Annotated in this window: 32 protein-coding genes and 2 pseudogenes; 25 read left to right on the top strand and 9 right to left on the bottom strand. The window is 71.7% G+C overall.

Features of this window, described 5'->3' with window-relative positions; translation table 11 throughout:
* Nucleotides 1-43: 43 nt before the first annotated feature.
* The 5 genes and pseudogenes from ACFP3U_RS32330 to ACFP3U_RS32310 all read left to right on the top strand — a co-directional run.
* Nucleotides 44-1,000, top strand: a pseudogene (locus tag ACFP3U_RS32330) (YifB family Mg chelatase-like AAA ATPase); the annotation flags it as partial.
* 127 nt (nt 1,001-1,127) lie between these two features.
* Nucleotides 1,128-2,528, top strand: a complete 1,401-nt coding sequence (locus ACFP3U_RS32325; RefSeq protein WP_380229312.1) for a tyrosine-type recombinase/integrase — start codon at nt 1,128-1,130, stop codon at nt 2,526-2,528.
* A 134-nt stretch (nt 2,529-2,662) separates the two neighbouring features.
* Nucleotides 2,663-4,423, top strand: a complete 1,761-nt coding sequence (locus ACFP3U_RS32320) for a hypothetical protein (RefSeq protein WP_380229311.1) — start codon at nt 2,663-2,665, stop codon at nt 4,421-4,423.
* Nucleotides 4,420-6,519 (top strand): hypothetical protein, encoded by a 2,100-nt coding sequence (locus tag ACFP3U_RS32315; RefSeq protein ID WP_380229310.1) that lies wholly within the window; start codon nt 4,420-4,422, stop codon nt 6,517-6,519. Before ACFP3U_RS32320 ends, ACFP3U_RS32315 begins: the two co-directional genes overlap by 4 nt.
* A complete protein-coding gene (locus tag ACFP3U_RS32310; RefSeq protein ID WP_380229309.1) occupies nt 6,519-6,920 on the top strand; it encodes a coiled-coil domain-containing protein in 402 nt (133 codons plus the stop codon). The genes ACFP3U_RS32315 and ACFP3U_RS32310 overlap by 1 nt, the downstream gene beginning before the upstream one ends.
* A gap of 93 nt (nt 6,921-7,013) precedes the next feature.
* Here the strand turns inward: ACFP3U_RS32310 and ACFP3U_RS32305 are convergent, their stop codons facing one another.
* Complete coding sequence (locus ACFP3U_RS32305) at nt 7,014-7,358, bottom strand: hypothetical protein (protein ID WP_380229308.1); 345 nt, start codon at nt 7,356-7,358, stop codon at nt 7,014-7,016.
* Nucleotides 7,359-7,576: 218 nt separating this feature from the next.
* Nucleotides 7,577-8,383, bottom strand: a complete 807-nt coding sequence (locus tag ACFP3U_RS32300) for a hypothetical protein (RefSeq protein ID WP_380229307.1) — start codon at nt 8,381-8,383, stop codon at nt 7,577-7,579.
* Between the two features lie 467 nt (nt 8,384-8,850).
* On the opposite strand from ACFP3U_RS32300, the pseudogene ACFP3U_RS32295 reads away from it, so the two are divergent.
* From ACFP3U_RS32295 to rlmN, 10 genes and pseudogenes are all read left to right on the top strand, one after another.
* A pseudogene (locus ACFP3U_RS32295) lies at nt 8,851-9,348 on the top strand (magnesium chelatase subunit ChlI family protein); the annotation flags it as partial.
* Between the two features lie 206 nt (nt 9,349-9,554).
* Entirely contained in the window at nt 9,555-10,859 is a 1,305-nt protein-coding gene (gene dprA, locus ACFP3U_RS32290) for a DNA-processing protein DprA (RefSeq protein ID WP_380229306.1), read from the top strand.
* 452 nt (nt 10,860-11,311) lie between these two features.
* Nucleotides 11,312-12,217, top strand: coding sequence for an RNA polymerase sigma factor WhiG (gene whiG, locus ACFP3U_RS32285; RefSeq protein WP_380229305.1), 906 nt, complete (start codon nt 11,312-11,314; stop codon nt 12,215-12,217).
* Nucleotides 12,218-12,393: 176 nt separating this feature from the next.
* Nucleotides 12,394-12,966 (top strand): TetR/AcrR family transcriptional regulator, encoded by a 573-nt coding sequence (locus tag ACFP3U_RS32280; protein WP_030306715.1) that lies wholly within the window; start codon nt 12,394-12,396, stop codon nt 12,964-12,966.
* A 1,278-nt stretch (nt 12,967-14,244) separates the two neighbouring features.
* The gene (gene rpsB, locus ACFP3U_RS32275) at nt 14,245-15,120 is read left to right on the top strand and encodes a 30S ribosomal protein S2 (protein WP_380229304.1); all 876 of its coding nucleotides are present in this window, start codon (nt 14,245-14,247) and stop codon (nt 15,118-15,120) included.
* 129 nt (nt 15,121-15,249) lie between these two features.
* Complete coding sequence (gene tsf / locus ACFP3U_RS32270; protein ID WP_380229303.1) at nt 15,250-16,089, top strand: translation elongation factor Ts; 840 nt, start codon at nt 15,250-15,252, stop codon at nt 16,087-16,089.
* 260 nt (nt 16,090-16,349) lie between these two features.
* Entirely contained in the window at nt 16,350-17,114 is a 765-nt protein-coding gene (gene pyrH, locus ACFP3U_RS32265; protein ID WP_030306710.1) for a UMP kinase, read from the top strand.
* A 96-nt stretch (nt 17,115-17,210) separates the two neighbouring features.
* On the top strand, nt 17,211-17,768 hold the full coding sequence (gene frr / locus ACFP3U_RS32260; RefSeq protein WP_380229302.1) for a ribosome recycling factor: 558 nt from the start codon (nt 17,211-17,213) through the stop codon (nt 17,766-17,768).
* The gene (locus tag ACFP3U_RS32255; protein ID WP_380229301.1) at nt 17,768-19,219 is read left to right on the top strand and encodes a phosphatidate cytidylyltransferase; all 1,452 of its coding nucleotides are present in this window, start codon (nt 17,768-17,770) and stop codon (nt 19,217-19,219) included. Before frr ends, ACFP3U_RS32255 begins: the two co-directional genes overlap by 1 nt.
* Nucleotides 19,220-19,334: 115 nt before the next feature.
* Entirely contained in the window at nt 19,335-20,435 is a 1,101-nt protein-coding gene (rlmN, locus tag ACFP3U_RS32250; RefSeq protein WP_030306703.1) for a dual-specificity RNA methyltransferase RlmN, read from the top strand.
* Between the two features lie 72 nt (nt 20,436-20,507).
* Here the strand turns inward: rlmN and ACFP3U_RS32245 are convergent, their stop codons facing one another.
* The 4 genes from ACFP3U_RS32245 to ACFP3U_RS32230 form a co-directional block, all read right to left on the bottom strand.
* The gene (locus tag ACFP3U_RS32245; RefSeq protein WP_380229300.1) at nt 20,508-21,659 is read right to left on the bottom strand and encodes a hypothetical protein; all 1,152 of its coding nucleotides are present in this window, start codon (nt 21,657-21,659) and stop codon (nt 20,508-20,510) included.
* Between the two features lie 10 nt (nt 21,660-21,669).
* Complete coding sequence (locus ACFP3U_RS32240) at nt 21,670-22,425, bottom strand: ABC transporter ATP-binding protein (RefSeq protein WP_380229299.1); 756 nt, start codon at nt 22,423-22,425, stop codon at nt 21,670-21,672.
* 266 nt (nt 22,426-22,691) lie between these two features.
* Complete coding sequence (locus ACFP3U_RS32235) at nt 22,692-24,086, bottom strand: aspartate aminotransferase family protein (RefSeq protein ID WP_380229298.1); 1,395 nt, start codon at nt 24,084-24,086, stop codon at nt 22,692-22,694.
* Complete coding sequence (locus tag ACFP3U_RS32230; RefSeq protein WP_030306695.1) at nt 24,083-24,556, bottom strand: Lrp/AsnC family transcriptional regulator; 474 nt, start codon at nt 24,554-24,556, stop codon at nt 24,083-24,085. The genes ACFP3U_RS32235 and ACFP3U_RS32230 overlap by 4 nt, the downstream gene beginning before the upstream one ends.
* 299 nt (nt 24,557-24,855) lie before the next feature.
* On the opposite strand from ACFP3U_RS32230, the gene ACFP3U_RS32225 reads away from it, so the two are divergent.
* Together ACFP3U_RS32225 and ACFP3U_RS32220 are read left to right on the top strand one after the other, a co-directional pair.
* The gene (locus tag ACFP3U_RS32225) at nt 24,856-26,301 is read left to right on the top strand and encodes a gamma-aminobutyraldehyde dehydrogenase (RefSeq protein ID WP_380229297.1); all 1,446 of its coding nucleotides are present in this window, start codon (nt 24,856-24,858) and stop codon (nt 26,299-26,301) included.
* 194 nt (nt 26,302-26,495) lie between these two features.
* Nucleotides 26,496-27,854, top strand: a complete 1,359-nt coding sequence (locus ACFP3U_RS32220; RefSeq protein ID WP_380229296.1) for an aspartate aminotransferase family protein — start codon at nt 26,496-26,498, stop codon at nt 27,852-27,854.
* 95 nt (nt 27,855-27,949) lie between these two features.
* Here the strand turns inward: ACFP3U_RS32220 and ACFP3U_RS32215 are convergent, their stop codons facing one another.
* Nucleotides 27,950-29,599 carry a PucR family transcriptional regulator gene (locus tag ACFP3U_RS32215; RefSeq protein WP_380229295.1) on the bottom strand — a complete coding sequence of 550 codons (1,650 nt, stop codon included), beginning with the start codon at nt 29,597-29,599 and terminating at the stop codon, nt 27,950-27,952.
* Nucleotides 29,600-30,042: 443 nt separating this feature from the next.
* Here ACFP3U_RS32215 and ACFP3U_RS32210 point away from each other — a divergent pair, with 443 nt between their 5' ends.
* From ACFP3U_RS32210 to ACFP3U_RS32175, 8 genes are all read left to right on the top strand, one after another.
* Nucleotides 30,043-31,554, top strand: coding sequence for a gamma-aminobutyraldehyde dehydrogenase (locus tag ACFP3U_RS32210; protein ID WP_380229294.1), 1,512 nt, complete (start codon nt 30,043-30,045; stop codon nt 31,552-31,554).
* A 53-nt stretch (nt 31,555-31,607) separates the two neighbouring features.
* On the top strand, nt 31,608-32,864 hold the full coding sequence (locus ACFP3U_RS32205) for a polyamine ABC transporter substrate-binding protein (RefSeq protein WP_380229293.1): 1,257 nt from the start codon (nt 31,608-31,610) through the stop codon (nt 32,862-32,864).
* A gap of 39 nt (nt 32,865-32,903) precedes the next feature.
* On the top strand, nt 32,904-34,043 hold the full coding sequence (locus tag ACFP3U_RS32200; RefSeq protein WP_380229292.1) for an ABC transporter ATP-binding protein: 1,140 nt from the start codon (nt 32,904-32,906) through the stop codon (nt 34,041-34,043).
* Nucleotides 34,040-34,984 (top strand): ABC transporter permease, encoded by a 945-nt coding sequence (locus ACFP3U_RS32195; protein WP_380229291.1) that lies wholly within the window; start codon nt 34,040-34,042, stop codon nt 34,982-34,984. The genes ACFP3U_RS32200 and ACFP3U_RS32195 overlap by 4 nt, the downstream gene beginning before the upstream one ends.
* The gene (locus tag ACFP3U_RS32190; RefSeq protein ID WP_380229290.1) at nt 34,984-35,817 is read left to right on the top strand and encodes an ABC transporter permease; all 834 of its coding nucleotides are present in this window, start codon (nt 34,984-34,986) and stop codon (nt 35,815-35,817) included. Before ACFP3U_RS32195 ends, ACFP3U_RS32190 begins: the two co-directional genes overlap by 1 nt.
* A 181-nt stretch (nt 35,818-35,998) precedes the next feature.
* On the top strand, nt 35,999-36,430 hold the full coding sequence (locus tag ACFP3U_RS32185; RefSeq protein ID WP_380229288.1) for a hypothetical protein: 432 nt from the start codon (nt 35,999-36,001) through the stop codon (nt 36,428-36,430).
* A 61-nt stretch (nt 36,431-36,491) separates the two neighbouring features.
* Nucleotides 36,492-37,325 (top strand): hypothetical protein, encoded by an 834-nt coding sequence (locus tag ACFP3U_RS32180; protein WP_380229287.1) that lies wholly within the window; start codon nt 36,492-36,494, stop codon nt 37,323-37,325.
* A 174-nt stretch (nt 37,326-37,499) separates the two neighbouring features.
* Entirely contained in the window at nt 37,500-39,023 is a 1,524-nt protein-coding gene (locus ACFP3U_RS32175) for a CoA-acylating methylmalonate-semialdehyde dehydrogenase (RefSeq protein WP_380229286.1), read from the top strand.
* Nucleotides 39,024-39,189: 166 nt separating this feature from the next.
* Here ACFP3U_RS32175 and ACFP3U_RS32170 read toward each other — a convergent pair whose 3' ends face one another.
* Both ACFP3U_RS32170 and ACFP3U_RS32165 read right to left on the bottom strand, forming a co-directional pair.
* The gene (locus ACFP3U_RS32170; protein WP_380229285.1) at nt 39,190-39,834 is read right to left on the bottom strand and encodes a TetR/AcrR family transcriptional regulator; all 645 of its coding nucleotides are present in this window, start codon (nt 39,832-39,834) and stop codon (nt 39,190-39,192) included.
* A 118-nt stretch (nt 39,835-39,952) separates the two neighbouring features.
* Nucleotides 39,953-40,642: a DUF4166 domain-containing protein gene (locus ACFP3U_RS32165; RefSeq protein WP_380229284.1), complete on the bottom strand. Its 690-nt coding sequence runs from the start codon at nt 40,640-40,642 to the stop codon at nt 39,953-39,955.
* Nucleotides 40,643-40,985 lie beyond the last annotated feature (343 nt).

The raw sequence follows: 40,985 nt of genomic DNA, 5'->3' as shown, positions 1-40,985 counted from the left end.
CACTCGTCCACGTACAGCCCTTCATGACGCTTGAACTCGTTCAATCATCAGGGAACTCGACAACAGCGGCGAGGCCTGGCCGCAGCGGAAGCTGACGGTCGGGCTGAGCCCCGCGTCGGTGCCCAAGAGCGGCAGCGGCTTCGACCTCGCCGTGGCCTGCGCCGTGCTGGCCGCGGCCGAACGGCTCGACCCCTCCTCGATCGCCGACCTGCTGCTCATCGGGGAGCTCGGCCTGGACGGGCGGGTGCGCCCGGTGCGCGGGGTGCTCCCGTCGGTGCTGGCCGCGGCCGACGCCGGCTACCGGCGGGTCGTCGTCGCCGACCAGACCGCCGCTGAGGCCGAGCTGGTCCCCGGGGCGAGCGTCATCGGTGTCCGCAGCCTGCGCCAGCTGATCGCCGTGCTCACCGGGGCCCCCGAACCGGAGGAGCCCGCCGACCGGCTCGCCGGCCGGCCCGACCCGCTGATGGCGGGCCTCATGCTCCCCAGCGCGGGAGTGCGCGGCCTGCCCGACGAGGCGGCGTCCCGCTTGAACCTCGCCGATGTGGCCGGCCAGTACGAGGCCCGCAGGGCCCTGGAGATCGCCGCCGCCGGCGGTCACCACCTCTACCTCAAGGGCCCGCCCGGCGCGGGCAAGACGATGCTGGCGGAGCGGCTGCCGGCACTGCTCCCGCGGCTCACCCAGAAGGAGGCGCTGGAGGTCACCGCGGTCCACTCCGTGGCCGGGCTGCTCCCGGCCGGGCGGCCGCTGATCGACCACGCGCCCTACTGCGCCCCGCACCACTCGACCACGATGCCCGCCATCGTCGGGGGCGGCAGCGGCCTGCCGAGACCGGGTGCGGTCTCGCTGGCCCATCGGGGCGTCCTGTTCCTCGACGAGGCGCCGGAGTTCCCCGTCCGGGTGCTGGACGCGCTGCGCCAGCCGCTCGAATCGGGCGAGGTGGTGATCGCCCGGTCCGCCGGATCGCTTCGGCTGCCCGCCCGTTTCCTGCTCTGCGTCGCTTATGCGGTTGTGAACATGTCCGGCGCTAGAGTCCGATGCCATGTCGATCTTGGGATGGCGGGTGTTCTTCACCCGGAGGGATCTGCCACGTCCGCGCACGGAGTCCTTCGCGTACACGGACCCGGGAGTGCTGGACGAGTGGCTAGACGGTCACGGTGTTCTCGACGGTCAGCCGTTCCTGATCAGCCCGGCGGGTGCGTACGACGCCGATCTGAACAGGTACTTCGCCACGGCGCTGAGCGCGAGTCCGTGGAACACACAGGCCGCGGCCGCCCGTGATCTGCGGGGTTTTTTGAACTTCCTCTGGTTCAGCCGGCCGCCGGTGCTGTTGCCCGGCGGCGGTGCTGCCCACGAGCGAAGTTGGCAAGACGCGGTGCCGGAGGACCGGGCCGCGTACGAGCGATGGAGGCGCAAGGACCCCGCCGGGCCGAGGGTCGAGGACTCGACGTGGGACCGGGAGGTCTCCACCGTCAACGAGTTCTATCGGTGGGCGATCTCGACGGATCTCGTCCGGGTCAATCCGATCGTTCAGCGGGTGGTGACGCTCCCGGACCCGGTTCGAGGGTGGCGTGAGCACCTGGCGCCGGCGGAGTCGTCGCACGTCGGTCCGCGCCGGGACGTGAAGTGGCTGCCGCCAGCTGCCTACGCCAGGTGGCGTGACGTGGGGATTCGCGGGTTCGGCCCGGACGGGTTGCCCTGGTTGGGGTTCCGCGGCCGGTTCGCTGCCCGGAACTCCGCGTACACGGACCTGATGGTCCGCACCGGACTACGGCTGAGCGAGCAGAGCGCGTTGACCCTGTTCGAGCTTCCTCGGGTGGAGCCGGGGCTGCACAACGCCCGCACCCGGCTGCCGAACGCGGTGGCCAAGAACGGGTCCGGCCGGGTGGTCTACATTCCGGCGCTCGTGCTCCGGGACGTCTCGGAGTACGTCGAGGTGGACCGCGCGGAGGCGGTCGAGGACGCCCAGCGGCGGGGCCGCTACAAGGCGGTGCGGTGGCCGTTGGTGGTCGAGGACAGGGACCGGGCCGCGGTGCGTTTGTCGGGAAGGTGGGTGCCGGTGGCCAGGTTGGAGCCGCACGAGCGGCGCCGACTGTTCATCGAGGGTGAGAACGGCTTGGAGCCGGCCGCCCTGTGGCTGACCGAGCGGGGGACGCCGATGACGCCCGCGGGATTCCAGCAGGTATTCAAGGACGCCAACGCCCGCTGCCGCAGCCACGGGCTAAGGGACCGGGCCCACCCACACATCCTGCGGCACTCCTACAGCGTGGTGACGCTGGAACAACTCTGGCGGGGGCACTTGCAGGCCCTCGGCGAGATGAACGCCGACCAGCGCGAGATGTTCCAGATGGTCTTCGGTGACCCACTGAACTGGCTGCGGATCAGGCTCGGACACCGGTCGGTGGTCACCACACAGCTTTACCTGCACACGTTGCAGGAGCTGGAGCTGGAGACCCGGCTCGCCCTGATCCCGGCCGACGCCTGGGCGCCGAGCGGGTTCTGTCCGCAGGGATGGGAGACGGCCGCGTGAACGAGGTTCCGCCCCGGCCTGGCCGAGGCCGGTCGGCCGCGCTCCCCGCAGGCCCCTACGAACCGCCGCCGGCGGTTCGCCCGACCCCGGCGGGGGTCACGGTCGCATTCGACGGAGAGGACGGCCGCCACAAGGTGTTCTCGCTGGCAGCTCTGCCACTGTCCGGCTGGCACGAGGACCTGGCCGCCGCCGAGGCCGCGAGATTCGGCCCCACCGGCACCTGCCGCACCCTCCAGAGCGCTGAACACGTCCACTACTCGGCCCGGCTGCTGCTGATCTTCCTGGCCACGTTGGACAACCCGCCTGCCGACCCCGGCGAGCTGCGGGAGTCCCACCTTCTGCGGCTGCGGCTGCACCTGCAGAACCGGGGGGATGGCGTGGGTTTCACGGGCCGATTCGGGGCGGTGTTGCTGCTGTTGCGTCGCCTGCCGCCGGGTCGCCTGCGACCGGAGGTGGTGGACTTCCTCGCCCGTCGCGGGCACGTCGCCGGGCGCCCGCAGGAGGGCCGGCCCGGCTACTCGGAGCGTGAGTTCGCCGCGATCGTCACGGCCGCCCGAAGCGACGTCGCCGCTATCCGGGACCGCATCGCGGCGGGCGAGGCGGAGCTCGCCCGGATCGAGGCCGAGGGCCTGGACGTCTTCGAGGGGCAGGAGCGCACCGACGCGGAACGGCTGCTGCGGCTCGCCCGCACCGGCACCGCCCGTGGCATCCCGAACGGCCGCACGCTGCCCCGGGGCATGGTCGGAAACCACTGGCGCCGACTGCTGGCCCAGCGGCTGTTCCTCACCGAGTCAGACCTGACGCCGCTGCTGATCCTGGGCGTTGCGCTGACCGGACGGAACGTCGAGACGATCAAGGACCTTCCGGCGGAACACCGCCTTCTGGAAGAACGGGCCGTCGCGGTCAACCTGCTGAAACGGCGCCGGGCCAAGAGCGCCAGCCGGGAGACGGTCCATTGGGAGGTTGGCCTGCCGAGCCGGCAGCTCCACACGCCGGGCGGCTACTACCTGCTGCTGCACCGGCTGACCACCCGGAGCCGGTCGTTCTCCGGCGGCGACCACCTGTGGTCGGTCTTCGCGGGACTCGACGGTCGTCCCGCCGACCACGGCGAGTATTGGGACGCCAAGCAGGAAGCGGCCGGCCACGTCGCCCCGTTCGCCCTGCGGATGAACGCCAGCCGCCGGTTGTCGCTGAGGCAGTGGTCCGCCTCCCACGGCCTGCGCGACGACGTGGGGGAGCTGTTGGAGGTGACGAGCAACAGGATCAAGACCACGGTCGAGGTCCGCACGACCCGAGCCCTGGGCGGGCATCTGCCAACCGCTTCGCGGACCAACACCATGGACGTCTCGTTCCGCCACTACCTCAAGCCCGACCCGCGCGTCCGGGACTGGGCCGAGCGCGTCATGGCCCAGGCCCTCGCCGACGCCGAGAACCACGCGCGGGCCGCCACCGCCAGGGTCCTGGACGAGGCTGCCGAGACCGCCATGGCCGCAGATCCGCACGCGGCGGCGAAGCTGCTGGGCACCACGGCGGGGAAGATCGCCGAGGCCCGGGACGGGCGGCTGGACACCCTGGTCAGCGCCTGCCTGGACTTCGAGAACGGACCGTTCGACGAAGGCCCGTGCCGGCAGTCGTTCCTGACCTGCCTGCGCTGTGAGAACGCGCTGGTGCTGGAGAAGCACCTGCCCGCGCTGCTGGCCCTGCTGGACAGGATGCGGGCCGAACTCGACGCCGCGAACGTCGCCGACTGGTGTCGACGGCACGCCGTCACCTGGCTGGTCGTCACCCGGCGCATCCTGCCCCGCTTCACCGCGGCCCAGATCCGGAACGCCGAGGCCGCCAAGCCGGCCCTGCCGATCGCCGCCCTGTTCGACGGACCGAAGGAGAGCGCGTGACGACGCCGGCCCTGTCCACGGCCACCGCATCGCGGTTCGCCCCCGACGCCCTGGTCCTCGGCGACCGGCCGCTGAGACCGGGCGTGCTCCCGGAGGACACGTCCCGGTTCGGCGATGACGTCTGGAGGCTCAAACCGGCGATCGTCCAGGACCATCACCGCGAGCTGATCTTGAACTTCCCCATGATCCCTGCCTGCTTCCGGCAGGTGGCCAAGGAGCTGATGGCCTGCGAGCTCGCCAACGATCTGCCGCCCGGCGAACGGCCCGCCCGCATCTTCACCCTGCGCGGGCACTTCGCCGACCTGCGGTTGTTCCTGGGCTGGGCCGCAGAGCGGGTCACCCGCCTGTCCGAGCTGACTCCCGCGGACCTCGCCGACTACCTCACGCACCTGGGCGCTCTGCGGATCGCCCTGGACACCTACCGGACGAAGACGTTCGTCGCGCGGAAGCTGTGGTTGTTCCGCGCGAAGCTCTCCGACGCGCTGTCCTTCGACCCGGCCACCGTCGCCGGGTGGCTCCGCCCCAAGCGCCGCAAAGACGGCGAGAACACCACCGAGCGCATCCCTGAGCAGGTCATCGGACCCTTGCTGACCTGGGCACTCCGCTGGATCGAGGACTTCTCGGACGATGTTCTGCGGGCCCACGAGGAGTACGCGGAGCTCCGGGACAACAGCACCCCCAACCGCATCCGCCGCGGGGCGCCGAGGATCAAGGGGGCACCCGCCCACCTCTCCGTGGTCCTGGACCGTTACCGAGCCCAGGACCAGCCGCTGCCCGGCGCCCGCGGCTGCCCCAGCCAGAAGACCGACACGCTGGTCGTCAACACCAGCCACCTCGCACGCCAGGTCGGCTGCAACCGGGGCGCGTTCAACACCGACACCTGCCGGGCCATGATCGCCGACGCCCAACGGGACCTCGGCCTGGACGACGGGACCTACCTCCTCGCCCGGATCGCTGGCCGGCTCGACGGCGAACCCTGGCGCGGACGGATCGCCTACGAGGATGTCCCGCGGCTCGACCGGCTCTTGGCCGCAGCCTGCTATATCGTCGTCGCCTACCTCTCGGGCATGCGGGACAGCGAGGTCAAGCACCTCGCCGGCGGCTGCCTGAGCAAGGCCGCTACCGAGGACGGACACACCTACCGGCGCCGGGTCACGAGCCTGGCCTTCAAGGGCGAACAGGACGTCCGCGGAGCCGAAGCGCACTGGATCGTCGGCGAACCTGTCGAGCGCGCGATCCGCATCATGGAACGGCTCGTCCCGGACGGAAACCAGCGGCTATTCAGCGTCCTCGCCAGCTCGCCGCACTACCGCCGCACCGACCCGAACCGGTCCAAGACCAGCACGCAGACCGTCACCGACCTGCGGTCGTTCATCGACTGGATCAACGACTACTGCATGGCCCACGGCCGCACCGACTCCATCCCGCAGGTCAACGGCCGTCCCTGGCCGATCACCACCCGCCAGTTCCGCCGCACCCTCGCATGGTTCATCGCCCGCAGGCCCGGCGGCAGCATCGCCGGCGCGATCCAGTACCGGCACCTCAGCGTCCAGATGTTCGAGGGCTACGCGGGCACCTCCGAGTCAGGGTTCCGCCCCGAGGTCGAAGCCGAGCAAGCACTGGCCCGGGGCGAACAGCTCCTAGACCTGGCGGCCGTCGGCGAGCACCACCGGCTGACCGGCCCGGCCGGGGCCGAGGCCGAACTACGGCTCGCCGAGTTCGCCCGGCACGCCGACTTCCTCGGCAAGGTCGTCACCGACCCCGTGCGCCTCAAGCGCCTCATGGCCCGGCACGACCCTCACATCTACCCCGGCAGCTTCGTCACCTGCGTCCACGTCCCCGACCGGGCCCTGTGCCGGCGCGCAGAGGACGGCGCCGACGGCCCGTCCCTGCCCGACTGCCAGCCCCTGCGCTGCCGCAACGTCGCGCTCAACACGGACAACCGGGACGCCCTAGCCGACCACCTCCGCCACCTCGCCGCCGCCCTCGCCGAAGGCGAAGCGCTGGCGCCGTTCCCCCGCCAGCGGCTCCAGCAGCAGCACGACGAGATCGCCGACTTCCTCACCCGCCACACCCCCGACCAGGAGCACCCCTGATGCCCCAACTACCCACCGACACCGAGGTCCAGGCGGTCATGGACGCTGTGCTTGCCGACGCGGCCCGCACCGGCCGAGCGCCCACGGTTGCCGAGGTCGAACGCCGCCTGGGCATCCGACATGCGACGTTCTACCGGCACTACCGGCCGCTGATCATCGAGTACTTCCGGCCGAAGACCCAACCGATCAGCACACCCGCCAAACCGGCGACCGCCGAGGCGAACGACGGCAAGGCCGTCACACGGCTTCGCCAGGAGAACACCGAACTCCGCAAACTCCTGAACATTTACGCGGAGACCATTCGGCAGCTCACAGAAGACAACACCGCTCTCAAATCAAAAATCCAGACATACGGCGGGATCATCCAATTGGACACCAGAAGGCCGCCGTCGCACATGTGACGGACTTTGTTCCCGATGGTCAGCGTGAGCGGATGTCCCCGGCATGGGGTGGTGACGAACAGCGGTTTCGTCACCACCCCCGTGCCGCTCGGCCTACTCCTTCATGTGGATCTTCACCCAGGCGCTGGCAAGTCCGGCGATGAGCAGGAGAAGGGTGGCCACCAGGGACTGGCTGAGGAGAACGGTGACCGTGAGCCCGGCCACGATGACGAGCAGGAAGACGAAGAGGTCCTGGTAGAACTTTCGCCCACTCCCGTCTCCGGCCGGTGCTGGATCACCTGCTGGAGCAGCGGAGTTCTGACCGCCCTCGGCGGGTCCGTCGGCAGCAGATGCGGCAGGTTCGGAAGGTCCGATTGCCCCCTCTCCTCGATCCGAGCTATGGTTGTGATAGTTCACGGTGATGGAATTTGCTACGAACTTGTGTCCGTCATTGGACATAGAGAACCTCCATAGGGTTCGTTAATAGGGTTTGGGAAATGTCGCCTGGGAATCCGCCAAGATAGTCAGGCGACATTTCCATTTTATCATGAATGTGCGCGACGTTTCGACTCTTCGCGCTTTCTCGGGTCTGCTGGGATCGCGGCCCCGTAAATCAGCCCGGGGTGGTTCGCGGCTACTGCCAATGCAAGGCTGCATGGCATTCCCTCCTTAATGGTTCAGGCCGCCGGTGCCGGGGTTGCCTTCTGCTTGCGAATCCGCATCGACGCGGCGAGTCGGTACTGGTACACCAGCGTGCTGCCGGTCGGGGACAGCGGAGCCTTCAGGTACGCCTCCCGGCGCTCCACCAGGTTGAGGGAGAGCAGCTTCTGGAGGCCCCGTAGCTGGGTGTCCGCGGACCAGCCGTACCACTCGGGCGCCCGCTCGGCGGGGAAGGGCGACCACGGCTTCTCGCGGGCGATCGCCAAGAGCAGGGCCAGGCCGGGGAGGTCGAGCTGGGCGTCGTAGCCCTTGGTCCAGAACGTGATGGGGATCTGCAGGAAGCGGTCCGCCTCCGCCTTCCCGTTGGGGCGGGTGTACTCCGCGCCGGAGCCGTCCTCCCGGAGCAGGGTCACCGAGATCTTCGTGCTGCCGCGGGGGCGGGTGCACCTGATCAGGTTCATCGCCTGCAGTTGCTGCAGCGTCCGCCAGGCCGCGGTCCGGGCGGACTGGTCGGTGGTGGTCAGGGTGGTGTCGAACAGGCGGGCCCAGACCATGCTGTCGAGCGTGGTGGTCCAGCCGTCCTCGTTCTCGCTGCTGCAGGCGGCCACGGTGATCAAGTACGCCTTCAGGGCCCGCAGGTTCCCGTTGGTGACGAAGCGCTTCAAGGGGCCGTGCCGGCTCTCCCCGCCGCGGTGGGCCTGCACGAAGGTCTTGCGGTAGGGCGCGGCCTTCCTCTTCGCGCGCTCCAGCAGCGCCGTTCGCGTTTCCTGGCCGGAGACCTCCGGCTGCTGCACGCCCCGGTCGGCTGTCGTTGTCCTCTTCATGGCCCCAAGGCTAGACGTACGACTAGGGGCTACTCAACCTAAGCAGCCCCCCTGGATCTGACCGTACCAGCGGGTCCTATGTGAGAGCCATGTGCGAGATCCAGGTGCGAGTACCACATGTAGAGATACATGTGAGTACCGACTACTGGGAACCCAGACCGACACAGCGGTTGGATCTGCATGGTCGGTCGCCGACCCATGGTTGGTGCAGCGAGAGGTGCCGACCATCTCGATCTTTTCGCGGATCGGCTTCAGGAGCCCCTGGCCCGGCGCCCGTCGGCTGCCGCTCCAGGTCTCCTCCTCTATGTACTTGCGCCCGCGCTTGCGGCCCCTGGGCTAGATGATCTTGAGCCTGGGGTGTGCCATGACCATGAAAGAGCCGCGTACCCCGCTCGATCGCGTGGAGCACGCGGCCTCTCTCCTGTTCGCCGTACGGACAACGGACAGGTTCAAAGCCCCCTCATAACCTGGCCGCCAATCCCTGCCCCTGCGGGCGCCACTCGCGGCGGGGAGAGGGGTGTGAGTGCACCCCGACCATGGTCAGCCGCTACCAGAACCGGCTGTCCGGGCCGCTGCTCGACCGGGTCGACCTCCAGGTCCAGGTCGCCCCGGTGACCAGGGCCGAGCTGATGCGGCGCGACACCTCGGCGGAGACCACCGAGGTGGTCGCGGCCCGGGTCCTGGCGGCGCGGGAACGCGCGGCGGCCCGGCTCGCGGGCACGCCGTGGCGGACCAACGCCGAGGTCCCCGGCCACGAGCTGCGCACCCGCTGGCAGTTGGCGTCGGACGCGCTGAACGACGCCGCGCGCCAGTTGGAGCGGGGCCTGCTGACCGCCCGCGGCCTGGACCGGGTGCTGCGGGTCGCCTGGACGGTCGCCGACCTGGCCGGCCGGGACCGCCCCGAACAGCGCGACATCCGGACGGCCCTCGTCCTGCGCACCGGAGTGGAGCAGGGGCTCCCGCTGACGGAGCGCTACTTCGGTCGGCCGGACGTCACCGCGGACCGCCCCGGCCACCGGCCTGCCGGTCCCGACCACCGGCCCGACGACCGGTCGGACGAAGGGTTCGACGACCGGCCCGACGACCCGGCCGAACGTCGCCCCACCCGGCCGCGGCCCGCTCCCCGCTCATCCGAGCCCGCCCCCACCGAGAAGCCCGAGGAGACCGGCGCATGAGCCGCACCGCGAACGACCTCCCGCAGAGCCCGCCCGCCGAACCGGGGACCACCCCGGGGCCCGGCCTGCCGCCCCACCCTCACCCCCACCCCCACGCCGCCGCACCGGCCGGCCCCGAGGCAGCTCGGCCCCCTGGACCGGCGTCGGGCGGACCGCCCCCGCCGGAGCCCCGACCCCGGCCCGAACCGGAGCGCCTCGCCCGGGCGGCGCTCAGCCGACTCGGCGAACCCGGGGACGCCGCCCTCGGTCGCTGGCTCGCCCGTCTCGACGCGCTGGACGTCGTACGGGCGATCCGGGACGACACCGCGGCAGACCAGCTGGGCATGGACACCGCCCGGCTGGCGGCCTATCGGGCCCGGATGGCCGGGCTCGACCCGGTCGCCGACCTGGAACGGGTGCGCGCGGCCGGTGGGCGCTTCATCATTCCGGGCGACACCGAGTGGCCGAGCCAGCTGGACGACCTCGGCGACAGCCGGCCCACCGGTCTCTGGGTGGTCGGCACCGGCTCGCTGCGTCTGCTCGCCCTGCGCTCGGTCGCGGTGGTCGGCGCCCGGGCCTGCACGGCGTACGGCGCGCACGTCGCCGGAGACCTCGCCGCGCAGCTCGCCGAGCGCGGCTGGGTGGTCGTCTCCGGCGGCGCCTACGGGATCGACGCGGCCGCCCACCGGGGCGCGCTGGCGGTCGGCGGTCCGACGGTCGGTGTCCTCGCCTGCGGGGTGGACGTGGCCTATCCGCGAGGCAACACCGCGCTGATCCGCCGGATCGCCGAGCAGGGACTGCTGGTGAGCGAACTCCCGCCGGGGGAGCACCCGACCAGGTTCAGGTTCGTGCTGCGCAACCGGGTGATCGCGGCACTGACCCGCGGCACCGTGGTGGTCGAGGCGGCGCTGCGCAGCGGAGCGCTCAGCACCGCCCGACGCGCCCGGGACCTCAACCGACACACCATGGGCGTGCCCGGGCCGGTGACCTCGGAACTCTCCGCCGGGGTGCACACGCTGATCCGCAGCGACGCCGCCACCGTGGTCACCGACGCGTCCGAGGTGGTCGAGCTGATCGGGGCGATCGGCGACGACCTGGCGCCGCAGCGCAGCGGTCCGGTGCTGCCCAGGGACCTCCTGGAGCCGGATGCGGCCCGGGTCCTGGAGGCCGTGCCGGCCACCGCGGAGGGTGCGCCGGTGGAGCGGCTGGCCCGGCAGTCGGGGCTCCCGCCGGATGAGGTGATCCAGCGGCTCTACGAGCTGGGCTCGCTCGGTCACGTCGAGCGGCACGGTGCGCACTGGCGGCTGGTGCGGAGGAGGTGACGTCCCGTTCGCCCGTTCGCCCGTTAGGACGGACGGACGAGCGCCCGAGGAACACGGAGGAGGGCAGGAGAAGGACGGCGCGGAAGATGCGTCAGAAGGACACGGGCGCCGAGAAACCACCGAGAGGAGGACCGGAGGAGGCACGGGGTTGACGGAGCAGGAGGGCCGGGCGGGGCCGGCATCCGGCTCGTTCACCTCCGGTGCCCGGCCGTGGCGACACGAACGCCACCGGATCGGGGGACGACCGAGTGGCGGTAGCACTGTGCAGCGAGTCGGTCACGCTACGCTCGCCATGCCTTCCCTATCAGCACATGACTCGGCAGAACGGCGCAGACCAACGTATGCCCACACACATTCCCGGACACCGAGTGACCGGTGGCGCCCGGTCCTCGGGAGGGCCGCGCACCGAGCGGCGTACCGTGCCCGAGTACCCGCCCAAGTCCACTGGTGGGATGGGGGCCCTGGCCCGGCAGGGCGGCCGTCCGGCGCACACCGGGGCGCACGACGACCGTCCGGACGCGCCCGGCGCTCCCGCCGACACGGCCGCCCCCGCGCCGGCCGAGGCGCCGGGTCCCCGCCGGGAGGCGGGCGGCCGGGAGCGCACGGCGCTCGAAGAGCTCTGGCGCGCCTACAAGGAGACAGCCGACCAGCGGCTGCGGGAGCAGCTGATCCTGCACTACTCACCGCTCGTCAAGTACGTGGCGGGCCGGGTCGGGGTCGGTCTGCCGTCCAACGTGGAGCAGGCCGACTTCGTCTCCTCCGGGGTCTTCGGGCTGATCGACGCGATCGAGAAGTTCGACATCGACCGCGCCATCAAGTTCGAGACCTACGCGATCAGCCGGATCCGCGGCGCGATCATCGACGAGCTGCGCGCGCTGGACTGGATCCCGCGCTCGGTGCGGCAGAAGGCGAAGGCGGTCGAGCGCACCTACGCGACGCTGGAGGCCCGGCTGCGGCGGACGCCGAACGAGCCCGAGGTGGCGGCCGAGATGGGCATCGCCATCGAGGACCTGCACGCCATCTTCAGCCAGCTCTCGCTCGCCAACGTGGTCGCGCTCGACGAACTGCTCCACCCCGTCGGCGAGAGCGGCGACCGGCTGAGCCTGATGGACACGCTGGAGGACCACGGCGCCGACGACCCGGTCGAGGTGGCCGAGGACCGGGAGCTGCGCCGGCTGCTGGCGCAGGCGGTCAACACCCTCCCCGAGCGGGAGAAGACCGTGGTGACGCTCTACTACTACGAGGGGCTGACCCTCGCCGAGATCGGCCAGGTGCTCGGGGTGACCGAGAGCCGGGTCAGTCAGATCCACACCAAGTCGGTGCTCCAGCTGCGCGCCAAGCTGTCGGACATCCGATAGCGCGACGCCCCTCGGCCGGGCGTCGCGCGGACCCGGCCGGGTGCGCCGCGTACGCCGGGTCCGCCTCCCGCGCCCCGGAACGCGCCCCTCCGTATCCGTCGCGGTACGCGGCACCGTACCGGCGGGATGTAGGGCTCCGTACAGTGGTGGGCGTGCCGAAGATCCGAGCGGCCAGTGTGGCCGAGCACCGACAGATGCAGCGGGCTGCCCTCCTCGACGCTGCCCGCAGTCTCCTCACCGAGGGAGGCATGGAGGCCCTGACCTTCCCCGCGCTCGCGGCGCGCACGGGGCTCGCGCGTTCCTCGGTGTACGAGTACTTCCGGTCCCGCGCCGCGGTGGTGGAGGCGCTCTGCGAGGTCGACTTCCCGCTGTGGGCCGCCGAGATCGAGGCCGGGATGGCGAGCCGCGACACCGCCGCCGAGCGGATCGAGGCGTACGTCCGGAGCCAGCTCGCGCTGGCCGCCGACCCGCGCCACCGGGCGGTCGCCGCGATCTCGGCGCTGGAACTGGACGACGCGGCCCGCGAGCGCATCCGAGCGGCGCACGGGACGCTGGTCGGGCTCGTGGTCCAGGCGTTGGGGGACCTCGGTCACGAGCAGCCCCGGCTGGCAGCCGCGCTGCTCCAGGGCATCGTCGAGGCGGCCGTCCGGCAGGCGGAGCAGCGGGCCGCGGGCGGTCGGGCCGAGAGCCCCGAGGTGATCGCCGACGCGGCCGTCGCCCTCGCCCTTCACGGCCTCGGCCGGAGCTGAGCCGGCGCGCTCCGAACTGGCCGGGAGGCCCGGTCCGGGAAAGTGAGGCGGAGGCGGAGACGACCGCCCCCGGATCGTGGTCGAGCGGCAGCAAGCGGGCCCGGCCGACCCCGAGCAGCGCCGCCGGATCCAGGTAGCGCCGGCCGCGCAGCAGTCCCCAGTGCAGACAGGGACCGTCGGCGCAGTGGCCGCCACCAGCTGCCAGCCGTCCGATCACCTGGCCGGCCGCCACGGTGGTGCCCACCGGGAGGGTGCCCTCCACCGGCAGGTAGGTCGTCCGCAGCGAGGGCGTCGATAGAGCCGGGGACACCGGGGATGCCGGGGACACGGGGGAACCGCTCGCCGCCGGATGGGTGACCGTGACCACCGGCCGCCCGGCCACCAACCCGGCGAACGTCACCACCCCCGACGCCGCGGCCCGGACCTCCGCACCGGGGGTTGCCGCCAGGTCGACTCCCCGGTGTCCCGCACCCCACGGCTGTGCCGGTGCCTCGAAGCGGCCGATCACGGCGCCCGGCGCTCCACCGGGACCGTCCACCGGCCACCGCCGCCCGCTCCCGCCACCGCCCGCAGCGCCATCAGCGGCACCGCCGGGCCCGCCGCCGCCCACGCCGTCCGCCGCGTGCCCGAGCGCCCCTGGCCACAGGCCCGCCAGCAGGGCGACCAGCACCACCAGGACCACCACCAGCACCCGCCGACCGAGCCGGGCAAGCCCACCCGGAGCGACGGCACCACCACCCACAACCCCCACGCCACCAGTCATGACGCCGAGAGTCCCCGGGGCTCACCGCCCCCGCCACCTGTGCCCCGGTTCCTGTGGACAACCGGCCCCTGTGGACGGCGGCCGTCCCTCCAGCGGGTGCACCCCGGCGGGTTCACGGGGCCCCGGCGGAGCCGCCCCGGCGTCCCGGACCTGGCGCGTCCCCGGCCGCCCGCCGCCTGCGGAGTCGCTCGGTGCTCGGCGCTTCCCGTACACTTCACACGCGACCCGGTCCACCGGGTCGACTTCGCACGCCCCGCCACCGGTGGTCGGAAGCGGCTCAGCCGCCGCCCCCGCCAGGTGCGAGTGCCGCTCGGTCCGCCGAGCCCGGCCGGTCTCCGGACCGTCGGGTTCAAGCGGCTCGGCACGTTCGGGGCGTCAGGCGTGGCTGTCACCTGGCCGCCACGGACAAAACCGAGCCTGACCCGGCCGTTCGCACGAGCCGAGCGGGGGGCGCCATCGCGCCCACCGTGACGCCGCTGCGTCGGAGCCGGGCGTAACACCTGAGGAGCACGGCCATGGCCGTCGTCACGATGCGGGAGCTGCTGGAGAGCGGCGTCCACTTCGGTCACCAGACCCGCCGCTGGAACCCGAAGATGAAGCGCTTCATCATCACCGAGCGCAACGGCATCTACATCATCGACCTCCTGCAGTCGCTGAACTACATCGACCGCGCCTTCGAGTTCATCAAGGAGACCGTTGCCCACGGCGGCAGCGTCCTCTTCGTCGGCACGAAGAAGCAGGCCCAGGAGGCCATCGCCGAGCAGGCCACCCGCGTGGGCATGCCCTACGTGAACCAGCGCTGGCTCGGCGGCATGCTGACCAACTTCTCGACCGTCTACAAGCGTCTGCAGCGCCTCAAGGAGCTGGGCGAGCTGGACTTCTCGGACGTGGCCGGTTCCGGCCTCACCAAGAAGGAGCTCCTGGTCCTCCAGCGCGAGCACGACAAGCTGGAGAAGACCCTCGGCGGTATCCGTGACATGCAGCGCGTTCCCAGCGCTGTCTGGATCGTGGACACCAAGAAGGAGCACATCGCGGTCGGCGAGGCCCGGAAGCTCAACATCCCGGTCGTCGCCATCCTCGACACCAACTGTGACCCCGACGAGGTCGACTACAAGATCCCGGGCAACGACGACGCGATCCGCTCCGTCACCCTGCTGACCCGTGTGATCGCCGACGCCGTCGCCGAGGGCCTCAAGGCCCGCGCGGGTGTCGCCAAGGGCGACGTCAAGGCCGAGCCGGGTGCCGACCAGCCGCTCGCCGACTGGGAGAAGGACCTCCTCGAGGGCGAGAAGAAGGCCGAGGAGGCGCCCGCCGCCGCCGAGGCCCCCGCTGCTGAGGCTCCGGCCGACGAGGCGCCGGCCGCCACCGAGGCCCCGGCCGAGCAGGCCTGACGTACCAAGGGTGAGGGGCGCCCGCCGGTACGACACCGGTCGGTGCCCCTCTCTCCCGTGCCGGGGCCGAACCATCGGCCCCGGCGCTACCCCACGCAGACACGCGAGACGCGAGAAGAGATTCACACCATGGCGAACTTCACCGCCGCGGACGTCAAGAAGCTCCGTGAGCTCACCGGCGCCGGCATGATGGACTGCAAGAAGGCCCTGGACGAGGCCGAGGGCAACGTCGAGAAGGCCGTCGAGCTCCTGCGCATCAAGGGCCAGAAGGGCGTTGCCAAGCGCGAGGGCCGCGACGCCTCCAACGGCGCCGTCGCCGCGCTGATCGCCGAGGACAAGAAGTCCGGCGTTCTGGTCGAGCTGAACTGCGAGACCGACTTCGTCGCCAAGGGTGACAACTTCGTCACGGTCGCCGACGCGATCGCCGCCCACGTCGCCAAGAGCGCCCCGGCCGACCTGGACGCCGCCCTGGCCTCCGAGATCGAGGCTGGCAAGACCGTCCAGCAGTTCGTGGACGAGGCCAACGCGACCCTGGGCGAGAAGATCGTCTTCCGTCGCTTCGCGCAGTTCGACGGTGACGGCTTCGTCGCGGTCTACCTCCACAAGACCAGCCCCGACCTTCCGCCGGCCGTCGGCGTCCTGGTCGAGCTGGACAAGGAGAACGCCGAGGTCGCCAAGGACGTCGCGCAGCACATCGCCGCCTTCGCGCCGAAGTACCTGTCCCGCGAGGACATCCCGGCCGAGGACATCGAGAACGAGCGCCGCGTCGCCGAGGCCACCGCTCGCGAGGAGGGCAAGCCGGAGGCCGCCCTGCCGAAGATCGTCGAGGGTCGCGTCACCGGCTTCGTGAAGGAGAACTCCGTCCTGGAGCAGGCCTTCGCGAAGGACAACAAGAAGACCGTCGCCAAGGTCCTCGCGGAGAACGGCGTCGCCCTCAAGCGCTTCGCCCGCTTCCGCGTCGGCGCCTGAGCCACGTTCCACCGGTCGCCCGGCCGTAGGCTGGGAACCGCCCCCGCCCGCTGACCAGGGCGGCAGGGAACGCGCCGTACGGGCTCACCCAGCGCCATCCGTCCATGGGCGAGCCACGTCGGCAGCATGAACGACGAGGAGGCCATTGCCGTGCAGGACACCGAACCGGTTCCCGCGGCAGTGGCCTCCTCGCGTGTACGCGCAGGCCGGGCACCCGCACGCCCGCGCCTGTGAACCAGTGGGTGCAGAAGGAGAAGTCCATGCAGGAGACGCAGGAGACCGCGCGGGACATCCAGGACGGCACGCGCCGCCGGGTGCTGCTGAAGCTGTCCGGTGAGGCCTTCGCCGGCGGCGGCGGGCTCGGCGTCGATCCGGACGTCGTGCACGCGATCGCCCGTGAGATCGCCACCGTCGTCCGCGCGGGTACCGAGGTCGCCGTGGTGATCGGTGGCGGGAACTTCTTCCGCGGTGCCGAGCTCCAGGTCCGCGGCATGGACCGGGCCCGCTCGGACTACATGGGCATGCTCGGCACGGTCATGAACTGCCTCGCGCTCCAGGACTTCCTGGTCAAGGAGGGCATCGAGACGCGGGTGCAGACCGCCATCACGATGGGCCAGGTCGCCGAGCCCTACCTGCCGCTGCGCGCCGTCCGGCACCTGGAGAAGGGCCGTGTGGTGATCTTCGGTGCCGGTATGGGCATGCCCTACTTCTCCACCGACACCACGGCCGTCCAGCGGGCCCTGGAGATCCACGCCGACGTCCTGCTGATGGGCAAGAACGGTGTGGACGGCGTCTACGACTCCGACCCGCGCACCAACCCGGACGCGGTCAAGTTCGACGCGCTGGAGTACTCCGAGGTCATCGCGCGCGACCTCAAGGTCGCCGACCTCACCGCGATCACGCTGTGCAAGGACAACAACCTCCCGATGCTGGTCTTCGAGCTGCTGGCGGAGGGCAATATCGCGCGTGCGGTGAAGAGTGAGAAGATCGGCACACTCATCAGCCAGGATTCTGTCCGGGCCTGAGCAGCAACCAGCCGTACCGGACGGCGGCGCCGCCGCGAGGCTTCGACGCCGGCACCGGACGAGACACCAGCAGATGAACCGGACAGGGAGATCACAGTGATCGAAGAGACCCTCCTCGACGCCGAGGAGAAGATGGAGAAGGCCGTCGGCCACGCCAAGGACGACTTCGCCGCCATCCGCACCGGCCGCGCGCACCCGGCGATGTTCGCCAAGATCGTCGCGGAGTACTACGGCACCGTGACGCCGATCAACCAGCTGGCCTCCTTCTCCGTGCCGGAGCCCCGGATGGCGGTCGTCTCGCCGTTCGACAAGACCGCGCTGAAGGCGATCGAGCAGGCGATCCGCGACTCCGACCTGGGCGTCAACCCGTCGAACGACGGCTCCATCATCCGGGTCGTGCTCCCCGAGCTGACCGAGGAGCGCCGCCGGGAGTTCATCAAGATCGCCCGCGGCAAGGGCGAGGACGCCAAGGTCTCGATCCGCGCCGTGCGCCGCAAGGCCAAGGACGCCATCGACAAGCTGGTCAAGGACGGCGAGGTCGGCGAGGACGACGGCCGCCGCGCCGAGAAGGAGCTCGACGACACCACGGCCAAGTACGTGGCCTCCGTCGACGAGCTGCTGAAGCACAAGGAAGCCGAGCTGCTCGAGGTCTGATGAACGACGCCCCTGACGCCCCTGGCTATTGGGGCACGTCCGACCAGCAGTACCAGCCGTACCGGCCGTACCAGCCTGCGCAGGGCCCCGACACGCCTGCGCAGGCTACGGGCGTACCCGGCGGCCCCGGTGCGCCCGCGCAGTACGGGCAGCACGAGCAGTACGAGCAGTACGGCGCGGGCGACCCCGGCCACCGAACGGGTCACTCCCAGCAGCCTCCGGTGTACTGGGACCCCGACGCGGAGGAGACTCAGGTCATGCCTCCCGTACCGGCCGACCCGGGCCCGCAGCCCGCGCCCCCGTCCGGGACCGGCTCCGCCGAGGGACCGGCCCGGGAGCCGGGTCGGCTGAGCGGACCGCTGTTCCGTGACGAGCAGCCCGGGGCGTCGGAGCCGGGCGCGTCGGAGACGGTCGTGCTGCGCGCGATCACCGACGACGCCCCGCCCGCCCCCGCCGGCGGGCCGTACCCGGGCGCCGCGGCGTACCCGGGACCGTCGGTGCCGCCGGTCGCGGCCGGTCACCCCGGCGCGCCGGGCGGACCGGTGGCGGGGCAGCCGTTCCTCGTGCCGTCGTCCCCCCCAGGGCAGGAGACACCATTGGCCCAGCCCGATCCGCAGCCTCAGCCGGCGCAGCGCAAGCAGCGCGGTGGCCGCAACCTCCAGGCCGCGATAGGCGTGGGCGTCGGCCTCGGCGCGGTGATCATCGCCTCGCTGTTCGTCGTCAAGGCGCTGTTCCTCGTCGTGGTGATCGCGGCCGTCTCGGTCGGCGTCTGGGAGCTGACCAGCCGGCTGGCCGAGCGCAAGGAGATCAAGGCGCCGCTGATCCCGCTGGTCGCGGGCGGCATCGCGATGGTCGCCACCGGCTACTGGTCGGGGATCCAGTGGGCGGCGGCCTCGCTCGCGCTCACCGGTCTCGCGGTGATGGTCTGGCGGATGGCCGAGCCGCCCGAGGACTACCTGCGGGACATAACGGCGGGCATCTTCACCGCCTTCTACGTCCCCTTCCTCGCCACCTTCGTGGCGATGATGCTGGCGGCCGACGACGGTCCGCAGCGGATCGTGCTGTTCCTCATCGTCACGGTGTGCAGCGACACCGGCGCCTACGCGGTGGGCTACAAGTTCGGCAAGCACAAGCTGGCGCCGACGATCAGCCCGGGCAAGACCCGCGAGGGCCTGGCCGGCGGCATCGGCCTGTCGATGCTGGCGGGCGCGCTGCTGATGGAACTGATCATCGACGGCGGCAGCTGGTGGCAGGGCCTGATCCTGGGCGGCTGCGCGGCGGTCACCGCGACCCTGGGCGACCTGGGCGAGTCGATGATCAAGCGCGACCTCGGCATCAAGGACATGGGCACCCTGCTGCCGGGCCACGGCGGCATCATGGACCGGCTGGACTCGCTGCTGCCGACCGCTCCGGTGGTCTGGCTGCTGCTCGCGGCGTTCGTCGGCAGCTGACGGTCGCCGACGGCGGTCGCCGTCGGCCTTACGGCGGCCGCACCACCGCCCTCGGCTCGGGGCCCCGGACGCACGGCGTCCGGGGCCCTCGCGCGTCTGCGACACTGGATGAACCATGCCTAAGCCCGGAGAACTCACCTTTGTCGCGCCGCGCGGCGCCAAGCCCCCGCGACACCTCGCCGACCTGAGCCCCGCCGAGCGCAAGGAGGCCGTCGCCGAGCTGGGCGAGCAGCCGTTCCGCGCCAAGCAGCTCTCCAACCACTACTTCGGCCGGATGTCGAACGACCCGGCGAGCTGGACGGACATCCCCGCCGCCAGCCGGGAGAAGCTCACCGACGGCCTGCTGCCGGACCTGATGTCGGTCGTGCGGCACGTGTCCTGCGACGACGACGCCACCCGCAAGACGCTCTGGAAGCTGTTCGACGGCACGCTCGTCGAGTCGGTGCTGATGCGCTACCCGGACCGGGTCACCATGTGCATCAGCTCCCAGGCGGGCTGCGGGATGAACTGCCCGTTCTGCGCCACCGGCCAGGCCGGACTGACCCGTAACCTCTCGACCGCCGAGATCGTCGAGCAGATCGCCGCCGGGATGCGCGCGCTCAAGAGCGGGGAGATCCCCGGCGGTGAGGCCCGGCTGTCCAACGTGGTGTTCATGGGCATGGGCGAGCCGCTGGCCAACTACAAGCGGGTGCTGTCCTCGATCCGCCGACTGACCGACCCGGCGCCGGACGGCTTCGGCCTGTCCCAGCGCGGCATCACGGTCTCGACCGTCGGCCTGGTCCCGGCGATGTACCGGTTCGCCGACGAGGGGCTCAGCTGCCGCCTCGCGCTGTCGCTGCACGCGCCGGACGACGAGCTGCGCGACGAGCTGGTGCCGGTCAACACCCGCTGGAAGGTCGCCGAGGTGCTGGACGCGGCGTGGAACTACGCCGAGAAGTCCGGCCGCCGCATCTCCATCGAGTACGCGCTGATCAAGGACATCAACGACCAGGCGTGGCGGGCCGACCTGCTCGGCCGGCTGATCAAGAACCGCCGGGTGCACGTCAACCTGATCCCGCTGAACCCGACCCCGGGCTCCAAGTGGACGGCCTCGCGCCCCGAGGACGAGCGCGAGTTCGTCCGGCGGCTGCAGTCGCACGGCGTGCCGACGACCGTCCGCGACACCCGCGGCCAGGAGATCGACGGCGCCTGCGGCCAGCTCGCGGCGGCCGGCTGACCGACCCCAGGGCGCTCCGGCCGACGTGCCGGAGCGCCCGGGTACGGTCCTGCCCGGCGCGGTCCGGTCGGCTCAGCGCAGTCCGGCGGCGGCCAGCGCGGCGGTCGCCCCGCCGGTGACCAGCAGCACCGTCCCGCTCATCAGCGTCCGCAGCACGACGGCGCCGAACAGCAGCCGGGGCGCCGCGCCGAGCCGCAGTAGCGCCTCGGCGACCCCCCGGCGGGCGGTGCGCACCTCGGCCAGTCGGGCGATCACCGCCCCAGCCGCGCAGCCCAGCACCAGTCCGGCCTCGATCGCGGGCAGCACATCGGCGCTGCCGGGCTCGCCCAGCCAGTAGCGGATGGTGGTGAGCACCATCGCGAGCGCCAGGGCGAGGACGGCCAGCGGCGCCCCGAGCCGGCGGGCCTGCGCGGTGAGGCCGCGGCCGGCGAGCAGTCGCAGCGGGGTCGGCCGGCCGAGTGCCAGCAGCCGGCCCGCCCAGCCGAGCAGCGGGCCGGTGAGCAGGGCGAGGCCGACCGCGGAGGCGAGCCATCCGCCGAGGGCAGCGGTGCTGGTGGTGCCGAGCCCGGCCGGCAGGTGGATGGGGCGGCCGTCGGCGGCGGCGCCGGGGCGCAGCGCGATCAGTTCCAGGGCGAGGCCGATGACGGCGAGGCCGATCGGCAGGGCGAGCCGCCAGGGGCCGAAGCCGGTCGGCTCCGGCCGGGTGCGGCCGGGCAGGGTCTCGGTGGGCCGGACGGCGCCGGCGGCGGCGAGTCCGGCGGTGATCGGGACGAGCGCGAGCAGGGTGACCGGTGCGGCGGCCGGGAGGGCCACGCCCATGCCGAGTTCGTCGGCGAGCGCCGGCCCGGCGATGTCGTTGCGCAGCACCAGGAAGAGCAGCAGGGTGAGCCCGGCGCCGACGCCGCAGGCGAGCGCGACCTCACCGGCGATCAGCGCGCGGATCCGGCCGGCCCCGGCCCCGGCGGTGGTGAGCCCGGTGATCCGGTCGGCCCGCCGGGCGGGCACGGCGCGGGCGGCGACGCCCGCGAACCAGGCGACCGAGGCCAGCGGGGGCAGGCACCAGAGCAGTCGGGCGAGCGCGGCGGAGCCGCCGGCCGGGTCGCTCATCGCCCGGCCGAGGGCCCGCAGCAGGAACGCGGCGACGACCGCGCCGGCCAGCGCGGTCAGCAGCCAGCGGCCGAGGTCGAGGACCCGGTAGCCCCGGGCCAGGCGGAGATAGAACACGTCGACTCTTTCAGCGGCCGGCGGCCGGGACGGCGGTGGCCCCGGTCATGCCGGGGGCGGCGGGGCCGCGCGGCACCGGCGCGGCGGGGCCGGTCAGGCGTCCGTCGACGAGGGCGACGGTGCGGTCCGCGTACCGGACGAGCTCGGGGTCGTGGGTGGCCAGCACGAGGGTGAGCTGGTGGGAGCGGGCCGCGCTGGTCAGTATCCGCAGGACCTGCTCGGCGGTCTCGCGGTGCAGCGGTGCGGTGGGGTCGTCGGCGAAGACGACCGGCGGGAGCGGGGCGAGGGCCCGGGCGACGGCGATCCGCTGGCGCTGGCCCTGCACCAGTCGTTCGGGCCGGACCTTGGCGAGCTCGCCGATGTCCAGGCGCTCCAGCCACTCGTCGGCGGCGGTGTACGCGGCCTTGCCGCCGGCGCCGGCCAGCAGCAGGGGCAGCGCGACGTTCTCCCGGGCGGTCAGTTCGGGGACCAGGTGCGGCTCGGAGCCGACGAACCCGAAGCGGTCGCGGCGCAGCCGTTCCCGGCCGGCCCGGCCGAGGGTGTGCACGGGGGAGCTGTTGAACCAGACCTCGCCCTCGTCGACCGGGAGCAGCGCGGAGAGGCAGCCGAGCAGGGTGCTCTTGCCGGAGCCGCGCGGGCCGGTGACGGCGAGGACCTCGCCCTCCCGGACCCCGAGTGAGACGCCGCGCAGCGCGGGGGTGCCCTGGTGGGACTTGACGATCCCCCGGGCCCACAGCACGTCGTTGTCAGGAGGGGCCGCTGACATGAGGTTCCATCCTGGGTGGCCGCAGGGATATGACAGTCGTCAGATTAGAACGATCGGGCCTGGGCGCGGGTGCGGCACACTGGCCCATCCGGGGCAAAACGCCCGGAATCAGGCGTGTTTGATCGACGAGTCGATCGAGAAGCGGTCAGAAGCTGTCGCCGAGCCGCGCCGAGGGGTGCCGCAGGATGCCGAGGGGAACGCCGCAGGGCGGCCCCGCCGAAGCGGGACCGCCCTGTGACGGAGGGTGGGGAGGAGAGTCCGGAAGGTCAGAGCTTCGCCCACGCGTCGGTGAGGCTGGCCCGCAGGATCTGCTCGATCTCGTCGAAGGTCGACTGATTGGCGATCAGCGGCGGGGCCAGCTGGACGACCGGGTCGCCACGGTCGTCGGCGCGGCAGTACAGGCCGTTGTCGAAGAGCGCCTTCGAGAGGAAGCCGTAGAGCACGCGCTCGGTCTCCTCCTCGTTGAAGCTCTCCTTGGTGACCTTGTCCTTCACGAGCTCGATGCCGTAGAAGTAGCCGTTGCCGCGGACGTCGCCGACGATCGGCAGGTCGCGCAGCTTGCTGAGGGTGCCCAGGAAGCGCGACTCGTTGTCGAGCACGTGCTGGTTGAGGCCCTCGCGCTCGAAGATGTCGAGGTTGGCCAGCGCCACAGCCGAGGAGACCGGGTGGCCGGCGAAGGTGTAGCCGTGCAGGAAGGTGTTGTCACCCTTGTAGAACGGCTCGGCGATGCGGTCCGAGATGATCGTCGCGCCGATCGGGGAGTAGCCCGAGGTCATGCCCTTGGCGCAGGTGATCATGTCCGGCACATAGCCGAACTTGTCGGCGCCGAACATGGTGCCGAGGCGGCCGAAGGCGCAGATGACCTCGTCCGAGACCAGCAGGACGTCGTGGCGGTCGCAGATCTCGCGCAGGCGCTGGAAGTAGCCGGGCGGCGGCGGGAAGCAGCCGCCGGCGTTCTGCACCGGCTCGACGAAGACGGCGGCGACGGTCTCGGGGCCCTCGAAGAGGATCGCCTCCTCGACCTGGTCGGCGCACCAGCGGCCGTACGCCTCGGGGTCGACGGTGCCGTCGGGGCCCTCGAGGTAGTGCGGGGCGCGGTAGATGTTGGTGTTCGGGGCCTTGTGGGTGCCCGGCACCAGCGGCTCGAACGGGGCCTTCAGACCCGGCAGGCCGGTGATGGACAGCGCGCCCTGGGGGGTGCCGTGGTAGGCGATGGCGCGGGAGATGACCTTGTACTTGGTCGGCTTGCCGATCAGCTTGAAGTACTGCTTGGCGAGCTTCCAGGCGGTCTCGACGGCCTCGCCGCCGCCGGTGGAGAAGAAGACCTTGTTGAGGTCGCCCGGGGCGTAGTTGGCCAGGCGCTCGGCCAGCTCGACGGCCTTGGGGTGCGCGTAGCTCCAGATCGGGAAGAACGCGAGTTCCTTGGCCTGCTTGGCGGCGACCTCGGCGAGCTCGGCGCGGCCGTGACCGGCCTGCACGACGAACAGGCCGGCCAGGCCGTCGATGTACTTCCGGCCCTTGTCGTCCCAGATGTAGGTGCCTTCGCCCTTGACGATCGTCGGCACAGGGGAGTTCTCGTACGACGACATGCGGGTGAAGTGCATCCACAGGTGGTCGTAGGCGGTCTTGGAAAGGTCCTTCTGGGCCGGGTCGGCTGTCATCGGGTGCCCCAGGTGTAGGTCTGTTTCCGGAGCTTCAGGTAAACGAAGCTCTCGGTGCTCCGCACGCCGGGAAGCGCGCGGATGCGCTTGTTGATCATTTCGAGCAGGTGCTCGTCGTCCTCGCAGACCAGCTCGGCCAGGAGGTCGAACGAGCCGGCGGTGCAGACGACGTAGTCGACCTCGTCGAGGGCGGCCAGCGCGTCGGCGACGGGCTCGATGTCGCCCTCGACCCGGATCCCGACCATCGCCTGGCGGGTGAAGCCGACGGTGAGCGGGTCGGTGACGGCGACGATCTGCATCACGCCCTGGTCGAGCAGCTTCTGGACGCGCTGTCGCACGGCCGCCTCGGACAGGCCGACGGCCTTGCCGATGGCGGCGTACGGGCGGCGCCCGTCCTCCTGGAGCTGCTCGATGATCGCCTTGGAGGCGGCGTCGAGGGGAACGCTGGCGTTCCGGTCGCGGTTGGCCACGCCGCCACTGTGCCCGATCGTTCCCCTGTTCGCAAGCGCGGAAACTGCTGATTTCGTCGCGATCTTGGAAAACCTATGCGGATTTCATCGCCCCTGCGCTATCGGCCTGTCGATAACGGCAGTGATGCGGCTACCCTGGCTGCGGTACGCGCGCGGCCCCGCAGCGCCGCGCGCATTCCGCCAATCAGTGGACCGCGGCACGACCGGCGCGGCCACTCGGCGCCCTTCGTCGGCCGTAGCGACCGACGTACCATGGCGCCGGATTCTGCAATGCCGCAGGCCGAGACCGAGGAGAGACCGTGAGCGACCTTCGCACGCTGCGCAACTACATCAACGGTGAGTTCGTCGATGCGGCCGACGGCCGCACGCTCGACATCGTCGACCCCACCACCGGCGAGGTCTACGCGACGTCCCCGCTGTCCGGTGCCTCCGACGTGGACGCCGCCATGGCCTCCGCCGCGGCCGCGTTCCCGGCCTGGCGCGACTCGACCCCGAGCACCCGGCAGAAGCTGCTGCTGAAGATCGCCGACGCGGTCGAGGCCCGGGCCGACGAGATCGTCGACACCGAGGTGAGCAACACCGGCAAGCCGCGCGGGCTGACCCTCTCCGAGGAGATCGGCCCGATGGTGGACCAGATCCGCTTCTTCGCCGGTGCCGCCCGCCTGCTGGAGGGCAAGTCCGCCGGTGAGTACATGGACGGCATGACCTCCATCGTCCGCCGCGAGCCGGTCGGCGTCTGCGCCCAGGTGGCGCCGTGGAACTACCCGATGATGATGGCCGTCTGGAAGTTCGCCCCGGCCATCGCCGCCGGCAACACCGTGGTGCTGAAGCCCTCCGACACCACCCCGGCCTCCACCGTGCTGCTGGCCGAGATCATCGGCGGCATCCTCAAGGAGCTGGAGCTGCCGGCCGGCGTCTTCAACGTGATCTGCGGCGACCGCGAGACCGGCCGCCTCATGGTCGAGCACCGGACCCCGGCGATGGCCTCCATCACCGGCTCGGTGCGCGCCGGCATGCAGGTCGCCGAGTCCGCCTCCAAGGACGTCAAGCGCGTCCACCTGGAGCTGGGCGGCAAGGCCCCGGTCGTGGTCTTCGAGGACGCCGACATCGCCGAGGCCGTCGAGGGCATCTCGGTGGCGGGCTTCTTCAACGCCGGCCAGGACTGTACCGCCGCCACCCGCGTCCTGGTGCACGAGTCGATCCACGACGCCTTCGTCGAGGCGCTGGCCAAGGCCGCCGCCGAGACCAAGACCGGTGGCGTGGACGACGAGGACGTGCTGTACGGCCCGCTGAACAACGCCAACCAGCTGAAGCAGGTCTCCGGCTTCATCGAGCGCCTGCCGGAGCACGCCAAGGTCGAGGCCGGCGGCCACCGGGTCGGCGACAAGGGCTTCTACTACGCCCCGACCGTCGTCTCCGGCCTGAAGCAGGACGACGAGATCATCCAGAACGAGGTCTTCGGCCCGGTCATCACCGTGCAGAGCTTCTCCGACGAGGAGCAGGCCGTCGACTACGCCAACGGCGTCGAGTTCGCGCTGGCCTCCTCGGTGTGGACCAAGGACCACGCCCGGGCCATGCGGATGTCCCGCCGCCTGGACTTCGGCTGCGTCTGGATCAACACCCACATCCCGCTGGTCGCGGAGATGCCGCACGGTGGCTTCAAGAAGTCCGGCTACGGCAAGGACCTCTCCTCCTACGGCTTCGAGGACTACACCCGTGTGAAGCACGTCATGACCGCGATCTAGCGGGTCGTGACCGTCCGGCGCAGTATGACCGCGATCTAACGATCAGACGGCGTGGTCGGATCGTCGTGCGATCCGACGATGGGCCCGGGTCCCCGTGACCCGGGCCCTGTGCCTTTGCACCCTGTCGGCCCTTCCGGTGACCGGCTGACAGGATGGACCTCCACTTCGCCACGGAGAGTCCCTAGCCTTGCCGCATGAGCATCCCCACCGCTGACTCAGCCGCCGGCCAGGCCGTCAAGGCCGCCGACCGCGCGCACGTCTTCCACTCGTGGTCCGCCCAGGCGCTGATCGACCCCCTCGCGGTGGCCGGCGCCGAGGGCTCGTACTTCTGGGACTACGACGGCAACCGCTACCTCGACTTCTCCTCCCAACTGGTCAACACCAACATCGGGCACCAGCACCCGAAGGTGGTCGCGGCCATCCAGGAGCAGGCGGCGAAGCTCTGCACCATCGCCCCCGGCTTCGCGGTCGAGGCGCGCAGCGAGGCCGCCCGGCTGGTCGCCGAGCGCACCCCGGGCGACCTCGACAAGATCTTCTTCACCAACGGCGGCGCCGAGGCCAACGAGAACGCCATCCGGCTGGCCCGGCTGCACACCGGCCGGCAGAAGGTGCTCGCCACCTACCGCTCGTACCACGGTGCCACCGCCAACGCGATTGCCCTCACCGGCGACCCGCGCCGCTGGGCCAACGAGACCGGTGTCTCCGGCATCGTGCACTTCTGGGGCCCGTACGCCTACCGCTCCAACTTCCACGCCGAGAACGAGGCGCAGGAGTGCGAGCGCGCGCTGGCCCACCTGGAGCAGGTCATCGCCTTCGAGGGCCCCGGCACCGTCGCGGCCGTCATCCTGGAGACCGTGGTCGGCACCGCCGGGATCCTCGTCCCGCCGCCCGGCTACCTGGCCGGCGTCCGGGAGATCTGCGACCGCTACGGCATCGTCTTCATCCTCGACGAGGTGATGGCCGGCTTCGGCCGCACCGGCGAGTGGTTCGCTGCCGACCACTGGGGCGTCACCCCCGACCTGCTGACCTTCGCCAAGGGCGTCAACTCGGGCTACGTCCCGCTCGGCGGCGTGGCGATCAGCGCGGAGATCGCCGCCACCTTCGCGGAGCGGCCGTTCCCGGGCGGGCTCACCTACTCCGGCCACCCGCTGGCCTGTGCCTCGGCCGTCGCCACCCTCACCGCCATGGCGGAGGAGGGCATCGTCGAGAACGCGAAGCACATCGGCGAGACCGTGCTCGGCCCCGGCCTGCGCGAGCTGGCCGAGCGGCACCCGTCCATCGGCGAGGTGCGCGGGCTCGGCGTCTTCTGGGCGCTCGACCTGGTGAAGGACCGCGCCACCCGCGAGCCGCTGGTGCCGTACAACGCGGCTGGCGCCGCCAACGCGCCGATGGCCGAGCTGGCCGCCGCGTGCAAGCAGCGCGGGCTCTGGCCGTTCGTCAACATGAACCGCTTCCACGTCGTGCCGCCCTGCACGGTGACGGAGGAGGAGGCGAAGGCCGGTCTCGCCGTCCTCGACGAGGTGCTGTCGCTGACCGACGAGCACACGGTCTGACCTACCGACAGGACGGCCCCGGACGCGCCCGCGCGCCCGGGGCCGTCCCACGCTCCGGAGGCGTGCTGTCCCGGCCCGTACCGAGGCGGCCGGGGTCAGCGGCGCACGGCGTCCAGCGCGAGCAGGGCGACATGCAGGGAGAGGCAGGACTCGACCTGGTCGAGGTCGACCCCGAGGATCCGCTCGACCTTGTGCAGCCGGTCGTAGAAGGACGGCCGGGACAGGTGCGCGGCGTCCGCCGCCGCCGACTTGTTCCGGCCCTGCTCCAGGTAGATCCGCAGCATCTGCACCAGCTGGCCGTTGTGCTCGGCGTCGAAGGCGAGCAGCGGGCCCAGCTCCCGTTCGACGTAGGTCTGCAGCCGGGCGTCGTCGCGCAGCAGGTGCAGCAGACCGCGCAGCCGCACGTCGGGCAGCCGGTAGTACGACGCGGCCCGGCCGCCGGGCGCGTCGTGCAGCGCGGCGTCGGCGACCTGGGTGGCCTCCAGCAGGGTGCGCCGGGCGTCGCGGACCGAGCCGACCGAGGAGCCGACCGCGACCACCGGCGCGGGCGCGGCCTGGTCCCGGGCCGCCTCGGTGGTCAGCCGGCGCAGCGCCGCGGCGAAGGCGTCCAGCGCGGCGTGCTCGTCCTGCTGGGGGCCGAGCGTGATCAGCACGCCGACGCCCTCGTCGTCCAGCGCGCCGACCAGGGCGGAGAGCCGGCAGGCGCGGACGGCGCTCGCCGCCAGCTCGGTGAAGTCGCGCAGCCTGGCCTGGGCCTCCAGCGCGGCCGGGATCGGACCGCGCCGCTGCCGCAGCACCGCGCCGACCAGCCGCCGCCCCTCCAGCGGGACGCCGAGCGCCTGGGCGCGCAGGGCCACCTCGGAGACGGTCAGCGCGTGGGTGAGGATGCCGGAGAGCAGGGTGCGGTGGGTCTGCCGCTCCAGGCTCTCCCGGTCGCGGACGACGAGCCGGTTGAGCGCCAGGGCGGAGGCGCCGCGCTCCAGCAGCATGGTGAACGGGTGCGGGCCGTCGTCCGGCAGCGGACCGGACTCCTGGGTCAGCACCAGCCGTCCCCAGTCCTGGCCGCGGGCGCCGACCGTGGTGACCAGCCAGCCGCTGCGCGGGTCGTACCCGGTGCGCCCGGGTGGGCGGACCCCGCGCGAGCGCCGTTCCCAGTCCTCCAGCAGCTCGGTCTCCGGCCGGCCGGCGGAGTCGTGGGTCAGCACCTGGTGGGCGAGGTTCTCCAGGACGACCGGGGCACCCGCTATCCGGGCCACCTGGCGGACCACCTCGGACGGTTCGGCGCCCTCCACGACCAGTTCGTTGAAGACCTGGTGGATCGCCTCGGAGGTGCGCAGTTGCTCCAGCTGAGCGTTGACCACCAGGGCGTGCACCGCCTCGGTGACGGCGACGAAGCGTAGTTCGCGGCGGAGCGCGATCAGCGGCAGGCCGCGCTGCTCGGCGGCGTGCACCAGGGCGCGCGGCAGGCTGTCGAAGTAGCGCCGGCCGTACTCGATGACCAGCCCGGCCACGCCGACGTCGGCGAGCTCGCGCACGTACCGGGCCAGCCCCTCGCGGTCCTCGGGCAGGGCGATGCCGGTGCTCAGCACCAGCTCGCCGCCCTGCAGCATGCCGGCAACGTCGGGCAGCTCGCTGACGTGGACCCAGCGGACCGGGCGTTCCAGGTGGTCGGCGCCGGCCACCACCTGGGGGAGGCCGCGGCGCATCACCTCCAGGTCGAGCACGCGGGCGACGGTGGGGAGCATCGCGGGCCTCCAGGGTTCAGAGTGTCAGGGAAATCATCCATCGCGGCGACGACCTGTTGCCCTGATCGAAGCCTTGCACCTTGTAAGGCCCTTTGTGTCGAGATTGCCGAAGTGGGCCTTGTCACGCTCCGGCGGCAGCGGGCATGGTCAGCGGGTCGGCTGTGGCGAAAACACGGCATCACCGTCGGAATCCGTCGCGTAACCAGAAAGCAACAGCGGGATCCCTTGCCGGGGTAACGCACGGCTGCCAGGATCGCGCTCCTCGGTGATCGACCGGACCGGACTCCCCGTACCCCGGACACGGCGACTCGACCGGCCGTCCGACGCCGGTACGGGCCCCGCGGTCGTCGGCACGCGCAACACGACGGAGACCGGCCGACCGGAGCGCCGTACCGGCGGCCCGGCCGCGGGCGACCGAACCACCGGGCACTTGGAGGAACCAGATGGACCTGACCGACTTCGGCGCGGGCGCGCAGTACATCGCGGGCCGGCGGAGCCGGGGGAGCGGTGCGCCTTTCCAGGTCGTCAACCCGGCCGACGGCAGCGTGGTCGAGGAGTTCTCCCTGGCCTCCACCGAGCAGGTCGACGAGGCCGTGGCCGCCGGCCGGGCCGCGCTGCCGGAGTGGTCCGGCGCCACCCCCGGTGCCCGCTCCGAGGCGCTGACCCGGCTGGCCGCCGTCCTCACCGACGCCGCCGCCGACCTCGCCCGGGTGGAGACCGCGCAGACCGGCAAGCCGATCAAGCTCTCCACCGAGTTCGACGTCCCCGGCACCGTCGACAACACCGCCTTCTTCGCGGGGGCCGCCCGCAACCTGGAGGGCAGGGCGGCGGGCGAGTACTCCGGCGACCACACCTCCTACGTGCGGCGCGAGGCGATCGGCGTGGTCGGCTCGATCTCGCCCTGGAACTACCCGCTGCAGATGGCCGCCTGGAAGGTCCTCCCGGCGATCGCGGCCGGCAACACCGTCGTCCTCAAGCCGGCCGAGCTGACCCCGCTGACCTCGCTGATGTTCGCCCGGGCCTGCACCCTGGCCGGCATCCCGGACGGTGTGGTCAACGTCGTCACCGGCGCCGGCCGGGACGCCGGGGAGCACCTGGTGGCGCACCCGGACGTCGCGATGGTCTCCTTCACCGGCTCCACCCCGGTCGGCCGGCGGGTCGCCGAACTCGCCACCGCGACCGTCAAGCGCACCCACCTGGAACTCGGCGGCAAGGCCCCGTTCGTGGTCTTCGACGACGCCGACCTGGACGCCGCGGTGCACGGCGCGGTCGCCGCCTCGCTGATCAACAGCGGCCAGGACTGCACCGCCGCCACCCGCGCCTACGTCCAGCGGCCGCTCTACGACGCCTTCGTGGCCGGCGTGGCCGAGCTGTACGCCGCGATCCGGCTGGGCGACCCGCTCGACCCGCGGACCGACCTCGGCCCACTGGTCTCCTTCACCCACCGCGACCGGGTGGCCGGCTTCGTCGAGCGGGCCCGCGGCTACGCGACCGTGGTCACCGGCGGCGCCGCCCCCGCCAAGGGCCACGACGGCACCGACCTCACCCGCGGCGCCTACTACCGCCCCACCCTGATCACCGGCGCCGCCCAGGACAGCGAGGTCGTCCAGGGCGAGATCTTCGGCCCGATCCTGGTCGTGCTGCCCTTCGACGGCGACGACGAGGGCCTGCGGCTGGCCAACGACACCCCGTACGGCCTGGCCGCCTCCGCCTGGACCGGCAACGTCCACCGCTCCCTGCGGGCCACCCGCGAACTCGCGGCCGGCTGCGTCTGGGTCAACGACCACATCCCGATCATCAGCGAGATGCCGCACGGCGGCTACAAGTCCTCCGGCTACGGCAAGGACATGTCGCAGTACTCGCTGGACGAGTACACCCAGGTCAAGCACGTCATGTTCGACACCACCGCGGTCGCCCGCAAGGACTGGCACCGCACCGTCTTCGGCGACAGATAACCGGACCGGGGTGGTCCCCCCACACCCCCCTCGCCCCCCAGGAGGCCCGTTCCATGGCGTTCAACGAGCTCACCGACGGACTGTCGGAACCGGTCCGCAAGGCCTGGGAACGCAGTCTGACCAGTGGCCGGGCCGCCCTCGGCCGGCGCGCCGTGCTGCGCGCCGCCGCCCTCACCGCCGGCGCGGGCACGCTCGCCGCCTGCGGCATCCCGCCGGCCAGGAACGCCGGCGGGACCGGCGACTCCACCGCGAACGCTGCCCGTGACCTCTCGGACAGCGAGAAGGAGGTGAACTTCTCCAACTGGCCGCTCTACGTCGACACCGACGAGGAGGACAAGGAGAAGCACGGCACCCTGGAGGCCTTCACCGCCGCCACCGGGATCAAGGTCCGGTACACCGAGGACATCAACGACAACGTCGAGTTCTTCGGCAAGGTCAAGCCGCAGCTCGCGGCCGGCCAGGACACCGGCCGCGACCTGGTGGTGCTCACCGACTGGATGGCCGCGCGGATGATCCGCCTCGGCTGGGCGCAGAAGCTCAACCCGGCCAACGTCACCACCGCCATCACCACCGTCGAGTCCCGCTTCCGCGCCCCGGACTGGGACCCGGGCCGGCTCTACAGCTACCCGTGGGCCGGTATCCAGGTGGTCGTCGCCTACAACCGGAAAGCCACCAAGGGGAAGGAGGTCACCAGCGTCGCCCAACTGCTGGAGGACCCGGACCTCAAGGGCCGGGTGACCTTCCTCTCCGAGATGCGCGACAGCATCGGCCTCACCCTGCTGGACATGGGCAAGGACCCGGCGAAGGTCACCGCCGACGACTTCGCCGCCGCCGTCGCCCGCCTGCAGAAGGCCGTCGACAACAAGCAGATCCGCCGCTTCACCGGCAACGACTACGGCCAGGAGCTCTCCTCCGGAGACATCGCCGCCTGCGTCGCCTGGGGCGGCGACCTGATCCAACTGCGCGCCGACAACCCGGACATCGAGTTCGTCATCCCCGAGAAGGGCTTCGTGACCAGCACCGACAACCTGCTGGTGCCGGCCAAGGCCCAGCACAAGACGAACGCCGAGAAGCTGATCGACTTCTACTACCAGCCGAAGATCGCGGCGCAGCTGACCGCGGGCATCGGCTACGTCTCCGCCGTCACCGGCGTGAAGGAGGAGCTGGCCGCCATCGCCCCGGACAGCGCGGCCAACCCGCTGGTCGTCCCCACCCCCGAGATGGCGGCCAAGGCGCACGTCTTCCGGAGCCTCACCGAGACCGAGGAGAGCGACTTCGAGGAGAAGTTCTCCAAGCTCATCGGCGCCTGACCCCCCTTGACGGCAGAGAGACCCGGAGAGACACCACCCATGACAGAGCAGCAGAGTTCCGCGGCCGCCGGCGACGTCCGCCTCACCGGCATCGGCAAGACCTACGGCTCCTTCACCGCCGTCCACCCGCTGGACCTGACCGTCCCCCAGGGCTCCTTCTTCGCCCTGCTCGGCGCCTCCGGCTGCGGCAAGACCACCACCCTGCGGATGATCGCCGGCCTGGAGGAGCCCACCAGTGGCACCGTCCTGATCGGCGGCCAGGACGTCACCGCCCTCCCCCCGTACAAGCGGCCGGTGAACACCGTCTTCCAGAGCTACGCGCTCTTCCCGCACCTCGACATCTTCGAGAACGTCGCCTTCGGCCTGCGCCGGCGCGGCAGGAAGGACGTCAGGAAGCAGGTCGACGAGATGCTCGAACTCGTCGAACTCGGCCCGTACGCCCGACGCAAGCCGCACCAGCTCTCCGGCGGCCAGCAGCAGCGCGTCGCGGTCGCCCGCGCGCTCATCAACCACCCGCAGGTGCTGCTCCTCGACGAACCGCTCGGCGCCCTCGACCTCAAACTCCGCCGCCAGATGCAGCTGGAGCTCAAGCGGATCCAGACCGAGGTCGGCATCACCTTCGTGCACGTCACCCACGACCAGGAGGAGGCCATGACCATGGCCGACACCATCGCGGTGATGAACGGCGGCCGGGTCGAACAGCTCGGCGCCCCCGCCGAGCTCTACGAGCACCCCGCCACCACCTTCGTGGCCAACTTCCTCGGCCAGTCCAACCTGCTGCCCGCCGACGTCACCGGCGGCGCCGGCGAGGACCTGCTGCTCACCGCCGCCGGAGCCCGGCTCACCGTGCCGCGGGCGCGCTGCGCCACCGACGCCAAGCGGGTCCACCTCGGCGTCCGGCCGGAGAAGATCACCATCCAGCACGGCTCCACCGAGGTCGCCGAAGGCCGCAACCGGCTGGCCGGCACCGTCGTCGACTCCAGCTTCATCGGTGTCTCCACCCAGTACCTGGTGCGCACCGAAGGCGGCCAGGAGGTCACCGTCTTCGAACAGAACATGGAACGCGACGCCAGGATCGTCCCCGGCGCCCCCGTCGTCCTGCACTGGAACCCGGCCCACTCCTTCGCCCTGGACGCCGCCCAGGCGATCGACGCGGGCACCGGGGAGGCGGCGGCATGACCACCACCACCCCCGCGGCGCCGCCGCAGGCCGTCCCCCCCGACGGCGGCACCCCCGCGCCGCCGGCCGCGCGGAGCCGCCGCCGGTTCACCCCGTACTGGCTGCTGCTGCCCGGCGTCGCCTGGCTGGTCGTCTTCTTCGCGGTGCCGATGGTCTACCAGGCCTCCACCTCGCTGCAGACCGGCTCGCTGGAGGACGGCTTCCGCGTCACCTGGCACCTCGCCACCTACTGGGACGCCCTGGTCGAGTACAAGTGGCACTTCGTCCGCTCGTTCGGCTACGCCGCCACCGCCACCGTGCTCTGCCTCGCCGTCGGCTACCCGCTCGCCTACACCATCGCCTTCCGGACGAGCCGGCGCTGGCGCAGCGTGCTGCTGATCCTGGTCATCGCGCCGTTCTTCACCAGCTTCCTGATCCGCACCCTGGCCTGGAAGACCATCCTCTCGGACGGCGGCCCGGTGGTCGGCGCACTCAACACGCTGCACGTCCTGGACGTCACCAGCGCCCTCGGCCTCACCTCCGGCGACCGCGTGCTGGCCACCCCGCTCGCCGTGGTCTGCGGCCTCACCTACAACTTCCTGCCGTTCATGATCCTGCCGCTGTACACCTCGCTGGAACGGATCGACCCGCGCCTGCACGAGGCCGCCGGGGACCTCTACGCCCGCCCGTTCACCACCTTCCGCAAGGTCACCTTCCCGATCTCCCTCCCCGGCGTGGTCGCGGGCACGCTGCTGACCTTCATCCCCGCCTCCGGCGACTACATCAACGCCCAGCTGCTGGGCTCGCCGAGCGAGCAGATGGTCGGCAACGGCATCCAGAAGCAGTTCCTGAACGTGCTCGACTACCCCACGGCCGCCGCGCTCAGCTTCATCCTGATGGCCCTGATCCTGGGCATGGTGACGGTCTACATGCGCAAGGCCGGGACGGAGGAACTGGTCTGATGTCCCGAACCCTGACGTCCCGAGCCCTGATGTCCCGGGTCCTGATGTGGATCCGCGGCCACCTGGTGGTGCTGGCCGGCCTGCTGGCCCTGGCCTACCTGGTGCTGCCCAACCTGGTGGTCCTCGCCTTCTCGTTCAACAAGCCGGTCGGCAAGTTCAACTACGAGTGGAACGAGTTCTCCACCGACGCCTGGACCGACCCCTGCGGCGTCGCCGACATGTGCCAGTCGCTCTCGCTGAGCCTCCAGGTCGCGGTCCTCGCCACCCTCGGCGCCACCGTGCTCGGCACCATGGTCGCCTTCGCGCTGGCCCGCTACCGCTTCCGCGGCCGCTCCGCCACCACCGCGATGATCTTCCTGCCGATGGCCATGCCCGAGGTGGTCATGGCCGCCTCGCTCGGCACGCTCTTCCTCAACATGCGCATCCCGTTCGGCTTCACCACCATCCTCATCGCGCACATCATGTTCTGCCTGAGCTTCGTGGTGACGGCGGTCAAGGCGCGCGTGATGAGCATGGACCCGAGGCTCGAACAGGCCGCCCAGGACCTCTACGCCACCCCGACCCAGACCTTCCTGCGGGTCACCCTGCCGCTCGCCGCCCCCGGCATCGCGGCCGGCGCGCTGCTCAGCTTCGCGCTCTCCTTCGACGACTTCATCATCACCCAGTTCAACTCGGGCCCGACCACGGTCACCTTCCCGATGTTCGTCTGGGGCGCCTCGCAGCGCGGCATCCCGGTCCAGGTGAACGTCATCGGCACCGCGATGTTCATCGCCGCCGTCGTGCTCACCGTGGCCGGCCAGTGGCTCGGGAACCGCCGGAAGGCCGCCGCCTGACCGCCCCGGCCGCCCTCCCCCCCCGGTACGTCGGGAGGGCGGCCGACAGCTCCGTCCATGTGCGGAAAGGAGCGCGACCCGTGTAAGAGAGACCCGCCGTTCGCCTCTCGATGGTGACGGCGGGTCTTCGCATGCCCCGCCGCGCCATCGAACGCGCCGACGCGCAGAACGGGGACCGCACATGGCGACCACCGGACTCGACTGGCTCGCCCAGGCCGCACCGGACCCGCAGGCCTTCCGGGCCCAGTGGGAACGCACCGGCCTCGGCCTGGTCCTGCTCCCGGCCGGACGGCGCTGGGACGTCCTCTCGGTACCCGGCCGGCTCGGCCGCCCGGTCGTCGAACTACTCGGCACCGGTTCCTGCGGACCGGTCCTCGCCGACTTCGGCGACGAGCACATCGGCTTCCTGGTGCCCGTCGGCACCGCCGCCCGCTGGCTCGGCACCGGCGTGCGCTGCGCCGGGGAGGGCACCTGGATCGTCGTCCCCCACCCCGGCCGGCGCAGCCGGGGCGTGCGCTGGCTCGTCCCACCCGACGGCTCCGGACGGCTCAACGACCCCGTCGTCCTGGAACTCGCCCTGCACGAGGCGGCCGCCGGACTCGGCGACTGGTGAGCGCCCCGTCGCGGCCGGGCCGCCGGGAGCGCCGGACACGGCGGCGCGCCAGACTGGAGGCGTGACCACCGTCCCGGACGCCGTCGACCCGTCCCTCCACCCGGGCCCGGCCCAGCTGCGTCTCGCCGAGCTGGCCCGGCCCGTGTGCGACCGGCACGGCCTCGCCCTCGCCGGTGGGCACGCCCTGCGTGCCCACGGCGTCCCGGCCTGCGACCAGGACGGTCTCACCCTGGTGGCCACCGGGACCGCCGACCTGCCCCGGGCCGCCGCGGACCTGGCGGGGGCCTACCGGTCGGCGGGCGGTGTCGTCGCCGAGCGTCCCGGGACGCCCCGGCTGGAGCAGTTCTCCGTCCGGCTCGCCCTGGGCGGGCGGTCGCACACCGTCGAACTGCGCAAGGAACCGCTGGGCCACCGCCCGGTCCCGCTCGACCTCGCCGGGACGCCCGAGGACCCGGTGGTGGTGGCGGCCGTCGCCCTGGAGGACGCCGCCGCGCTGACCACCGCGCTGCTCGTCGACCGGGCCATGCCCCGCGACCTGATCGACGTCCACGCGCTCACCGCCTGCTACCGGGAGGGCGAACTGCTCGCGCTGGCCACCGGGCTGGACGCCGAGTTCCAGCCCGCCGCGCTCGCCGACCGGCTGGAGACCCTGGCCGAGGCCGCCGACGGCCGGTTCCGGGCGCGCGGCCTGCCCGTCGACGAGGTCGACGGCCTGAAGCGGTGGGCGCTGGCCTGGGCCCAGGACCTCCGGCTGGACCTCCTGGAGACCCAGGAAGCCCCGGACGGCCTGCACGATCCGTACCTGGAGGACCTGGAGTACCTGGAGGACATGGAAGCAGGGGAGGACGACGAGGGCGGAGGCCCCGGAAGAGCCCCCCTTCCGTACGACCTGTAAGGCTGAATCCTCAATCCCCGTCAGCCTGTTCGTTGAGGCCGACCCGACCGCCCAGCAGACTGGACGAGTGAGCGCGCGGTAGCCCCGTGACCTCGCCGCCCCCGTCCCGTGCGGGCGGCGTCACACAAGGGACCGGTGGCGTCAGGCCGCCCGGACTTCGGAGGCAGACGGACCTTGAGCAAGCACATCACCCACTGGATCGGCGGCCGCCCGGTCGTCACCGCCGGTGCCGCGCCCCGTCGCGGTGACATCTTCGACCCGGCCACCGGCCAGGTCACGGGCCAGGTCGACTTCGCCGAGGTCGCGGAGGTCGACCAGGCGGTGGCCGCCGCAGCCTCGGCCTTCGCCGAGTGGCGCACCGCCTCGATCGCCAAGCGCACCACGGTGCTCTTCGCCTTCCGCGAGCTGCTCAACGCCCGCAAGGACGAGCTGGCGTCGATCGTCGTCGCCGAGCACGGCAAGGTGCACTCCGACGCGCTCGGCGAGATCGCCCGCGGCCTGGAGGTCGTCGAGTACGCCTGCGGCATTCCGCAGCTGCTCAAGGGCGGCTTCACCGAGCAGGCCTCGACCGGGATCGACGTCTACTCGATCCGCCAGCCGCTCGGCCCGGTCGCGATCATCTCGCCGTTCAACTTCCCGGCCATGGTGCCGATGTGGTTCTTCCCGATCGCCATCGCGGCCGGCAACACCGTGGTGGTCAAGCCGTCCGAGAAGGACCCGTCCGCCGCCAACTTCCTGGCCGGGCTGTGGAAGGAGGCCGGCCTGCCGGACGGCGTCTTCAACGTCGTGCACGGCGACAAGGTCGCGGTGGACCGCCTGCTGGAGCACCCCGACATCAAGTCGGTCAGCTTCGTCGGCTCCACGCCGATCGCCCGCTACGTCTACGAGACCGGTACCCGCTACGGCAAGCGCGTCCAGGCCCTCGGCGGCGCCAAGAACCACATGCTCGTCCTGCCGGACGCCGACCTCGACCTGAGCGCCGACGCCGCCGTCAACGCCGGCTTCGGCGCGGCCGGCGAGCGCTGCATGGCCGTCTCCGTCCTGGTCGCGGTCGACCCGATCGGCGACGAACTGGTCGAGAAGATCAGGGAGCGGGTCGCCACCCTGACCGTCGGCCCCGGCTGCAACGGCGAGTCCGAGATGGGCCCGCTGGTCACCGGCCAGCACCGGGACAAGGTCACCTCCTACGTGGAGTCCGGTCTCGCCGACGGCGCCGAGCTGGCCGTCGACGGCCGCAAGCACCAGATCACCGCCGAGGACCGCAACGGCACGCCGACCGCGGACGGCTTCTGGCTCGGCCCCACGCTGTTCGACCACGTGAAGCCCGGCATGTCCGTCTACAACGACGAGATCTTCGGCCCGGTCCTCTCCGTGGTGCGGGTCGCCTCCTACGAGGAGGGCCTCGCCCTCATCAACGCGAACCCGTACGGCAACGGCACCGCCATCTTCACCAACGACGGCGGCGCGGCCCGGCGCTTCCAGTACGAGGTCGAGGTCGGCATGGTCGGCATCAACGTGCCGATCCCGGTCCCGGTCGCCTACTACTCCTTCGGCGGCTGGAAGGCCTCGCTGTTCGGCGACACCCACGCCTACGGCCAGGACGGTGTGCAGTTCTTCACCCGCGGCAAGGCGGTCACCCAGCGCTGGCTGGACCCGTCGCACGGCGGCATCAACCTGGGCTTCCCGACCAACGACTGAGCCTGCGCTCCGGGGCCCCACCCCCGGAGCCGACGGCCGGGCCTCTTCCCCTTGGAGGTCCGGCCGTCGTGCTTCCTTGCGGTGCCTCCGGGCTTCCGCGGTCCGTCGGCGGCGGCGTGTCGGCCGTGGTGCGCCGGCCGTGGTGCGCCGGCCGGGCGGCGCGGGCTCAGACGGGCGCGCCGTTGCGGCCGACCTCGCGCCGTACCTTGGCCCGGACCGCCCGGGACACCACCGGCCCGAGTCCGTCCACCACCTCGACCAGCACACCCAGCCGGTCGAGGGCCGTGAAGGCCGCTGCCGCCGCCTGCGGGTCCACGCCCTCGTAGAGCTCCAGACCGACGAACGCCCCGGTCACCGTGCGGGCCAGCCCGGGGAGGTCGAGGAACTCGGCGAGCGGGTGATCGGCGAAGAGCCGGTCCAGAACCCGCTCGATCTCCTCCGTCCACATCCGCAGGGCGCCGGCCGACGCCTCGGCGAGCTGCGGCTGCCCGGTCGAACCGGCCAGGAACTGCCCGAGCAGGGCGACGTTCCCGTTGGCGCGCTCCTGCGCGTGCAGCCCCTGCCCGAGGCTCAGCAGTTCGCGCAGCGAGCCCGCCGCCGCGAAATGCGGCCGGTACTGCTCCAGCCGCTGCGCGGTCTCGCGCAGCGCCGCCGCCGCCAGCAGCCCCTCGACCGTCTTGAAGTGGTAGAACACCAGCGCCTGGTTGGCCCCGGCCTCGCCGGCGATGCCGCGCGCGGAGACGCCGGCGATTCCCTGCCGTTTGAGCACGCTGATGGCAGCCTCCATCAGCCGCTCGCGTGTGTCGCTCATGCGGGGCAGCGTAGCGGCCCTGCGTCGGCGCCCGGCCGTCCTCTCGTTCACGGGGCCCGGCCCGTGCGGGGCTGCCCGTTGCTCACGGTGCTCCGCTTGCCCAGGATGTCCCGCCGGCTCATGCGCGGGCGGACTCCCGGACCGGGCGGACGTGGTTCGGGATCCCCTCGGCAGCGACCGCCGGGTACTCGGCGGTGAACCAGCCCTGGTACCCCATCACCAGGCCGACCAGCGGGTTGGTCACCCGGACCTGGATGCGGAATCGCCCGGCCTCGTCGTCGAACCACTCGTGCAGGTCCGCCCGGCCGGGCAGCACCGACGGCCAGCGCGGCGAGCCCGGGAGCCCGGTGAGCCGCTGCTCGCCCGACGAGATCACCAGGCCGCCCCGGGCGGTGACCCGCGGGTGGAGGTCGACCGCGAGGTGCTGATGCGTGCCCAGGAAGTCGACGACCGTACCCGGCCGGTCGTGCGAACCGATCATGGTCGCGTCGAAGCGGCGGGGCCGGGTGAACTGGAAGGTCCGCACGAAGGTGACGGTCTCGCGGCCGAAGCCGTCCCGGTAGGCGTAGTTGGCGATGGTGAAGGGCACGTTCCGTCCCTGCTCCGGGAAGAGGATGTTCTGCCGGCTGCCGATCCTCAGGAACGGCGCCAGCCAGTCGGCCCCCCTGCGGATGCGATCCATCCGCCCGGTGCCGATGCAGGCGATGCCGTCCTCACTGGAGAAGCCGAAACGACGCTGCAGCTGGGGGTGCAGGCGGTCGAAGGACCATGAATGTCCCCCAAGGTGAGTGTTTGAGCGATTGCTCAAGTGCGATGGCGACATGGTGGCAGATGGTTGAGCAGTCGCTCAAGAGCCCTTGTGAGGCGACCGGCGGCCCGAGGCATTTGCATCGGCCGGTCGATCGGCGTAGTGTTCCCTAGTCGCTCGGCAGGGAGCGCCGGACACGCGTTTGCGTGGCTGTCCCGGGGCGGCCAATCCTTGGAAACACCACTTCCCAGTTCGGGCTGGGTCGCTTCCTGCCTTTTTTGGCTTTGCGGCCCGGATCTGTTTTGGCGTGTCCGTTTATATGGATTGCGGCTGGATTCGCTTTTCGGAGCGGGGATCGGCTAGAGTTTGAAACGTCGAACGGGGCGTCAAGCCGCAGAAGACA

It is taken from the genome of Kitasatospora misakiensis (assembly GCF_042656005.1).
Taxonomy (GTDB): domain Bacteria; phylum Actinomycetota; class Actinomycetes; order Streptomycetales; family Streptomycetaceae; genus Kitasatospora; species Kitasatospora misakiensis.
The sequence above is the reverse complement of the archived record's forward strand: the minus strand, read 5'-3'. Positions and strand labels throughout refer to the sequence as shown.

Coding starts and splice junctions, on each gene's coding strand:
- ACFP3U_RS32195 (WP_380229291.1), top strand. CDS start 34,040: ATGACCACCACCACCCCCGCGGCGCCGCCGCAGGCCGTCCCCCCCGAC.
- ACFP3U_RS32170 (WP_380229285.1), bottom strand. CDS start 39,834: ATGAGCGACACACGCGAGCGGCTGATGGAGGCTGCCATCAGCGTGCTC.
- whiG (WP_380229305.1), top strand. CDS start 11,312: ATGGGGGCCCTGGCCCGGCAGGGCGGCCGTCCGGCGCACACCGGGGCG.
- ACFP3U_RS32220 (WP_380229296.1), top strand. CDS start 26,496: ATGAGCATCCCCACCGCTGACTCAGCCGCCGGCCAGGCCGTCAAGGCC.
- ACFP3U_RS32240 (WP_380229299.1), bottom strand. CDS start 22,425: ATGTCAGCGGCCCCTCCTGACAACGACGTGCTGTGGGCCCGGGGGATC.
- ACFP3U_RS32200 (WP_380229292.1), top strand. CDS start 32,904: ATGACAGAGCAGCAGAGTTCCGCGGCCGCCGGCGACGTCCGCCTCACC.
- ACFP3U_RS32300 (WP_380229307.1), bottom strand. CDS start 8,383: ATGAAGAGGACAACGACAGCCGACCGGGGCGTGCAGCAGCCGGAGGTC.
- rpsB (WP_380229304.1), top strand. CDS start 14,245: ATGGCCGTCGTCACGATGCGGGAGCTGCTGGAGAGCGGCGTCCACTTC.
- ACFP3U_RS32210 (WP_380229294.1), top strand. CDS start 30,043: ATGGACCTGACCGACTTCGGCGCGGGCGCGCAGTACATCGCGGGCCGG.
- tsf (WP_380229303.1), top strand. CDS start 15,250: ATGGCGAACTTCACCGCCGCGGACGTCAAGAAGCTCCGTGAGCTCACC.
- ACFP3U_RS32205 (WP_380229293.1), top strand. CDS start 31,608: ATGGCGTTCAACGAGCTCACCGACGGACTGTCGGAACCGGTCCGCAAG.
- ACFP3U_RS32185 (WP_380229288.1), top strand. CDS start 35,999: ATGGCGACCACCGGACTCGACTGGCTCGCCCAGGCCGCACCGGACCCG.
- ACFP3U_RS32305 (WP_380229308.1), bottom strand. CDS start 7,358: ATGTCCAATGACGGACACAAGTTCGTAGCAAATTCCATCACCGTGAAC.
- rlmN (WP_030306703.1), top strand. CDS start 19,335: ATGCCTAAGCCCGGAGAACTCACCTTTGTCGCGCCGCGCGGCGCCAAG.
- ACFP3U_RS32310 (WP_380229309.1), top strand. CDS start 6,519: ATGCCCCAACTACCCACCGACACCGAGGTCCAGGCGGTCATGGACGCT.
- dprA (WP_380229306.1), top strand. CDS start 9,555: ATGAGCCGCACCGCGAACGACCTCCCGCAGAGCCCGCCCGCCGAACCG.
- ACFP3U_RS32255 (WP_380229301.1), top strand. CDS start 17,768: ATGAACGACGCCCCTGACGCCCCTGGCTATTGGGGCACGTCCGACCAG.
- ACFP3U_RS32190 (WP_380229290.1), top strand. CDS start 34,984: ATGTCCCGAACCCTGACGTCCCGAGCCCTGATGTCCCGGGTCCTGATG.
- ACFP3U_RS32235 (WP_380229298.1), bottom strand. CDS start 24,086: ATGACAGCCGACCCGGCCCAGAAGGACCTTTCCAAGACCGCCTACGAC.
- ACFP3U_RS32215 (WP_380229295.1), bottom strand. CDS start 29,599: ATGCTCCCCACCGTCGCCCGCGTGCTCGACCTGGAGGTGATGCGCCGC.
- pyrH (WP_030306710.1), top strand. CDS start 16,350: ATGCAGGAGACGCAGGAGACCGCGCGGGACATCCAGGACGGCACGCGC.